The organism is Paenibacillus sp. G34, from assembly GCF_056856875.1.
The window spans coordinates 1,153,429-1,211,099 of record NZ_CM166469.1 but is presented as its reverse complement, the minus strand read 5'-3'; the positions used below and the strand labels follow the sequence as shown (position 1 = coordinate 1,211,099).

59 protein-coding genes (1 of these 59 running past the window's edge) are annotated in these 57,671 nt (G+C 40.7%); 15 read left to right on the top strand and 44 right to left on the bottom strand.

Annotated features, from left to right (window positions below; all coding sequences use genetic code 11):
* On the bottom strand, window positions 1-362 hold the 5' portion of the coding sequence (locus AC1VYS_RS05365; RefSeq protein ID WP_482913334.1) for a nuclease-related domain-containing protein. The gene continues 379 nt to the left of window position 1, outside the view; the window shows 362 of its 741 coding nt (coding positions 1-362); it begins with the start codon at window positions 360-362; the stop codon falls past the left edge of the window.
* Between the two features lie 382 nt (window positions 363-744).
* Window positions 745-1,638 carry an NAD(P)-dependent oxidoreductase gene (locus AC1VYS_RS05360; protein WP_482913333.1) on the bottom strand — a complete coding sequence of 298 codons (894 nt, stop codon included), beginning with the start codon at window positions 1,636-1,638 and terminating at the stop codon, window positions 745-747.
* Window positions 1,639-2,845: 1,207 nt separating this feature from the next.
* Between AC1VYS_RS05360 and AC1VYS_RS05355 the strand changes: the two genes are divergently transcribed.
* From AC1VYS_RS05355 to AC1VYS_RS05345, 3 genes are read left to right on the top strand one after another with little or no spacing between them, the layout of a single operon-like run.
* The gene (locus AC1VYS_RS05355; protein WP_482913332.1) at window positions 2,846-3,982 is read left to right on the top strand and encodes a GerAB/ArcD/ProY family transporter; all 1,137 of its coding nucleotides are present in this window, start codon (window positions 2,846-2,848) and stop codon (window positions 3,980-3,982) included.
* The gene (locus tag AC1VYS_RS05350) at window positions 3,939-5,444 is read left to right on the top strand and encodes a spore germination protein (RefSeq protein ID WP_482913331.1); all 1,506 of its coding nucleotides are present in this window, start codon (window positions 3,939-3,941) and stop codon (window positions 5,442-5,444) included. Before AC1VYS_RS05355 ends, AC1VYS_RS05350 begins: the two co-directional genes overlap by 44 nt.
* Window positions 5,441-6,604, top strand: a complete 1,164-nt coding sequence (locus AC1VYS_RS05345) for a Ger(x)C family spore germination protein (protein WP_482913330.1) — start codon at window positions 5,441-5,443, stop codon at window positions 6,602-6,604. Before AC1VYS_RS05350 ends, AC1VYS_RS05345 begins: the two co-directional genes overlap by 4 nt.
* 138 nt (window positions 6,605-6,742) lie before the next feature.
* Here the strand turns inward: AC1VYS_RS05345 and AC1VYS_RS05340 are convergent, their stop codons facing one another.
* The gene (locus AC1VYS_RS05340; RefSeq protein WP_482913329.1) at window positions 6,743-7,246 is read right to left on the bottom strand and encodes a hypothetical protein; all 504 of its coding nucleotides are present in this window, start codon (window positions 7,244-7,246) and stop codon (window positions 6,743-6,745) included.
* Window positions 7,247-7,437: 191 nt separating this feature from the next.
* On the opposite strand from AC1VYS_RS05340, the gene AC1VYS_RS05335 reads away from it, so the two are divergent.
* The gene (locus tag AC1VYS_RS05335; protein WP_482913328.1) at window positions 7,438-7,971 is read left to right on the top strand and encodes a hypothetical protein; all 534 of its coding nucleotides are present in this window, start codon (window positions 7,438-7,440) and stop codon (window positions 7,969-7,971) included.
* Window positions 7,972-8,087: 116 nt separating this feature from the next.
* Here AC1VYS_RS05335 and AC1VYS_RS05330 read toward each other — a convergent pair whose 3' ends face one another.
* Window positions 8,088-8,384, bottom strand: a complete 297-nt coding sequence (locus AC1VYS_RS05330) for a WXG100 family type VII secretion target (protein ID WP_482913327.1) — start codon at window positions 8,382-8,384, stop codon at window positions 8,088-8,090.
* Window positions 8,385-8,423: 39 nt separating this feature from the next.
* Entirely contained in the window at window positions 8,424-9,785 is a 1,362-nt protein-coding gene (locus AC1VYS_RS05325; protein ID WP_482913326.1) for a lipase family protein, read from the bottom strand.
* Between the two features lie 128 nt (window positions 9,786-9,913).
* Here AC1VYS_RS05325 and AC1VYS_RS05320 point away from each other — a divergent pair, with 128 nt between their 5' ends.
* Window positions 9,914-10,195, top strand: coding sequence for a hypothetical protein (locus AC1VYS_RS05320; protein ID WP_482913325.1), 282 nt, complete (start codon window positions 9,914-9,916; stop codon window positions 10,193-10,195).
* A gap of 181 nt (window positions 10,196-10,376) precedes the next feature.
* The gene (locus AC1VYS_RS05315) at window positions 10,377-10,577 is read left to right on the top strand and encodes a hypothetical protein (RefSeq protein WP_482913324.1); all 201 of its coding nucleotides are present in this window, start codon (window positions 10,377-10,379) and stop codon (window positions 10,575-10,577) included.
* Between the two features lie 298 nt (window positions 10,578-10,875).
* Here the strand turns inward: AC1VYS_RS05315 and AC1VYS_RS05310 are convergent, their stop codons facing one another.
* Window positions 10,876-11,160 (bottom strand): hypothetical protein, encoded by a 285-nt coding sequence (locus AC1VYS_RS05310; RefSeq protein WP_482913323.1) that lies wholly within the window; start codon window positions 11,158-11,160, stop codon window positions 10,876-10,878.
* A gap of 195 nt (window positions 11,161-11,355) precedes the next feature.
* Here AC1VYS_RS05310 and AC1VYS_RS05305 point away from each other — a divergent pair, with 195 nt between their 5' ends.
* Entirely contained in the window at window positions 11,356-12,663 is a 1,308-nt protein-coding gene (locus AC1VYS_RS05305) for an MFS transporter (RefSeq protein ID WP_482913322.1), read from the top strand.
* 200 nt (window positions 12,664-12,863) lie between these two features.
* Here AC1VYS_RS05305 and AC1VYS_RS05300 read toward each other — a convergent pair whose 3' ends face one another.
* The 6 genes from AC1VYS_RS05300 to AC1VYS_RS05275 all read right to left on the bottom strand — a co-directional run bounded on the left by AC1VYS_RS05300 (window position 12,864) and on the right by AC1VYS_RS05275 (window position 17,595).
* Window positions 12,864-14,153, bottom strand: a complete 1,290-nt coding sequence (locus tag AC1VYS_RS05300) for a galactokinase (protein WP_482913321.1) — start codon at window positions 14,151-14,153, stop codon at window positions 12,864-12,866.
* 409 nt (window positions 14,154-14,562) lie between these two features.
* Window positions 14,563-15,051 carry a stalk domain-containing protein gene (locus AC1VYS_RS05295; protein ID WP_482913320.1) on the bottom strand — a complete coding sequence of 163 codons (489 nt, stop codon included), beginning with the start codon at window positions 15,049-15,051 and terminating at the stop codon, window positions 14,563-14,565.
* A gap of 484 nt (window positions 15,052-15,535) precedes the next feature.
* Complete coding sequence (locus tag AC1VYS_RS05290; protein WP_482913319.1) at window positions 15,536-15,787, bottom strand: helix-turn-helix domain-containing protein; 252 nt, start codon at window positions 15,785-15,787, stop codon at window positions 15,536-15,538.
* Window positions 15,774-15,947 (bottom strand): YvrJ family protein, encoded by a 174-nt coding sequence (locus AC1VYS_RS05285; RefSeq protein ID WP_482913318.1) that lies wholly within the window; start codon window positions 15,945-15,947, stop codon window positions 15,774-15,776. Before AC1VYS_RS05285 ends, AC1VYS_RS05290 begins: the two co-directional genes overlap by 14 nt.
* The gene (locus AC1VYS_RS05280) at window positions 15,948-16,577 is read right to left on the bottom strand and encodes a sigma-70 family RNA polymerase sigma factor (protein WP_482913317.1); all 630 of its coding nucleotides are present in this window, start codon (window positions 16,575-16,577) and stop codon (window positions 15,948-15,950) included. It abuts the gene before it with no gap.
* 256 nt (window positions 16,578-16,833) lie between these two features.
* Window positions 16,834-17,595, bottom strand: coding sequence for a hypothetical protein (locus AC1VYS_RS05275; RefSeq protein ID WP_482913316.1), 762 nt, complete (start codon window positions 17,593-17,595; stop codon window positions 16,834-16,836).
* Between the two features lie 83 nt (window positions 17,596-17,678).
* On the opposite strand from AC1VYS_RS05275, the gene AC1VYS_RS05270 reads away from it, so the two are divergent.
* The 5 genes from AC1VYS_RS05270 (at window position 17,679) to AC1VYS_RS05250 (ending at window position 22,115) form a co-directional block, all read left to right on the top strand.
* Window positions 17,679-18,398, top strand: coding sequence for a lysozyme family protein (locus tag AC1VYS_RS05270; RefSeq protein ID WP_482913315.1), 720 nt, complete (start codon window positions 17,679-17,681; stop codon window positions 18,396-18,398).
* Window positions 18,399-18,612: 214 nt separating this feature from the next.
* Window positions 18,613-19,212 (top strand): RNA polymerase sigma factor, encoded by a 600-nt coding sequence (locus AC1VYS_RS05265; protein ID WP_482913314.1) that lies wholly within the window; start codon window positions 18,613-18,615, stop codon window positions 19,210-19,212.
* Window positions 19,160-20,134 carry a DUF4367 domain-containing protein gene (locus AC1VYS_RS05260; RefSeq protein ID WP_482913313.1) on the top strand — a complete coding sequence of 325 codons (975 nt, stop codon included), beginning with the start codon at window positions 19,160-19,162 and terminating at the stop codon, window positions 20,132-20,134. The genes AC1VYS_RS05265 and AC1VYS_RS05260 overlap by 53 nt, the downstream gene beginning before the upstream one ends.
* Window positions 20,135-20,440: 306 nt before the next feature.
* Window positions 20,441-21,337: a DUF4367 domain-containing protein gene (locus tag AC1VYS_RS05255; RefSeq protein ID WP_482913312.1), complete on the top strand. Its 897-nt coding sequence runs from the start codon at window positions 20,441-20,443 to the stop codon at window positions 21,335-21,337.
* A gap of 334 nt (window positions 21,338-21,671) precedes the next feature.
* The gene (locus AC1VYS_RS05250; protein ID WP_482913311.1) at window positions 21,672-22,115 is read left to right on the top strand and encodes a hypothetical protein; all 444 of its coding nucleotides are present in this window, start codon (window positions 21,672-21,674) and stop codon (window positions 22,113-22,115) included.
* 177 nt (window positions 22,116-22,292) lie between these two features.
* On the opposite strand, the gene AC1VYS_RS05245 is transcribed toward AC1VYS_RS05250, so the two are convergent.
* The 14 genes from AC1VYS_RS05245 to AC1VYS_RS05180 all read right to left on the bottom strand — a co-directional run bounded on the left by AC1VYS_RS05245 (window position 22,293) and on the right by AC1VYS_RS05180 (window position 37,407).
* Window positions 22,293-22,949, bottom strand: a complete 657-nt coding sequence (locus tag AC1VYS_RS05245) for a hypothetical protein (protein WP_482913310.1) — start codon at window positions 22,947-22,949, stop codon at window positions 22,293-22,295.
* Between the two features lie 591 nt (window positions 22,950-23,540).
* Complete coding sequence (locus tag AC1VYS_RS05240; protein WP_482913309.1) at window positions 23,541-23,705, bottom strand: hypothetical protein; 165 nt, start codon at window positions 23,703-23,705, stop codon at window positions 23,541-23,543.
* Window positions 23,706-23,785: 80 nt separating this feature from the next.
* Window positions 23,786-24,271: a hypothetical protein gene (locus AC1VYS_RS05235; protein ID WP_482913308.1), complete on the bottom strand. Its 486-nt coding sequence runs from the start codon at window positions 24,269-24,271 to the stop codon at window positions 23,786-23,788.
* Between the two features lie 77 nt (window positions 24,272-24,348).
* Window positions 24,349-24,726 carry a hypothetical protein gene (locus tag AC1VYS_RS05230; protein ID WP_482913307.1) on the bottom strand — a complete coding sequence of 126 codons (378 nt, stop codon included), beginning with the start codon at window positions 24,724-24,726 and terminating at the stop codon, window positions 24,349-24,351.
* Window positions 24,727-24,829: 103 nt separating this feature from the next.
* Window positions 24,830-25,159 (bottom strand): hypothetical protein, encoded by a 330-nt coding sequence (locus AC1VYS_RS05225; RefSeq protein WP_482913306.1) that lies wholly within the window; start codon window positions 25,157-25,159, stop codon window positions 24,830-24,832.
* A 19-nt stretch (window positions 25,160-25,178) separates the two neighbouring features.
* Window positions 25,179-25,541 carry a hypothetical protein gene (locus tag AC1VYS_RS05220; protein ID WP_482913305.1) on the bottom strand — a complete coding sequence of 121 codons (363 nt, stop codon included), beginning with the start codon at window positions 25,539-25,541 and terminating at the stop codon, window positions 25,179-25,181.
* A gap of 161 nt (window positions 25,542-25,702) precedes the next feature.
* Window positions 25,703-26,338 (bottom strand): hypothetical protein, encoded by a 636-nt coding sequence (locus AC1VYS_RS05215; protein WP_482913304.1) that lies wholly within the window; start codon window positions 26,336-26,338, stop codon window positions 25,703-25,705.
* 17 nt (window positions 26,339-26,355) lie between these two features.
* A complete protein-coding gene (locus tag AC1VYS_RS05210; protein ID WP_482913303.1) occupies window positions 26,356-26,667 on the bottom strand; it encodes a hypothetical protein in 312 nt (103 codons plus the stop codon).
* Window positions 26,668-26,834: 167 nt separating this feature from the next.
* Complete coding sequence (locus tag AC1VYS_RS05205) at window positions 26,835-29,273, bottom strand: DEAD/DEAH box helicase family protein (protein ID WP_482913302.1); 2,439 nt, start codon at window positions 29,271-29,273, stop codon at window positions 26,835-26,837.
* The gene (locus AC1VYS_RS05200) at window positions 29,257-29,583 is read right to left on the bottom strand and encodes a nucleoside triphosphate pyrophosphohydrolase (protein WP_293200237.1); all 327 of its coding nucleotides are present in this window, start codon (window positions 29,581-29,583) and stop codon (window positions 29,257-29,259) included. The genes AC1VYS_RS05205 and AC1VYS_RS05200 overlap by 17 nt, the downstream gene beginning before the upstream one ends.
* Window positions 29,584-29,915: 332 nt before the next feature.
* Entirely contained in the window at window positions 29,916-33,071 is a 3,156-nt protein-coding gene (locus AC1VYS_RS05195) for a type I restriction endonuclease subunit R (protein ID WP_482913301.1), read from the bottom strand.
* 23 nt (window positions 33,072-33,094) lie between these two features.
* Window positions 33,095-34,366, bottom strand: a complete 1,272-nt coding sequence (locus AC1VYS_RS05190) for a restriction endonuclease subunit S (RefSeq protein ID WP_482913300.1) — start codon at window positions 34,364-34,366, stop codon at window positions 33,095-33,097.
* A complete protein-coding gene (locus AC1VYS_RS05185) occupies window positions 34,356-35,948 on the bottom strand; it encodes a type I restriction-modification system subunit M (protein ID WP_482913299.1) in 1,593 nt (530 codons plus the stop codon). Before AC1VYS_RS05185 ends, AC1VYS_RS05190 begins: the two co-directional genes overlap by 11 nt.
* A 952-nt stretch (window positions 35,949-36,900) precedes the next feature.
* Window positions 36,901-37,407 (bottom strand): hypothetical protein, encoded by a 507-nt coding sequence (locus AC1VYS_RS05180; RefSeq protein ID WP_482913298.1) that lies wholly within the window; start codon window positions 37,405-37,407, stop codon window positions 36,901-36,903.
* 141 nt (window positions 37,408-37,548) lie between these two features.
* Between AC1VYS_RS05180 and AC1VYS_RS05175 the strand changes: the two genes are divergently transcribed.
* Window positions 37,549-37,890 carry a helix-turn-helix domain-containing protein gene (locus AC1VYS_RS05175; RefSeq protein WP_482913297.1) on the top strand — a complete coding sequence of 114 codons (342 nt, stop codon included), beginning with the start codon at window positions 37,549-37,551 and terminating at the stop codon, window positions 37,888-37,890.
* Window positions 37,891-37,970: 80 nt separating this feature from the next.
* On the opposite strand, the gene AC1VYS_RS05170 is transcribed toward AC1VYS_RS05175, so the two are convergent.
* From AC1VYS_RS05170 to AC1VYS_RS05155, 4 genes are all read right to left on the bottom strand, one after another.
* Window positions 37,971-38,705: a restriction endonuclease gene (locus AC1VYS_RS05170; RefSeq protein ID WP_482913296.1), complete on the bottom strand. Its 735-nt coding sequence runs from the start codon at window positions 38,703-38,705 to the stop codon at window positions 37,971-37,973.
* Between the two features lie 11 nt (window positions 38,706-38,716).
* Window positions 38,717-39,178 carry a hypothetical protein gene (locus tag AC1VYS_RS05165; protein ID WP_063565988.1) on the bottom strand — a complete coding sequence of 154 codons (462 nt, stop codon included), beginning with the start codon at window positions 39,176-39,178 and terminating at the stop codon, window positions 38,717-38,719.
* A gap of 19 nt (window positions 39,179-39,197) precedes the next feature.
* Window positions 39,198-41,765 carry a hypothetical protein gene (locus AC1VYS_RS05160; RefSeq protein WP_482913295.1) on the bottom strand — a complete coding sequence of 856 codons (2,568 nt, stop codon included), beginning with the start codon at window positions 41,763-41,765 and terminating at the stop codon, window positions 39,198-39,200.
* Window positions 41,766-41,927: 162 nt separating this feature from the next.
* Window positions 41,928-45,065, bottom strand: coding sequence for a DEAD/DEAH box helicase (locus AC1VYS_RS05155; RefSeq protein WP_482913294.1), 3,138 nt, complete (start codon window positions 45,063-45,065; stop codon window positions 41,928-41,930).
* A 382-nt stretch (window positions 45,066-45,447) separates the two neighbouring features.
* Here AC1VYS_RS05155 and AC1VYS_RS05150 point away from each other — a divergent pair, with 382 nt between their 5' ends.
* Window positions 45,448-45,912: a hypothetical protein gene (locus tag AC1VYS_RS05150; RefSeq protein ID WP_482913293.1), complete on the top strand. Its 465-nt coding sequence runs from the start codon at window positions 45,448-45,450 to the stop codon at window positions 45,910-45,912.
* A gap of 465 nt (window positions 45,913-46,377) precedes the next feature.
* A complete protein-coding gene (locus tag AC1VYS_RS05145) occupies window positions 46,378-46,872 on the top strand; it encodes a hypothetical protein (RefSeq protein ID WP_482913292.1) in 495 nt (164 codons plus the stop codon).
* A 262-nt stretch (window positions 46,873-47,134) separates the two neighbouring features.
* On the opposite strand, the gene AC1VYS_RS05140 is transcribed toward AC1VYS_RS05145, so the two are convergent.
* From AC1VYS_RS05140 to AC1VYS_RS05075, 14 genes are all read right to left on the bottom strand, one after another.
* A complete protein-coding gene (locus AC1VYS_RS05140) occupies window positions 47,135-47,620 on the bottom strand; it encodes a hypothetical protein (protein WP_482913291.1) in 486 nt (161 codons plus the stop codon).
* A 21-nt stretch (window positions 47,621-47,641) separates the two neighbouring features.
* Complete coding sequence (locus tag AC1VYS_RS05135; RefSeq protein WP_482913290.1) at window positions 47,642-48,109, bottom strand: hypothetical protein; 468 nt, start codon at window positions 48,107-48,109, stop codon at window positions 47,642-47,644.
* 62 nt (window positions 48,110-48,171) lie between these two features.
* On the bottom strand, window positions 48,172-48,648 hold the full coding sequence (locus AC1VYS_RS05130) for a hypothetical protein (RefSeq protein WP_482913289.1): 477 nt from the start codon (window positions 48,646-48,648) through the stop codon (window positions 48,172-48,174).
* A 230-nt stretch (window positions 48,649-48,878) separates the two neighbouring features.
* Complete coding sequence (locus AC1VYS_RS05125; protein WP_482913288.1) at window positions 48,879-49,388, bottom strand: hypothetical protein; 510 nt, start codon at window positions 49,386-49,388, stop codon at window positions 48,879-48,881.
* Window positions 49,389-49,496: 108 nt separating this feature from the next.
* Window positions 49,497-49,994, bottom strand: coding sequence for a hypothetical protein (locus AC1VYS_RS05120; protein ID WP_482913287.1), 498 nt, complete (start codon window positions 49,992-49,994; stop codon window positions 49,497-49,499).
* 135 nt (window positions 49,995-50,129) lie between these two features.
* Complete coding sequence (locus AC1VYS_RS05115; protein ID WP_482934481.1) at window positions 50,130-50,558, bottom strand: hypothetical protein; 429 nt, start codon at window positions 50,556-50,558, stop codon at window positions 50,130-50,132.
* Window positions 50,559-50,934: 376 nt separating this feature from the next.
* Window positions 50,935-51,441 (bottom strand): hypothetical protein, encoded by a 507-nt coding sequence (locus AC1VYS_RS05110; RefSeq protein ID WP_482913285.1) that lies wholly within the window; start codon window positions 51,439-51,441, stop codon window positions 50,935-50,937.
* The gene (locus tag AC1VYS_RS05105) at window positions 51,434-52,750 is read right to left on the bottom strand and encodes a WXG100 family type VII secretion target (RefSeq protein WP_482913284.1); all 1,317 of its coding nucleotides are present in this window, start codon (window positions 52,748-52,750) and stop codon (window positions 51,434-51,436) included. Before AC1VYS_RS05105 ends, AC1VYS_RS05110 begins: the two co-directional genes overlap by 8 nt.
* Window positions 52,751-53,100: 350 nt before the next feature.
* Window positions 53,101-53,385, bottom strand: coding sequence for a DUF4183 domain-containing protein (locus AC1VYS_RS05100; RefSeq protein ID WP_482913283.1), 285 nt, complete (start codon window positions 53,383-53,385; stop codon window positions 53,101-53,103).
* Between the two features lie 82 nt (window positions 53,386-53,467).
* On the bottom strand, window positions 53,468-54,277 hold the full coding sequence (locus tag AC1VYS_RS05095) for a DUF4183 domain-containing protein (protein ID WP_482934480.1): 810 nt from the start codon (window positions 54,275-54,277) through the stop codon (window positions 53,468-53,470).
* A 418-nt stretch (window positions 54,278-54,695) separates the two neighbouring features.
* Window positions 54,696-55,181: a hypothetical protein gene (locus AC1VYS_RS05090; RefSeq protein ID WP_482914913.1), complete on the bottom strand. Its 486-nt coding sequence runs from the start codon at window positions 55,179-55,181 to the stop codon at window positions 54,696-54,698.
* 114 nt (window positions 55,182-55,295) lie between these two features.
* A complete protein-coding gene (locus AC1VYS_RS05085) occupies window positions 55,296-55,772 on the bottom strand; it encodes a hypothetical protein (RefSeq protein WP_482913281.1) in 477 nt (158 codons plus the stop codon).
* Window positions 55,773-55,790: 18 nt separating this feature from the next.
* Entirely contained in the window at window positions 55,791-56,276 is a 486-nt protein-coding gene (locus AC1VYS_RS05080; RefSeq protein WP_482913280.1) for a hypothetical protein, read from the bottom strand.
* Entirely contained in the window at window positions 56,273-57,493 is a 1,221-nt protein-coding gene (locus AC1VYS_RS05075) for a WXG100 family type VII secretion target (protein ID WP_482913279.1), read from the bottom strand. Before AC1VYS_RS05075 ends, AC1VYS_RS05080 begins: the two co-directional genes overlap by 4 nt.
* Between the last annotated feature and the right edge of the window lie 178 nt (window positions 57,494-57,671).

Sequence of the window (57,671 nt, the reverse complement as noted above, 5' to 3'; positions counted from 1 at the left end):
TCACGGCGACCACCCCGGATCTCTCCAGTTGTCAGGTTTCGGGTTTCTATAACAAAAATCGCCCGCGGGCCAATCACGACATGGTCAATCTGGGAATACCCTGAACGAGACTTCGGATTAGGAACCAACAGGTCGTTTAATACTTTATATTCACTGGACAAACCAAACAGTAACTCGGAGGTTGTTGGTTCTTGCGGTACGCTGATCCAATCAGGTTCGGACTTTTTCTTTTTGCGCCGACCACGTGCCAGACGTGGCGGAATTGCTGTAACTGGCGGCAAAGCCGAAGCTGAAACAGAATCGGTAAGCGGGCTCACAAGCTCTGGCTGAGTCTTGAACAGAGACAGAATTTTCTTGAACATGGGCAAGCTCCGTTCTACTTGGAATGGGTTCATGAAATATGAATTATGAAATATAAATTATGTAGATCTAATACCGGATATCATGTAAACTTCTATACCTTATGTCGGATAAAGTCGAACAAAAGTAAAGAGACTTTTGCCAAATTCATTATTTCGTTAAATGTGCACGACAGTATATACCCAAACCTGCGACTTTAGACGCACATCAAATCCACAATAAGTCCATGTCCACTCCATATCAAATCCATATCAAGTTACTTCAAGTTACTTCAAGTTACTTCAAGTTACTTCAAGTTCACTTCAAACCCATTATATAAAGAAAAAGCAGCATCCCCTTTTCCCTAAGCAAAAGAGTCCGCTGCTGTCTTCCCGTGTTCATCTTCTAAGCCTGGAGATAGTACGTATACAGCACTTGTGTACCTTTCTCGTCCAAGCCATTCTTCGATATTTCCTGATAGAGCGATTCCGCCAGAGCCAGTCCCGGTGTGTTCATACCCATGGCTTGAGCAGACTCAAGTGCAATGCCCATGTCTTTGATAAAATGTTTCACGTAGAATCCAGGCTCATAATCGCCTGCGATCATGCGCGGACCCAGGTTGCTGAGGGACCAGCTTCCGGCTGCACCGGTCGCAATACTCTTCAGCACATTCTCCGCGTCCAGTCCCGACGTCTTGGCATAGGCGAGTGCTTCGCATACGCCAAGCATGCCAGAGGCGATGGCAATCTGGTTGCACATTTTGGTATGCTGTCCGGCGCCCGGCTTGCCTTGCAGCACAATATTGGTGCCCATCTGCTCAAAAATCGGACGCACTGCTTCAAAAGCTTGCGCGTCACCACCCACCATAATGGACAGCCTGCCGTCCCGTGCGCCGATATCGCCGCCGGATACAGGCGCGTCCAGGGCATGCAAACCTTTAGCCTCCGCAGCTTCGGCAATGCGCGCAGCCAGCAGCGGGCTTGAAGTGGTCATGTCAATCAGTGTTGAACCTGATTTGGCATGAGCAACAAGTCCGCCTTCTCCGAGATAAATCTCCTCGACATCCTTGGGATACCCTACCATGGTGATGATCACATCACAAGCAGCAGCCAGTTTCGCAGGCGTTTCATGCCAGACAGCTCCTTCCTTCACGAGCGCTTCTGCCTTAGCGGCAGTGCGCGTGTATACATGAAGCGGATACCCTGCACGCTGGATGTGACCAGCCATGCTTTTTCCCATAACGCCTGTTCCAATAAAGCCTACTTTAATCTCTTCAGGTGATTTAGTTGATTGTGTCATCGCAAGTTTCCTCCCGGTTCTTGAGTGATATAGTGTGACATTGAGTGCAGCCTAGTGAGATTGGATGCTACATAGTGAGATTCGGTGATGCATAGTGAGGTCGGGTGCTACATAGGGAGATCGGGCGCTGCCTAGTAAGATTGGGTGCTGCATAGGGAGATCGGGTGCTACATAGTGAGATCGGGCGCTACATAGTGAGATCGGGCGCTACATAGTGAGATCGGGCGCTACATAGTGAGATCGGGCGCTGCCTAGTGAAATTAAGTGCTACATAGTGAGATTGAGTGCTGCATAGTGAGATTGGGTGCTACATAGTGAGATTGAGTGCTGCCTAGTGAGATTGGGTGCTAAAGTGCTTGTCCATACTCTGTTGAAGCGAATACGGATACTCAGTCGAGTACGAATCAGGAAAAGGCGAGGCCTTTGCTACTTTATAGCCCCGGGACCGAGTGCATATTTCTCTAACGATCACCAGGAACGCTATTTGAGCAATATCACACCTTTTAAATTCTAACGATCTCAGGAAACCTTATTTCGGTGAATTACTTCAAAAATGGACGTTAAACTTGTCTTTTCAGCAAAATAAGGCTCCTGGTGATCGTTAGAATTCCAGAACTCCTCATTTCGCTTAAATAAGCTCATCTGAGATCGTTAGAATATTTAAGTGGTGAGCGAGTGCACTCTAAACCTACAATCGATTCAAAATTACTCCTAAACTCTGAATCCTCCCCGATAATCCTCATCCTGCATAACCTGATGGGTAGCTCATTCCTTATACTCGATACCTACCTTATGCCTTACACTCCATACCTCGTGCCTTACTCCTTACACACGGTACCTTATGGCTTACTCCTTACACACGATAACTTATACCTTACTCCTTATGCCGTACACACGATACCTTATGGCTCACTCCCTATTTCTTACACACGGCCTTATGCCTTACTCCTTATTTCTTACACACGATACCTACCTTATGCCTCACAATTCACTTCTCATCCCTTATACTTCATACCTTCTGCTTCATCCCTTATACTTCAACCTTCTGCTTCATACCTTGACCTGTACCTTATACCTTATATGTTATAGCTTTCTTCCCCCTCCGTCCATCTCGGGCTGCTTATTCTGTGAAAAAATCTGAAAAACGAATCATTTTCTCATAGACTGTACAATCTAACGAAAACAGATCGAAATGGGAGGGATGGACATGAGTCAGGAAAAAGGACAGATCACCATCTGGTTATCCATCTCCATTATTTTGCTCAGTGCCGGGCTGGTCTGTCACGTCTTGTCTGTCCCCGCCATTCTGGATGTGGCCGGAAGAGATGGCTGGCTCTCTGTTCTCGCTGCAGCACCATTGTTCATGCTGTTCCTGGGTATGATGTACATCATTATCCGCCGTATTCGCGGACAGCGCTTGACCGATTGGATCACGCGTGAGTTTGGCGTCGTTCCCTCCTGGATCTTTCGCATTACTGCGGTCTTGTTGCTCTTCTCGCTAGGGACACACACCTTATATGAAACCACCAACTGGACGGTATCCACCTATCTCCCGTTTACACCGACCTATGTGCTGGCTGGTGGAGGTGCTCTGGTTGCTGCCTGGTCAGCAGCCAAAGGCATTCGTTCGATTGCAATGACATCCAGTATTCTATTACCTCTGGTCATTCTCCTTGGCTACTTTGTCATGTCAGCCAATATGAAATACAAAGATTATAGTCAGCTCTTTCCCATCATGGAACATGGCTGGACTCCCGTCATCCGAGGAATGATCTACTCTCTAGCGGGACTCATGGAGATCTGGTTGCTGATGCTCTTTCAACACGACATTAAAGGCAAGCTACGCTGGTGGCATGTGTTGTTGCTTGGCCTCTTCATGATCAGCATGGCGCTGGGTCCTACGCTCGGTGCCATTGTCGAATTCGGGCCAGAAGAAGCGGCGAAACAGCGGAATAGTCCATACGAACAATGGAAACTCGTCAATATCGGCAAGCTGTTCCAACACGTTGATTTTCTCTCCATCTACCAGTGGCTCAGTGGTTCCTTTGCACGTGTCGCCATCTCTATGTATCTGATTGTCGATCTGCTGGATATCCGCAGACCTAAGAAACGCTATATTGCCATCCTCTGTCTCACGCTGATCATGTGCGCTTTGGCTATTCAGTGGTGGCGCATTGATTACGTTGATTATTATGTCGATCACATTCAATTTCCAGCCATGCTCTCTTACGTGGCAATCATCACCACTCTTTTGGCACTGGCCGCTCTTATTCATAAAAAGGACAAGGAGGCTCCTGCTCATGGCTCAAACGCCGCGAACGAAACCAACCCGTCCAGGGACTAAACCGTTCCGTATTGATCAGCATCATCTGGAAACTTATTTTGCAGGCTCCGATGATGTTATTATCGACAGCCACCGGCTCGGTGAAGGACAGATGAAGCTGATTGTCGCTTATTGCAGTGGCATGGTCGATACACAGATTATCCATGACATCATCTTGCCGGAAATGAAGCGAACCTACGAGATCACACATTTCATTCACAAGTCTGACATTGAAAAAAATATTAACCTGCAATGGAACAGCGTCGACCTTGATGATGCGCAATATGGAACGGAACTGATCTCTCTTCGTGTTTTTGAAGGGCATCTGCTTCTATGCCTCCCCTCTCTGCAGACCATGTGGAGCATCGATATCTCCAATATGGCTACACGAACACCAGAAGAGTCAACGACGGAAGTCTCGATCCGCGGAGCAAGGGATGGTTTTATTGAACCACTTGCAGTCAATGTATCCTTGATCCGTAGCCGGTTGCGTACTGCTGAGCTTGCCTGCAGTATCGAACTCATCGGATCACGTTCAGCAACCAAAGTGGCTCTGATGTATATGAAAAACATTGCCAATCTAGAGTTGATCAAGGATATAAAACATCGTCTCCATGCCATTCAAACCGAACGTCTTATGACGGCGAATGATCTGGAAGAGTTGCTGTCACCTGCCAAGATCACCCTGTTTCCCTTGACGCATTATACGGGCAGACCTGATTTTGCATCGGAATGCTTGCTGAATGGTCGCTTCGTTCTAATCGTAGACGGTAATCCCAGTGTGATTATCGGGCCTGTAAACCTGTTTCTGTTGCTCAAATCACCAGAGGATGCCAGCTTCCCCTTCCTTCCGGTGAATATGGGTCGCTTGCTTCGATTCATTGGCCTATTTGTCACTATATTTTTGCCCGGTTTCTATATCGCTCTGACTTCTTTCCACATGGATCAAATTCCGTTTCCGCTCGTCGCAACGATATCTGTCGGCCGCATGGGGCTTCCCATGGAGTCCGGCATTGAGATGTTTCTCATTATGCTGCTTATGGAGCTGTTCCGGGAAGCAGGCGTCCGTTTGCCCAGCGCCATTGGACAGACGTTAACGGTTGTCGGCGGTCTGATTATCGGAGATGCAGCCATCCGAGCTGGTATGGTCTCTCCGCTTATGATCGTCGTCATCGCCGTTACCGTTGTAGCTGGAGCAACCATTGTCAATCAAGTCATGACCAGTTCTATACTCATTTTGCGCTTTCTTTGCTTTATCTTGGGAGCAACACTGGGGATTTACGGGTTCATTCTGTCCATGATCCTGTTTCTGATCTATCTGACGGACTTAAAATCGTTTGGCATCCCCTATCTTACACCCTTAACACCGCTGAATTTCAAACAAGCCATTGCCTCTCTGTTCAAAGTCCCGACGGGTTTGGGAAAACGTAGACCAGTCTACCTGGAGACACAAAAACCGCGTAAGGATGGCAAAGGTCGATGAGCCGCGTATTACCCCGCTGGTTGCTTGGCATGTTAAGTCTATCTCTTTGCCTCATGACTACGGGATGCTGGAGTGCATATGAGATTCAGCAGGTGGATTATGCCAAGGCCATTGGCATTGAATATAAGGACGGCATGTATCATATTTACGTGCAAACTCTTGATTTTTCAAGTATAGCCAAAACGGATAATTCAGGTAAAACAGCCGAATCCCCTCCGATCTGGGTTGGACATGCTCAAGGGAAAACGATGAGCCTTGCCATGAACGAGTTATGGCGTGCATCTCAGCTTCACATTGCCTGGGGGCATGTGACAGCTATCGTCATGGCAGAGAGTGTGCTGAACAATCAGCACATCAAGGATGTTTTTGACATGCTCGGACGATTCCCGGAAGCACGATATACCACATGGGTATACGGTACGCGAGAGCCTTTGCTGGACATTCTGAGCACCGCTTCAATCTACAACTTGTCTCCACTGGACAGCATCCTGCATAATCCGTTGCCCAGCTACATGGAAAATTCGCTGTTTGCGCCTGTACTCAGCTTCGAACTGATTGCCAAGCACAATGATCCCGCAACCACGACGTATCTGCCTGTTATTGCCTTAAACAAAGACTTATGGTTGCAAAATAAGAAAGAACATGACTTGTTCCTGATTGAAGGAGCTTATTTTGAAAAAATGGGAGAGAAGTTTAAATTTTTGTCGCGAGACGAATTGTCTGGCTATCATTGGTTGATTAAAGGTATGCGCCGGGCTCCTCTACTGGTTCAAAAGAACGGTGTAATCTATGGGGCACTCAGTGTCGGTCTGCCCACAATAAAAATAGAACCGATTATCCGAGGAGAGAAAGTTACCTTTCGAATTGATGCCAAATATCTGACCGCACTGTATGAATATCTCGTTCCCATGACATATGACGAAATGACCCAAGTAAGCGAGGATACACTTAAAGAGCAGATCATGGAAACCTATCGAAATGGATTAAAACGGGGAGTCGATGTATACGGTCTACAAGAAAAACTGTATCGCAAAAACCCGAAACTGTGGCACAAGTTATCCGGGGATGGGGAAAACCTCATTCTCACGGAGGATTCCATTGAAACTTTAAATATTCACCTGACCATTCCGTATACTGGGAAATATAAGAGGAAAGTGTAAAGGAAGAAACCCTTCTGCTGATAACAAAACATGTTCAGCAGGAGGGTTTATAAATTTCGTTTTTTAGCGTAGGTGTGAGTATAATCGTAGGGAAATAACAATCAAGTTCTGCACCCGTACAAGTAACAAACGTTGTCATCAAGATCTAGAGCGTAACCGCTGCACTTGCTCCAACACCCAACCGATGATAACTGCGAAAGATACGCCAAACAGTAAAATCGGGAAGTTGTAGTATAGCGTATTCGTATATTGGTTCAGCCATCCAAAACGATATACTGCTGATTCCGGGTCATGTGTATAACCGTTAAGCTGTACGCGCAGGTCTTCAAAGATATAAATCTCCCAGAAGACAGACAATACACACAAAGCAGCAGCAACAATACTGACCGCCGCATTGCCCCATTTGCCCCAGTACTCGCGTTGGTCATAGAACCACCATTTCGTGACATATGCCGTCCAGAAACATAAGATCAGAAAAGTAAGCACGGATGGAAATAAAGCAAGAATGCCCAAATTGCCATTCCCAGATACACCTTTACCCATTTCATGCTTGATCGTCATTCCATCTACGGCAAAAACCATGAGCACATTCCATATCAGGAAGATCAGATATGGCTTGTTAATGCGTTTGATTACCTTCATTTTACCCTCTCCTCTCCTATCCCGGCTCACTTCCAATAATAGTCCATCACTCGTAATCGAGTAACGAGAATCAAAATTCTGCCTTGTTACGTCCTAATCATTCCGAATAGGGACGTACCCTTAAAAATCAGGCATGTTTTTGGAAAAAATAGCTCATACTACCTTCAGGAAATTATTGAAGGAGTGACAACATGAGTTTAAAACGCATCGTTGCTATTGGAGCGATCCTGGCATGTACATCTCTAGTTTGGGGATGCGGTAACGGCAACAACAGCAATAACATGCCTACTGCCGAGCAAACGAACCCGAACGAACAACAAACCCGAAGCTGGGGAGATCCCAAACGGTTAGAAGCTTCTCACCTGGAAGCTCTGGAAAGAATGGAGAAGGATCATATCCATCGCATGGTTTCTCTGAGCGTCAACACGGATGGCGATCACGATCAGGTCATGACAACGCTGGAGCGTTCAAGTCAAAAACTTGAAGAGATGAGACCACTCGCCGAGATGCTCCAATATGAAGGCCACCCTGCTTTGTTACAACGAATTCAGGAGATGTCAGGAGATATTGAGGGCTCCAAAAATGCAGTCACCGAAATGAAAAACAATCCTCCGGCCGGAAAAATTAAAATCCAGTCTGCGAAAACAGATGCCCTGCAACACATCAACAGTTTTCGTGACTACCATGAATATGTTCAAGGTCAGGTCAAGGTGATGAATAAGTAACAGCCCGCCTCGTTCTCTCAAGCCTGCCACATATATATTATAAATATAAATAGTTAGACTCGGGGCTTCTCGCTTCCCGATTCTAACTATTTTCTCGTTATTCGCCGTATTCAAAATTAGTGAGACATGCGTCTTGCTTTGCGATCCTCCCGATCTGCTTCCTCCATTTTCCGAATATATCGTTTAAGTTCCTCTTTATGGGCTTCAAGTTCGGCAAGTTTAGTGGAGGCTCCTTCTACGAAGGATTGCATTTTGTAGGTCAGCTCTGTTGCCGAAGTACCAACCCAATCCTGCTGTAATCTTCCATGGATCGTTCGCATTTTCTGCTCCTGCTGCATAAGGCGTTGTTGTAACTGCTCACATTGCTGAACTGCTCTTCTTAAGTCTGATAAGGATACGGAAATTCTGCCCATGTCCTTCCTCCTGTTAGTCTGAATAAGATGCCTTGTTCTTTACTGCTGGTCTGCAATGACAAAATCTTCTCGCTTACGCTCAATGTAATCTGCAATCTCACTAATGGATTCCTGATACCAACGATTGATCCGTTGTAGAGTCGCTGTCGCGTTATACGCAATTGGGGTGAAAGACTGACTTTCGCTTGTGGAAATATGCGTCTGAAACATCTGAATCGAAGCTTGCGCATCACTGGAAAAACCAGTTAGACTCATTCTCATCTCACGAGCAGACTGTGCTAACTCTTCCGGTGTTAATTGTATCTTCCCTCCACCTAGTCCCCCTTGATTCCCAACCATAGCTGTTATCAGTGTGCCTACTGCTCCTGAGGTGATTTTAGAGAAGGCAGCAAGAGCCTCTTGGCGTGCAGTCCATCTTGGAGAGATATCCAGGGTAGCACCTGTTTTCCGATCAATTAATGGACCGATCAAATTCCCTTGTTCATCAAAACGATATTGTTTCATGGAGTGATACCCCTTCCCCTCATCTTTGGAAAAGGAATCCATGAGTCTGACAATGTTGCCCATTTGCAGTTTATCCAGATCAAAACCGAGTTTTAAATCATGCACCAGCATTGGAGAACCAGCCCCCAGAGGTTGAAACGGGATCTTCAGCTGTAATTGGAGTTTCCAATCTTGGTACATCGCATTGGCCGTCTCGAAATCTTGCCCTTTATATACGGTAACACCGACATGTCTGTCATACTCACTTAATCCGCCCGCACCTACAGAGTCATTGGGATGAACAACATTAAGTATTTTGTTATCGAAGTATCCTTCGTTAACCTTGGCAATACTTGCATCATCCAGCAGATTCATCACACTTGGTGCACTATAGGTCATCCCCGATACATCATTCCGAGCGGCAACATATTGTGCTAAGCCACCACCAAGAGAATGACCTGTAACCGTAATATCGGAGTCCGGATATGTCTTCTGTACTACCTCATATAGTTCCTCAGCTTGGTGAAACTGATTGTTCTCCCATCGTTCATTATCCACTATAGCTTTAAATGGACTATTCTTAAAAATGTTATAACGTTCCGGGTCGGTCACTGCATCTTCAAGTCTTCTTGTTCTACCACCTAGAACATCGAAGACATCTGTTTCCCAATCCGCTGCCTTATCTGTTAGCTTGCCTGTCGGTTCTGTTCCACGATAACCTATAACAATCTGGTCTGTATGATCATTCTTCAAAACGACAGCATCAAATCCAGATCTTCGATGGAGTTTGGCTCCATCCGGTTCAATCACTTGCCAGTTCCCCGAGTCAACTGTATCCGGGTAATCTCCTGCCTTCATATTAAGATAAGCAAGCTCCGAAATCTCCTTATACGTTTTATCACTGATATATGTATCCATAAGCTTCTCCTTCCTGTGTTTACTGATTCCAAAAGTTCAAGTATATTATTAAGTGTCAAGTTCACATATATAGGGGGCTGAACAATATTTTTAAAAAAATTCAATATATATCAACTTTATTAATCATCTTGGCCTTTATAGTCGGTGGATGTAATACAGTTCCCAATCAAGAGCAAGTTATTGAAAAAGCCACACAAGTGGGACATCAATATTTCATTGACCATTACAATACAGAAGTACATTTCACAGATCATAAATTTATGCCTAAGGATCTTAGTCACAATCTGAATTTGAGTGGATATGTTACAGCTAATAAAGAAGTATCGATCAGTATACTTATTGATTACGATACGTTTGAGGTACAAACAGCTGTTGTACCCAAAGAACTTTTAGATAAGAAAATCAAGTAAACATTCTATTCAAACTTTAAGAGGTTCTGAAATTTATAACAGGAAGCTGATGCTAGAGATGTACTCTTATCGTTCTCGTCCTTACTTCTGGCTACTCCTCTCTATCATGAGTCTCACCCTAATTTGTGGTTGCACGCCCACCGAAAAAAAGGAGATTATCCAAAAGGCTGAGGAAGTAAGCTTGGTTTATTTCAAGGAAACCTACGGCATTGACGTTGTGTTTACAGATCATAAGTTCATCCCCGCGGATCTGTCTCATACTGTTTCACTGACAGGGTATGTACAAGGCCACGAAGATCAGGAAATCTTTGCGATGGTTGATTATGATACGTATACGGTAAAAACCGGTTCAGTACCTGAGGAGATCAAACCCTCTAAATAGAATAATGTCTACCAGCTTCCCCTTACGTAAGAGCCGGATATTTGATCAGGCTCTTTTTGGTATAAACGTATGGGATTGCATCTATCCTGCATTTTCCAAAGAAGTAGAATCATTATAGATCATCTAATACATATCGTGTATAACAACGCCCGTAAATGAGTAAATGGTCATTATGAACATCCTAATCTAAACCTACTTTATTTGATTTATTCATAGGACGTTGTTACCAAAATACTAATATCCATTGCATCTTTACACGTGCTCTATCGATACTTCTTCATCGACCACGTCTTGCGCTTCACTCCACCCAAAGGGATGCCCAGATAAATAAGCAGAAAAATACAACAGGAACCATTGCTCCAGCGGCAATCCAGATCCATAACTTAACTGGCCTAGCTTCCCTCCAATACTCCTTGAGGCCATTCAAACGTCCATTGCGCCAGTTGGCGGACTTTAACTGCCGAATCATTCGCTGCATCACTTGCTCCCGTTCTTTCCCTTGCGGCACGTCTCCCAATGCAAAGCGAAGTTCCTCGTATAAACGAGCCTCTTCCTGACTTGTCTTTCCGTTCGATGTATTCACCAATTCCCCTCCTCAATACAATGCTTTCCACTACATTAAATAACACTGTAAAAGACGGCCAAGTTTGCTGTTTTACTAAATATTCTATCAACATGATATGCAATCGGTTTACAAATTCAGGATTGAAATCCAGTTTACATTATCATACATTTATATTATTCCAATTCAACATTCAACTACGAAACGGAGGAACGAATGAAAATCGAATCAAAATCTACGAAACATAACTACTCCAAGCTGTTCGGTGCCTTCTCCCTTACTTTTCTAGGGGACGGATTAACTCTTGCTGCTGTACCTTGGCTTGTCTCCACCCTGACAACGGATACATTATATGCATCCATTACGATGACAGCCTTGCGTCTGCCCTGGCTTATTTTCAGCTTGCCAGTTGGCGTGCTCATTGACCGATATTCACGCAAACATATGCTGGTCGGAGCCAGCTTTACACGTATGATGTTTCTATTCATGCTAACGATCTGTATCTGGGGAGGGTGGATCAGTATACCGCTGCTTGCCTTGTTTATGTTTGGGATTGGTCTAAGCCGCGTTGTCTTTGACAGCACCGTACAGACGATTATTCCTCAGATTGTGGATGAGAAAAGGCTGGAAAAAGCCAACGGCCAATTTACAGCTGGTCAGCTGATCACCAGTGATATTCTGGGCGTAGCCCTCGGCGGATTTATTATTACGATGCATATCGTCTACCCTTTTGCCATCGACACCCTAACGGCTCTCATCTCACTGCTACTCATTATGGGTTTACGTGGTAGCTTCAAACCTGCGACGAAATCCCAAGAATCGCAAGCTGAAGATGCATCGGCGGGAGCTGCAAAACAAACGACTCCGGATGAATCGGAGCCGAAAACCCGTCCGATGAAAAATTGGAAACGTGAGATGTGGTCCGGCATACAGTATGTGTTTCAAGATCGGTTTCTTCGCGGCCTAGCCATCTTGTCAGTGACCATCACGTTAATGTTCTCCATGATTCTGGTGACCCAAATTTTCTTTGTACGTGAAGTATTACAGTTGGAAGCGTATGCATTTGGCATACTGATCTCCATTGCAACCATCGGTAGTATCCTGGGTAGTCAAGCTGTAGCTTATATGCGAAAACGCTGGAGTTCCAAGCAATTAATCCTTTTGTCCATCTTGTCCATGGGCCTGCTCTATGGAGGTGTTGGTCTGACGTCCAATGCCTATGTGGTTGGTGGTTTGTACTTTTGCGCAGCCTTCTTCATCGTTGTCTACAACGTAGTTCGTTCGTCGATTCTACAGCGCTCCGTCCCGAATGAACTACTCGGGCGTGTAGGCAGTGTATTCCGTTTCCTGTCGTTTGGTATTAGCGCTATCGGCACTTTGCTTGGCGGATTACTCGTTCGCGTAAGCGAAACCTTTTTCGACCGCCTGTTCTCGCTACAATTGCCTTATCTATTACTAAGTGGGGTTTACATCGTAGCCTGCTTCCTGTTTGCCTCCAAAATGCGAAATGTACCAGAGAATTAAGTACAGCATTCATCAATATAAATATAAACATATTGTCGATTCGATTCCTGCAAGAGCAGAGTCAATCTTAACCATCGTTTCAACATGAGGCTATGGGTGGATCTCAATCTAAAATAAAAGCGGACTCGGAAGGAATATCAATACCCTACCCAAGTCCGCTTTTATTTTATTCTATCTTTATATAACTCTAACCAACCTGATTATTTCAATTCCGAATTCAAGCAGATCGATCCGTGCTGACGCACGTTAACGACAATGACTGGTGTATCCAGCATACCTCGCATCCAGTTCATATACTCTTCAGCCTTCTCGTTTGGCACAATCGCCAGAATAACACCTGCGAATCCACCACCATGCACACGACATGCGCCATCGCCAAGGTTGCTCAGGTAGTTCTCGGTTAAGGCAAGCGCCACGGAGATCTCTTGTTCACGGGAAGCCCCGCCCTGATACACGTTTTGCAGCCATTTCCATGAAGAGTTACCTGATGCAGTGATCAATGACAAGAAATCAGCAAAACGTCCTTCGCGCAGAGCGGATACCTGTCCATCCACACGTTTGTTCTCAGCCAGGAAGTGCAATGCACGCAATACCGCACGGTCTCCTGCTGCTTCACGAATCGCTGGCAATTTTGCATAAATATCTTCTTCTGAGATTTCACGCACGTATTCAGCGCCAAGCGCTTTCGCAACAGCTTTCATCTCGTTAGGTACAGAAGCATAATCTTCTGTCAGGTCGGCATGGTTGCCACCTGTATTCACGATGACCAGGGAATATCCGTTTTCTTGGAAATTCCACTCCACAGGCTCAATCGCAGGTTCAGCCGGATTTGCAAAATCAATCGAGATCAAACCGCCATATGCACAAGCCATCTGATCCAGCAGGCCGGACGGTTTGTTCCAGTAGTGATTTTCGGCATACTGTCCGATTTTAGCCAACGTCACGACATCCAGCTTGCCATCGTTATAGAAATGGTTCAGAATCGTACAGATCAACATTTCGAAAGATGCAGAAGAACTTACGCCCGAAGCCGCAAATACGTTACTGGAGATATCCGCTTTGAATCCGCCGATGTTGAAACCAAGCTCTACAAAGCCTGCAGCCATACCACGAATCAATCCGGTAGTACCGTCATCTTCCGTATTAGGTTTCAAGTCCGCAAGGTTGATCACATACTTTTTGTCGTATCCCTCAGAATAGAATGTAATTACGTTATCGCCTGTTGGCACAGCCACGGCAATCGTGTCCAGCGTAATGCTTCCCGCCAGCACTTTACCATGGTTATGATCCGTATGATTACCGCCGATCTCACTGCGGCCCGGGGAACTGAATAGATGCATTTTCTCCTGCTCACCAAAATGCTCACGGAACGAAGCGTCCAGCTTCTCGTAACGGGCACCCTGCTCCTCTACATGCTGTGGTCCGTACATTTGTGCAAGCAAAGCCTGTCCCTGTTTTGATTGAATGAGTTCTGTTACCTGTGTGGTCATCTCTATTCCTCCCATTTCATATGCAAGCGGCATGTAACCGCTATCCCTTATGTCGTCTAAAATCCTTCATCGGATTAGCCATCCCCATTATCTCAGCTTCTGGGCCGAAAAGGTAGGGCAGAATTGAAATTTTGGAAGCGTTTTTTGAAACATGTGTCCATTTGTAAAAATGCGTTATCCCTAACTTGAACGAGATATGGAATATGAATCTTGATGGTGTATTTTCTTCCATATTTTCGTTGAAAAGCTGTAGTTATATACATACGGATTACAGTAATTAACGTGAGTAATCTACGGGCCGAAATGATTTAGGCTGTTTCGTTTCGTTGTGTTATATCGTGTGGTGGACTCTGCCCGCATACATCAACCCGCACCGTAGCTAATCACATCGATTGTCATTCACTTCATCTTATTGAATGCTCGACATTTGCGCCGAGATGGACACGTTCCCCTCTTTTACAATCACCTCGTTGAAAAAAGGTTCAAAGAATGACGCAGGCACATACGTTACGCCTTTCCTGGATTGAACGGGTACAGCCAACTCTACATCCTGAGTCAGATTGATGACTTTCAACTTGCCCGTAAACTTGGCTTGTGTGCTTCCATCCTTTACGACAACGGACTGGATGCTATCTTCCACACGAATAGCCTTATCCGCTACCATCCAGCTGACCTTGTATCCCAGAGATTCTGCCGTCGCACGCAAAGGCACCAAGACGGTTCCTTTATGCTCGAAAGGCATCAGTTCGGGCTTACTTGTCTGAATCGCTTTGCCGTTCACGGTTAAAGTGTAGGCTGGTTCGGACGCCGCTGCACTGACTTGTGTGGCTGAAGCATACATTGCACCAGCTATGGTCACAACACATATTGCTGTAGCGAACAGTATCCATTTTTTCATACCATGTCCTCCCTTCTGTTTCGATTGTCAACCTCTCTATTGTGGTAAACGTGATCACAACGGGTTTAGTTTCATAGAAACACATTATTATTTTGCTGATTTATGTATTCACTCTATAAACGAATAATTATAGTAGAAGTATTGCTATGGGGATTTCCCAGATTAAATTATATTGTTCCCCACCAAAGGCTTTTAAGCAATTATTTCGAATTCCAGATGTAATACTAAAATTACTAAATAACTCTTATGAAAGTGATCTTTGATACAAGGCTCCAGATGATCCGGATCGAGTGATGTTCGAAGGTCAGATTCATGATGCAGTTAAACAGCTATCCGATTGATCGAATAAATGGGAGTACGATAGAGTCCAAAGGCATACCGCTATAACAGGGAGTAGTCCCATGTGATATGCCTTTCCTGCTATACCGATATCGAACCTCAGGAGCAGTCCAGAATCCTTTTAAGAAGATATGCTCATACACTTTCACCCGTTACCCAGCAGCTGTCTGCAGAACTCTGAATATGTAGGCATATCCTTCAACTTATAATTCAAAATTTTGATCATTAGTCCTTCAACAATACTCTGTGACAAATCATCGCGTTCTTGGGGGCTAACCTGGTATCTCATCCGCTGGATGATTGGTTGAAAAGCGTCAATAATATGAAGCAAACTTTCCTTGTCCCCACTTTGTGCTCTTTGAACTGCATCATAGAAATTAAGTTTATCTTGATTCATCTTTAATCACCGCTTTAATAACTTCTATTAGTGTACCGATGTTTGCTGAGAGCTGGTCCAGTTTTTTCTCGAAACGGGTAAACAAATACAATGTTATCATAATAGGAAATCCAACCTGACCAATGCCAGCTATGAAAGTTGTAATTAAACTACTCTCCATTTATGATCCCTCCCCCAACATCGTCGTTTTCATTTTTTTTAAAGCGGTATTTCTTGTCTTCGCTACAGCCTGCTGACTGACCTGAAGTTTAGTAGCAATTTCGTGATCACGGTAACCAAAACCATAATATAACGTTGTTACATGCTTTTGTTTATCCGTTAATTTCCGGTATGCAGACTCCACATGTTCATCTGTAAAATTTCCCTTTAGAAACATCGAATGCTCATCTGGTTGGGCAGTATCAAAAGAACTCTGGTAGGTACTCTTTATCTCACCGATACACACAATTGAATCATCGGAGGAAGGTTTATCATAGATCAGTACGTTTCGAGCAGCATAGCGCTGATTACGTCGCATCTGATCAATACTCATAAACTGCAACGAAGAAGTGATATAGGCGATAAACCGAATTTGAAAAAAGTACCTGCGGAAAGACTCATTCAGCGCCTCTTTTTTGTCATTCTCTCCCCTCATAGAACCCAACAATAAATTCTGGTTATTCTCCTGCTTAAAAAAATTCACGATAACCTGATTACAGAATAATTCAGGATTTTGATTTCTGTACTCCTCAAATTTCGAATAGACTTTATCTACTTTGTAATCATACGCCGCTTTCCCTAAAATACTCATTTTGTTTGCCTCCTATATTCTTGATATATAAGAAGGAGTGTTTAATGACAAAAAAAACAACCGCAAAGGGAACATTTGTTCCTATTTATTATACTATATTTTTTTCCAATGCGTACATTTCTTTAAATTAAATACTATGTTCTGTGATTAAGTTAAACAAAAAGAAGACATCAACCACATGGTCGATGTCTTACTCTATTAAAAACAGTTACCCTCATATGAATGATAACTATTCATGTTATTCCTCAAACATTGGTTACTCTACGCCAGGATATCCATTGAATTTCTTAGAAGTATCCAGTTTGATCGTTACCTCTTTAGTTGTTCGATCATCAGATGAAAACCATTTTTCTAAAATATCGTACTCATTTGTTTCTAATGCTGCCGTTTCAATTGTAAAGTGATTGGCATCCTTCCAATCATAAGAAATGACAGGCCAAGTTGGCATTAACATGAACTGCTCTTCAAGTTTAGGTGATGAATACCCAATCAATGTGAATGAATGAAGATCGATCGCAACAACAATTTGTTTCCTTACCAATCCTCCCTCATCATAGGCATAACGCATCAATACCTTCGTATTGTCGGGGGAAAGCTTATAGTCTTGAAATATCCCAGTAGGTAGGTTTAAACTCTGATTCTTCTCACTACTTGATTTCACCAAAATGGTAGAGCACTCTTTGTTTCCACAACTATATTGGAGCAAATTAATCTTTTCCGGAATGGGTACATCCAACGCAGTGAATCGTGTACGAGCAATCTCGTCCTGCAGATCTTCTTCTTGCAATAAATAATTTTTGTACTGAGGAATATCAGCAAGGGGTAATTTTAGGGACTTTCCCTCTTTTTTGATTTCAATCTCATCCGGCAGGGAATACGCAGCAGTCCCAACGTCTCCCGCTTCATGGCTTGTTACTTCGCTAACCGGCTTAGCAGAAACATGATTTATATAGAGCCATACTAGACTTCCAGATCCAATCATGAGCAAGAGTAAAAAAAAGGTTACATATTTTCTCATAATTTATTTCCTCATTTCAGGTTGTTTTATAGCCTACTTCATTCGCTTTATGAGTATTCCCAAACATAAGGAGATGAAGCAATATGGCACTTACAGACAGTTTAAAAGACAAATTGTTGAGAAACACAGGATTTTTCGAAGGAAACAAGGATTATTCAAATGTTACAGGTAATTTTGATGGACAGGGGTTATCCTTTGGGATCATTCAGTACAATTTTGGACAGGGGACACTTCAACCTCTTTTGAAGGAGTACATTCAGAACAACGAAACTGAGTTCAAAGCAGTCTTTGGTGCTTCCAAAGCAGCTACACTAAAAGATGTTGTGAATAACAAAACAAAATCTCAACAAATCGCTTGGGGTGATAGCATATCAACAAGTGGTGGTAATGTCGTATCCGAGTGGAAAACCCTTTTTGAAGCTATGGGAGCCAAATCCGCTAATCAGTCACTTCAACGCAAATATGCCCAAAGCTATTTAGATCGTGCAGTTAGCTTCGCTGGAAAATTTGGAATTATAAGCACGCAAGGACTGGCTTTTCTGTTCGACCATGCCGTTCAGTCATGGAGCTTTTCTGGAGAAAGTTCGATTATTGCCGAGATCACCTCTCTCGAAAAAGCATGGAGAAACAGTGGCGAAACGACGCGATATCCGGATAAAGATCGTCTCTTCTCCGTATTGAAAGGCGTTAACGGCTCTGATCCCATCGCCCGCAGAACAGCTATCCGCAATGGTTCAGGAACAGTACATGGAAAAAGCTATAACATCTCAACCTTCGGTTTATCGTATTCAACCAACTTTTGATATCGTAAAACGGGCACCCCATTAGTGGGGTGTTTTTCCAGTTATATGCATTATATCTTGATTAGCTGTTATATGTTGTTTCAGTTTGGTATCAAAATTGGATGTAAGAGAAGCAGTATTGTAACAAAAAAGATCATTCCTTAACTTTTCCTTATCGCACCTGTCACATTTCGCCCTCCTCGTTCCGTCATACTATATGTGAGGGGGGAATCACTTGGAAGAACCAATTCATCAGATTATCACAGATGTGTTGCAAGGAAATAAAGAGAAGTACGCCCAGATCGTCATCCGCTGTGAGAAATTTATTTTCAATTACTGTTACCACATGCTGGGGGACTATGGAGAGGCGGAGGACTGCAGCCAAGAGGTATTCCTGAAAGCGTATCGCGGACTGCACACCTATCAGCCTGACCGGCCTTTTGAAGCCTGGCTGTATCGTATTGCCTACAATCATTCTATTGATATGCTTCGCAAGCGCAAGGTCACGAGATTACTGCCTTTTCTGTACAAAAATGACCGGGAGAACAATCATGTCGATCAAGCGATTGATCACAAATATTATAATCCGGCTGTCTTACACGCCCTTGCCGCGCTGTCCGCAGAAGAACGAAGCCTGCTGATTCTGCGCTGTGTCGAGGATAAAAGCTACCATGATATCAGTCTTATTCTCAATCAGAATGCGGCCTACCTTCGCAAAAAATTTCAACGAGCTGCTGCTAAATTCAGAAAGAACTACGTCAGTCAAGAGGAGGAAAAGCCAAATGAGTCCCAACGATCCCGGACAAGACCTGAAAGCACTGTTTCAAAAGGTTGAACCGCTTGACCAGACCCTGCAAAAGCGAGTCATGCATGAGATTAACCAGGAATTCGTCCCAAAAGAACGCTTCTTCGTTAAACATCGTGTCGGTGTGCTTCTCCTCGTTGGGCTGCTGCTGACCGTATCCACCGGCTTTGCGGCAATAAAGTATCAGTCGTTATTCAACGACAATGGGGATGTGCTTTTCGAAGAAAAACCACTGTCTGCTGATTATACATATAAGCTTGATGCGGAAGAGCAGGAACGAATTCATCGCATGAATGAAATCTGGGTGAATGAGATTGAACCGGGAAAAGCTGCACTGATCTATGTCGTGCCGAATAATCCACATCATCAGTTTGATATCAAGTCAAACCCGTTCATGATCGATAGCTTTGGGGAATTAAACCAGATGGTTCATGTCCCGGGCATACCGCTGCATCAAGAGCTCTCGGGAGCTTCACGTACCTATGCTTTCCAGAAAGCCAGCGTGTATATGGAATATGAGCAGGACCTATATGAGCTTTCGGATGAAAAAAAGGATGTCTTGGTCCGCAAGCTGCGCCTTCAAGCTCAATCTGCCGGGAAAGATTATGCGCTCATGCCGGTTGCATTCACCGATGAATTCCAGCTATCTTCCATCACTTATACCAGCGGTATAAATGAAATTTCACTAAGCGTGATGAACAGCAAGGATACCGGACCACTGATTGCTTCTTATGACGAGAATCTGAATACCACCAGCCGTAAACTCAAGATACACGGACAGGACGTGATTGCGCGCACATACGGGGGGGATGTTACAGAATTAATGTGGGTGTATCAGGAGCCTGAAACCAAGTATGCATACCACTACACACTTGGTGTTCGTGAAGGGGTCGTTCCTCCAGAAGAATTAATCCATATTGCCGAGACACTTATTCCGGCATCCAAGAATTAATCTTATCCATCCATGTTATATGAAAAAAAAGGCTTATCCACTTCAATCCTTTGAAGCATGATAAGCCTTTCTTCTATTTTTTTGAATTAAAAAAATAAAACCATAAATTACAATATTTAATAATTAAATTGTCACATCTTCAGTACACCGTTCCGTTATACCAAGTGTAAGAAGGGGGAAGGACAAAATGTTATCTGATCCTGAGTCAGGAGGGAAAGGCCATTGGAGCACTTGGAACTCGGGCACGACCTGAAATCCCGATTTCAAAGAGTCGAACCCGTAGATACTGCACTGCATCACCGAATCATGAGCCAGATTTATCTCGAAGTAGAGCCAAAACCAAAGGAGAGATTTTTTGTGAAATACAAAGTTAGTTTACTGCTTACTCTAGGTTTATTGTTAACCGCGTCGACCGGATTTGCTGCCGTGAAGTATCATTCTCTGACCAACGGTAACGGAGATGTGCTTTTTCAAGAAAAACCAATGACCCACACAGTCTCTGAACGTACCGAAGATGATGACAAAAGAATTCGTCTCATGAATAACATCTGGGTGGATCAGATTAAACCAGGTGAAGCAGCGATTATCTACATCGCGCCTAACAATCCGAATCAGGAACTCTACCTCAAGGCCAATTCTCATATTATTAAAAGTTTCACCACGCTACAAAAAATGGTTAAAGTTCCAGGTCAACCTCTAGCTAAAAAGATTGCTGGCAAGGGAAAGGAAAACTATACGTTCCAAAAAGCAAGCGTGCATATGGAGCATGGAATGGACCTCAACAAGCTCTCGGAGACAGAGAAACAAGACATCGCCGCCAAACTTCTCCTGGAAGCGCAGGCTTCAGGAAAAGACTACGCCTTGATGCCCGTTCCTTTTACGGACGAGTTCTGGCTCACCACCCTGATTTACACCAGCGGTAAAAAGGAAGTTGCTCTGACCATTCTGAACAGTCAGGACACCGGTACAGTCACTGCCTCGTATCAAGATAGCCTGAAAGTCACCAGTCATAAGATTAAAATTAACGGGCAGGATGTCATCCAGCGGAAGTATGGCGGCGGATCATCAGAGCTCATATGGGTATATGAAGATCCAAAAACCAAGTATGCTTATCATTACGTGCTGAGATCAGCGAAAGGCAATATTCCCGATGAAGAGCTGCTTCGCATGGCTAAAACGATGGTTCCAGCTGGGAAGAAGTAGAGTGTGGTCGCCACTCCAATCCTCATTTCAGTTATCTATACTTTCTATGATTGTATCACTTACTATTCAATCACAATCCCTTTGCATTTAAAATTCATAGTTATGTAAAGGTCTAATAGATTCGATTCTTTTTTCCTAGCCCTTTCGTATTAATATACACCTATTTCACTTATTAGGTATCATATGGGAATTGTATATGTTAGGGTTATACCTGTAGTCCAACACAAGTAATTCTGCTTGAAACTCTCATACTTATACTATGAACGCGTATCCTTCGTGCTACACCCTTAAAAACAGAAATTTCAGTTATACACAAGTAGAGAGGTGATCTTATATGCAAACCAAAAGTAATAAACTTCCCTCACTCTTTTTACTTATGTACACGTTTCTATTGCTTATCAGTTACAGCATGTATGTGATTTTAGAGAATACCCGGTTAAGCCATGCTCAACAGTGGCTTTCTGAGACTAACATTACACAAAATGATGTTGACTCCATTAGCCAGCTCGGAAGATGGACAACCCTCTCAGAATCGGTGTTCCTCATTATAGTTGTGCTTGCAATGAGTGTTGTCATGGTGCGGTATCAGAAGAAACCTGTCAACCAATTTTTCATTGGGAATCTAGCACTGTTTGTTGGCTTTGCAGTACTTAGTTACGTCATTTCGCTTATGAGTTCCATGCCTATTGGCAACTTAATTCAACCCGTAATCATACCTACGTTTATACTCATTGCCGTTTATTTTTATCGGTTATGGAGAACAAGATATGAAAAATAGAAACCAGACTACATACTCTAAAGGGTGCGTGGTCTGGTTTTTATTTGAATGTTCTATTCTATATAAGTTGAACTAAAGATTAGAAAACTAGAGACTTCTATCAGCATTACAAGGGGGACACAGCCCTTGACATTTCCAATTCAAAATTACACTTGCTTGACAGTTTACTACTTCTGTTTAGAAACTTTTTTTGAGTGCCTGCTCAAATAGTTCATAAAATTTCAATTGCTCTTCTACATAACTGGTTGTCTTTTTCTGATATTGTGCTTTCGATTGATATTCTACCTGCTCAACAAAGTTAATTACGATCAACTTGTTTTTATATCTAAGAAAGTACTCGTCAATCATGGGTCTTTCCAGATCGTGATACTCTTCAATGACATTCTCATTTCTGGCTTGTGAGATCGTATTGATGGTAATAAATTCAGATTCTTCTTTGAACTCAACACCATCCAGATAGATGAAGTTGACTTTAATAATCATGTTAGATTTTTGGGATTTGTAAAAAAGGTCGTATTTGGTAGGAACTTCAGAGGTTAATGCATCTGTTTTCTCTTTATCTATGGTTACACTGTCTGGGAAAGATACCGTTCCTGCAGCGATATAGTCATCTGGAGAAATGAGTTTGAACTGTGGTGATGGATCAAAATTTTCTTTGAAGGTATAAAATTGATCTCTATACTCTGTGTACTTATCTTCATTATTGGTTGTTGTCATATCAATGTTAGTTGATGGTGTACTTTCCTCTTTGTTCGCTTGAATATCGCTACTACATCCTCCCAATATACAAGCCGTTAATATCCATGCGGTAAAGATCACTTTGGCATTTTTCATTAATTATCACTCCTGCTCCTTTTATGAAGAAAGGGGATCTTACGATCCCCTTTGAATACGTAATTGGATTATTTGAGACCAAGACTTCGAATGAATGTCCAAATCATCTGATGGATAAACTTTTGCATTGATAGTAATAGTATTGTACGCTTTTTTATTCGGGTTGGCAGTACTATAGGTATAGTAGGTTAATCCGCCTCCATTTTGAGTTCCCGCATAAAACATATCAATATAGCCCCATTTTTTAGCTGGTACTGTTGCTTTAGTGGAAGCACCTACAGCTTCATTTGTAGCTCGTGTTTCTTTATAACCTATGGAATATTCGTTTTTGAGACCACCAAAAATCCAACCTCTTTCTTTTTGTTATTGAACTAACAACACAAAGCATTACAAAGTTACACTATTTATGAAAAAATATTCAATAAAATATATTATTATGGTTTTTAAATCCATATACAAGCGATTGTTTTTTTTGAAAAAAAGGACCACCTTCTGTAACGAAAGTGGTCCATTGATCATTAGATATAAAATTTAATATGCACCCTGTTACTGTCCTTGCTCAAAATTCACATGTAACCGATACAGACATATTTACCTTGTCCAGCGATATAATACTTCCTTTTCTTCGGCATCCTCCACTTCTACATTCAGCGAGAACACGTCTAACCGAGTTACACTTCCCTTTCTTCCGCTCCACTTGGACATGGGCATATCGATAATCGGATTTTTGATTTCACTTTTCGTCTTCTCATTCACTGACCCATATTCAGATAATCCTGATTGCGAGCTTCTTGCGGCTTAAGAGTTAGTTGGACTTATTCAAAAATTCTGGTTATCTATAAGGAATCCGGATTCATATAACACCAATCAGATAAATTTGAAGTTTTCAAAGCATCCTCCAGATCAGACAATGTATAGACCCGGTCTTCCTCCATCCAAACCACCATCTGTGGATGTTTTACGAGGAAATGATACAGAAAGATTAGGGTGATCTCTTCATTTTGATAAACCTCATCGATCATAAGCGTGTTAAAATATACCCGCCCGTCCTCTCTCCATTCCAATTCTATGTATTGATATGGAACAGGCTCATCATATACATCGACTCTAATCGTATTATTTACCGTATCAAGGTCTGATACTTGTTGCTCTGAAAATGAAATACCAAAGGCACCATGTTTCAAGTTCTGTTCTGAATCTACATCTTGTATTCCAGAAACGATATGTAATCTCGCTTCCCTACAGGCTTGTTGTATATCTCTCACCAAACGAGCTATCGGTATATTACTGTTCTCTTCTACTAACACAAAAGCGGATGCCATTCCTTCATTACCTCCAAACGAAAACAGCCCATCACTTCTCTACTAGAAGTTGAGGCGGGCCTTTGATTTAAACTTATTTATTTGTTGAAGACGATATTCTGCTGTTCACTCTCAACAATCTTATTCTCATATATCTGCCAGCACCAATGATAATCTCCATCATGATCATCGATCAAAAAATATCCTGTTACATCTTGAATGTTAGCCATCTCCGAAAGCTGTTTCCTCATAAAATCAAGATGATACTCTCTGACATCTGCCCCATAAAATACATAAGCTGTCCAGTTAATTTGCTTCTCCGGGAATGTCCAGCCCGACTGGTAAATTGCCAATTTATCCTCATCTAGTAAACCTTCATTAGAACTCGCTGTGAAGTCATCCCTTATCTTTTTCACTTCGCTAACTGTATTCTCATCACACTCCAACCAACCTCTAACCGATACATACTTTCCCATGTCCAAAACTCCTTTGGTCAGTAAAAATGCAGTGAAAATCATTACGTCCAGAATGACTCTAGTTAAGTTTACAGGGCCTGGACTGAAATTCCGTGTTGTTAGATCAATCTCTCAATATTTCCATCCATTTAAATATTTCATCTCTTAGGGATTCATCACATTGTTCAAGAGCTCCATCTAACAATAGGTTAAACATCTCTTTACGACTTCCCGTTGTCAGCCACTTATCTAATTCAATATCCTTTAATCCTGGTGGCAACTCTTCAAAATCACTCCACCACTCCGCTATTGCATGCAATAACCACCCGATTTCGTCAGAAAATTTCGTGGCATTTTGATCTACAACGATAAAAATACACTGAATCACTGCACCTAATTGAGCATCTTGTATATAACGTGTTCGCTGATTATAACGAATTGCACTTTGTGACAAACGAATCTCCCCCTACTCACTAATTCGGTATGGTGGGAGGATAGAGTTGTTTATGCTCCAGCTCGAACCATTGCTCAATATGGTTGCATAATAGAGGAATATCTTGAATCGCCAGTTCACAGACGTCATTATATGACGCTTGAAGCACATCCCGCAGTTCCATATTTACCTGATATGTCTCGGCTTGTTTCGCATAGTATACAACAGCAGGTTCAACAACATAATTTTGATGTCTGGTTACAGGACTTACATGAATTATCCATTTCAAGTTACCTTTGAACTCCTCAATACATGGCTTTAATTGTTCGTAAACCTGATCGGCATTGTGAAATCTGAAATAAAAACCAGCAGGACGCTCATACATCCGATTCGGTTTGTACATCTCTGTCCTACTCCATGCGTAAGATCCTAATTTGGCCAATGTATAAGCCATAAGTTCCTCTGGTAATAACTCATCTTTGTTTTTTTGATAAATACTCTTTGACACACTCTCCACCAACCTCTAGTTGATTCACACTTCCCTACATCCACTTGCCATTTTTTTTACGAAGCAAAGTAACTACTCACAATTTGGGTTAGTTTATCATTTCCAAGCTCAATATTGGTTAAGTAGTCTATAAAAAATGTGTGGATATGTTCTTCTTTGAATAAACTCAAATACTCGAATGCAGCTATCAACAAATCATCCTCTGAATAGATCTGCTCTACCAGCCTTGTTTTGGCGAACTGAATTACTTCGTATACGAACGTGTCACACTTCGCGTGTATTAGCATATTAAAAACAAAGTCAATCTCATCTTCGTTGTTACTCTCCAGAATATTTTTTATTTCGGAAACTTCTAATTCTGCGAGATAAAATCTGGCCTTAACTTGTCTGAAAGCGCGTAGAGCCCTTGGATCATCATTATAAAACTCTTCCCAAAATGCGATATAAGCGAGCTCCCCGGGAACTCTGGCAGATGATTGATTAGATTTGTTTAAGACCGTCCATTCACCATATAACTTATCTGAAACTACATCAAAAAACATCGAATCATACGGAACAACCTGCTTCGCATCATTTTCAATTCTATAGTACGTATTTCCCGAAGCCGTAGATTCTATTTCATATACGATATAGCTTTGATCCAATGATAAATTGGTTTGTAATGTTACTGTATCTTTAAGCTGAACTCTCATCGTCTCACTCCAATCCGTTATTCTTCTATGGATTGAATCGCGTATTCGATATCTTGCTCCATATCCAGGTCGGGATATTTCTTTTGCAGCTCTAGAAGACAATGTATAAATGCTCGACTCTGAAATTCGGCAGACAAATCCTCAAATATCTCACATAACCAATACAATTCCGTTTCCTTACTCTGCTCTAAAAATGCTATCGCACTTTCCTCATTGCTCTTTAGCAAATTCACCAAGTCATGCCATATGAACTGAATTGCCGGATCATCAGGATGTAAGTTCCCTCTCTTCTGTACTAACGCATTTACTTCTCTAAGGAAATCTGCCAAGTTGCACTCTCCTTAATGGTTGCCTGGAGTTATTGGAGCAATTGTTCAGATATTGTCTCAGATCAGTGCTCAATCAAGTCTTCATTATAAAAACATAAGCAGCAACGAAGCCCATTTTGTCCCCGCTTCACTGCCACTTATATCTCATCAATATATCTAATTAGAGTTTATCCCCGCTCAAAATACGCATGCAACCGATACAGACATATTTCCCGTGTCCAGCGATATAACACTGCTCGTTCTTCAGAGTTATGCACTTCTACATTTAGCGAGAACACACCATTTTCAAACCGCGTCATACTTCCCTTTGCCCCGCTCCACTTAGACATGGGCATGTCAATGATTAGCTTCACGATCTCATTTTCAGTCTTCTCATTCCATTCCGTGAGTGCGACCTTACCTTTATCTGAAAAGTCCTTTCGTTTCCGATACTCTTTCTCTGTCAGGTACGTATAGAAAAATTCAGCCATTTCACCCGGTGTGATTGGTTCCATCCAGTGCACTTCGCCTCGCTCCAGCATATAGAGCAGCACGACCATTTTATAGCTTTTGTTCATCAGCGTCTTCTCTACATCCCGCAGCCATGCCTCGTGCCGAACATAGATTTCTCCCTCAGCCGGGGATAATAATTCCGCCCAGTAAAGGAAACCGACATATGAGCCAAATTCGCTCCGGTATCCGATGCTTTTAGACTGCCCCATAAGATGAAGCTCCAGATAAGTCGGGATGCGACCAAGCTCACGTTTGACAGCCAGAAAATCCTGATGCAATTTCTCGCGGCGTGGCATCCGCTTGCGGCTTAGCTCCTGAAGCAGATTTACTACCCGGGTCTCCAAATGAATGCCGCAGTTATCCGGAACCTCCGGTATACCTACGTCCAGCGCTTTCCCACCGCGTTCCTCTTCTCCCCGTACATCAAACAGGCTAAGCTTCACATCTGCATTGCGATAATTCCCCATCAGGTCGATGATAACACAGTGTGACTTTCCTTCGGCTAACCTCAACCCGCGACCTACCTGCTGGGTGAATACGGTAAGTGACTCGGTTGGACGCACGAAGAGTAGCGTATCTACGCTTGGAATATCCGTTCCCTCATTAAATAGATCTACGGTCAGCACAATTTCCAATTCACCCGCACCCAGCCGCCGGATGGCTTCCTCACGCGACATTTCCGATGTACGGGAATGCAGACTAAGCACCTCTACCCCCTGACTGCGGAAATACGTAGCCAAGTAGTCTGCTTGTCGAATAGATGAGCAAAAACCGATGGTTCTCGTCTGCTTGTGCCGCATCCAGGCCGCATAGATCGTTTCCACATGCTCCTCTTGTAGCTGAACGGACATAAGCTGTTCTTCATCATACTTGGTGCCGATTAAGCGAATTTTGGAATAGTCGGTATCATCGAATACACCGTAATACTGGAACGGCGCCAGCCACCCACACCTGATCGCTTCGATAAAATGCATCTGGTAAGCGACATTCCCGTCACACAGTGCATATACATCCTTACCATCCAGTCGATCCGGGGTTGCCGTAATGCCAAGCAAAAACTGCGGACTGAAATACTCAATGACCTTCATATACGTCTTTGCCGCCGCATGGTGGAACTCATCCACCACGATCAGATCAAAGGCATCAGCAGCAAACACATCCCGATGTCGTTGCAAACTTAGTGTATAGATCGAAGCATACACACAGTCCGCCTCTCCGTCCTTATGCTTGCCGTTAAATATCCCATGACTACGTTCGGGCATGATCTGTTGGAACGATTTTTTCGCCTGATTCAAGATCTCTTCCCGGTGCGCTATGAACAAAATCCGCTCAAACCTTTGGGCGAAAAAGCCCGCCAAATAGGTTTTACCAAGTCCCGTTGCCATTACCACCATGGCTCTTTCATACTGTTCTTCCATCGTGGCGTTCAATGCTTCGAGTGCATCTAACTGGGCAAATCGCGGCTGAATAGGCAAAAGAGAAAAGACAGCAGACTCTTGTTCGGTCTCCTCATCTGGTGGCCTTGTGCCAAACTCTGCTTCCTCCATCTCCATGATCCGCTGGATCATCTCCGGGTTCTTCTGGTGATACTGCCGGTACTCTTCTTCATATTGTGCGATGGAATCCGGGTTCACTGGCAAGGTGGTCTCGTGATAAAAACTCTGCATAAACTTCTCCAAAGCCGACTGAAACGTATACGGTTCTGCCTCCGCATTCATGGCCAAATTCCATTCATAACCCGTCTTGAGTGCCGTGAACGAAAAATTCGATGAGCCGACGATCAGCATGCCTTCCCCATGTTCATGATCAAACAGATACGCTTTCGGATGAAAAGAAGTACCCATGCTTCGCCAAAGTCTTGCTTCGATTCGTGAATCAACCTCACAGAGCGCCCGTAACCCCTCTGGCTGTGTGATGTATAAATAATCTCCCGCGAGCATCCGCACTTCTGCTCCGCGTTCTGCTGCCCGTTTCAAATGCGGAGCAAGCAGCTTCACACCAGACTGCATAATAAAGGACGTCATAATATAAATCCCGGATGCATGCTGCATCCGGGCAATCAGTTCGTCTGCCAAGTTATCTGTAATGAGTTTAACGTTAAGCTTCGTCGACATCGATCAGATACACTCTCTCCTGAAATCCTCCACGTGCCTCGGCTTTGTCTGCACGCAGCTTGTCCAACTGCGCTGCATTAGCTCCATGAACCTCCGCCAGCGCCCGGATTACTTCGAGCATATCTGCCAGTTCCTCCAGCGCTTCCTGATCGCTTCCTGCACTCATGTATTCTTCCGACTCTTCACTCAGCTTTGTTCTCAATTCTTGCTTATATTCCTCCGGGTCCAGAATGCGCGTCCGGCATTCCTTACCGCTGGATGTGATAATATGCGGAATCTTGTCCCGCACCAATTTGTTGTATGTAGGCATGTGGTATATCATCCTCTCTGCTGTGAGAACATTCTGGCTATGCGCCAGAATCTCCCTTTTTGCCATTATACCATTTGCCATGGATGGTGAACGCTTGATTTTGTAAAGTGGCGGGGGAGTATCATTTGTAGTTAATTAAAAAACCATTCCAACTCATATACGAGTTGAAATGGGCGATTATGAGTTAGAGTATTTTCAATTTTCGAATCCTCTCTAGATCAGAAGGATTCTCGTCTATATCTACTCATCATTTCTGTTATGAAGCAAAGTAATTACTAACGCACCTTGTACCGCATTGCTTTAAAAAAATTACCACAAGGAGACGAGTAACTCTAGCGTAATTCATCATCCAACGGCACAATAACTTCATCTAAGGCAATCTTCCATTTACGCTTCATTTCTGGTGCATATTTTAATGGCTTAGCATCTGGATGTATAGCTTTATACTTATCAAACTGCTTACTATCAATGATTCCTCCGATATTTGGGATTGGATCCATGCCTATGACGTATTGAACCGCAGATAAATAAAGTTCATTTTCCTCCACAAACCAAGTTTGTGCAAATTCCTGAATTGCCGTATTCCGTGCGCTTTTGAAGAAACGCCTTTTTACTAGAAGAATATCTTCCTCCGTGTCTACCTCTTTGGTGTCAATCGCGTTTAAAATTGCTCGGTATACCTCTTTAACCTTTTCTGATTTCTTCAGTTTTTGAAGAGCCTTTTCGATCTCGTGACGGATATTTTGATTATTGGCCAAGTATGATTCCAGTAATCTGTCAATATAGGTTGAGTCAATATCATAGATCTTAATGGTATTATCACCATAAAATTCAATGTCTGAAAAGTTCGGACCGGGGCCTTCGTTGTCATCGCTCTCAACAATTAATGATCCCTTAACCGTGTTGTAGATACCAATGTATTCTTCTAGAGTCTTCGCCTGTTCTTGAAGTATCGTTGATTTCTCCATTTCATCGTTGTAATCATCGTAGGTGACCAACGCTTCAAAGGCGTTGTTCAACTCCTGAAATGCCTTCACAAATTCAATCCGGGTTTCTAGAGCTGAGTGTTCGTTGATGTCACTTGGATCTGGAACTAGTTTTGTTAGCTTTTTATGAGCTTTCTGGAAGCGTTCCTTGGATTCACCATAAGTTGGATATACAAGAGTAGATTCCTCTCGTGCATGCGAATACAACCTCGTGGCATCCTTCACATTTTGCTCCATTGACGCAGGCTTTCGGAAAGTGACAATCAACCCTTTTTTCTTATCTGGATAAGTACGATTCGTCCGAGAAAAGGCTTGGATCAAATTCGCGTAACTCAAATTCCGATCCACAAATAACGTTTGAATCGTTGGGGCGTCAAATCCAGTCAACAGGCGATCTACAACAATGACCAAGTCAATTTGTTTTCCAAATTGTTTGAATTCCGCTTTCTTACGGGCTAACCGATTATTGATATCCCCATTATAACGTTCGATATCCTCTATAGACCAAGCAGTATGATAATAATTGTTGTAAACGTTTATTATTACCTTCACCTCATCTTGAATTTGTTTGGAATTCTCTTCATTTTCCTGCATCGAATAGGTGATGGCTATCCGAGGGAAGTCTGGATCCTCAATGGTACGGCCTGTTCGAATTGGGTGTCCTGCAAATTCTTTCGTTAACCATTCAGGATCCTGAGTCATCTCTTTAATCGCCTGGTAATACCGTTTGGCCATGTCAATCGAGCTTGTGGTTAAGATCGCAGACTTTTGCGGGCGGCCATTTTGAAAATCAAATTTGATGTAGGCATTATCGGGCCGGAAGATCTTATGGATTACCTTCTCGATATGTTCATCGCTTTCATATGTAGAAGGATCAATATAAGATTCCTTTTCTATTCCTTCCATTTGATCGATTCGTTCATTAATATCATCATCACTGTCATCAGGGAACTTTATACAAAGTTGATTAAAAATATAATTATTTAACGAAGTAGGCTCAATCGTATCCTCATGCTCTACCTGAAATCCCAATACAGCCCCATCATCCAAAGCATTCTTAATCGTATAAGTATGTAAGACTTCTCCATACTGATCATGCGTGGTACGAGCCAGTTGGCCTTTTGCCTGTTTTTTATTTTCATTAAATATCGGAGTGCCTGTAAAACCAAACCATGTTGAATTGGGGAAGAATCCCTTGATCGCATCCATTCCTTCTGCACTTAACGCCCGGTGGCATTCATCGACCACAAACACAATGTGCTGCCCCAGAAGCTTCTTGAAACGCTGGGTGCCTTTTTGTTCTTCTTGCTTCTCAGCATAGCGTAAGGCTGCCTCTAATTTTTGGCGAGTCGTGATGATTACAATATTGGAATTGGCATCCGATAGTAATGTTTGGCTCAATTCTTTCGCACTTCCGGTGCCAACAATTAAGCTGTTAAACCTGGCATTACCCGAGGAAATGCCTGTATTAAATTCGGAAGCAAATTTGGTAAACTCTGTTGTAGTTTGGTTATCTAAATCTTTTCGGTCAATGAGCATAATGGTGCGATCTACACCGGGTTTACGAGCCAATAACTTCGTCGAAACAAAACTGGTCAAGGTTTTCCCTGAACCGGTTGCATGCCATATATGACCAGATTGATGCTTCATGGCAGCAGTAAATAATGCTTCTATCGCATGGATTTGATACGGCTGCAACACCATTAATGCTTTGTTATCTTGATCCTCACTCACAATGGTATAATTGGCGATCAAACGATGCGCATCCGGAATATTTAAGACTTGTTTTACAAATTCGTAGAGGTTTTCTACTTTCCGATTGTCCGTTGTCCGCCAACCGAAGATAAACTTCTTGTGCATATATTTAGGTAATGCATTGGCAAAATAGCGAGTTGTTTGTTCGTTAGAAATGACGAAAATTTGCAGAGTAGAGAAGATATTATTTCGAAACATCCCTTCCTCTGCGTATTTCTTAATTTGATTATAGGCTTGAAACACCCCGTCTTTAGCACTGGCTTGCTTGAGTTCAATTTGAACAATGGGCAGGCCATTAATTAATAGGGTCACATCAAACCTGCGATCACGATCATCAATACTAGCTTTCTTTTTCGCAATCTGATGAACAACTTCATATGTAGAGATTCCACCGCCAATGTCTTGATTGGAATAGAGCACTAAAGACATTGACCCCAGAGTTACATCTTCTCGTTCAATCGTGATCCGAGCAATTCCGTTCTCCCCTTTGAGCCATTTAGCAGCATCAAAGGGAGTTTGGGTTTTGAGTAGTAATTCGGTTCTAATTGTGTCAAATTCCTTATCAGAAATAGGGCATTCACCAATTTCTGATAAGTTGTTTTGCGTAATTTTTTGACGCAAGTTCTTCCATAGATCTTCTTCTGATTTTAGGTCTGGACGATAATTCCACTGATTACGCCCTTCGCCAAGTACTTCAATAAGACGACGTTCTATTTCGGATTCATTATTGTGAGGTATCTTCGACATCTGTATCCCTCTCTTCTGGTGGATTAGACAAACATTTTTTGCAGGAATGCTTTCTTTGTTTCTTCCAGGCCATATAACTCACGCTGATGAAGGGTGATGAGGTCGTCAAGTTGTTTGAAAAAGGTGCCAATTTGTTGTTGTTCTTCTAAATTTTTAGGATAAGCAATATTCATAGTTCTCTGTGCAAGTATAGGAACTTGATTTCTTGTTGTTTGTTTCATGATTTTTTTTAACTGGTTTTGAATCTTACTTGATCGAATTGCATTTAAGAAAAAATGATTATCCATTTGATTTTTATTGACTCTATATAGTGTTAACGTAGTGCTTAAAATTACAAAGGGATACTCGGTTTTCAGCAATACTGAAGGACCTACAGTAGCATTATGCGCTAGTAAAATATCTCCATCTTGAGCAACACCTTTTTTAAATTTTTCTGCTCTCTCCAATGATAAATACTTAATATCTTGGTAATCAATATCACCGTTCTTTATGTTACTGGCAGATAAATACGGTATTCCTTTTTCTGTGAATTCAGAATTTTTCGGGTATAATTCCCCATGATTTCCATCACTCTGTTCAAAAATAATATTATCTTCTAACAATTCCCCTAACTTATGCTGATCCCAAGCATCAGTAAATCCAGGGAAACGAATTTCAGGAAAAGCTTCACCATTTTGCGGAAACATTTTTTGAAGCAACCCAGCCCTCAAATTTTTAATGTTATTAGACTTACACTGATGAAGGGTGATAAGGTGATCCAATTGTGAAAAGAAGGTCCCGATTTTGGTCTGTTCCTCATACCTTGGATATGAAACAACAACATCAGAAACGATTTGCTTATTCAATCCCCCACGTGTTTCATCACCTGAAGAAATCATTCGAAGCTCGTCATAACGTTTAATTAGGTTCTGATAGATAAACTCGTAATGCAATGTTTCATTAGGAACAATTGCAGCAATTGATTGATTAGTTGTTAGTGGAATATTGTTAATAGCTACTGTTCCACGCGTTTTCCCTTGTCCTGCTAACGCAATCAATACAGAATGTTCCTTCACCCAACGAGCACTTGAATTATTAAATCCTTCCTCTGAAATCATATTGTCTGTTTCATCAAGTCGCCTTTTATTAACTTCACCTGATGACATCCACGGAATTTCTTTTGGCTTCCAATATTCTGGTTTAGAAGTCTTTGGTGTTCCACCAGTTAATATTTCAGCGAGTTCCCCAAGCCTACGCTGTTCCCAAGTGTCAGTGAATCCTGCAAATCTAATTTCTGGTGTATGCTTATTCGCCACGATTAAACACCTCTAATGCTCCCTTAATCCATTCTGCATTTTCCTCATCATGTTGCAGTGAAGAGATCATGTCATACAGGCTAGATTTGAGTTTTTCTTGTTCTCTTCGGATGTCTTGAAAAGTTGAACCGATTTTGGCCATATCAATAGGTTCTTCTTCTTCAAAGGTTTCAACGTAACGTGGAATGTTTAGATTAAAGTCGTTTTCTTTGATCTTTTCAAATGTAGCGACATGGGCATATTTCTCAACATTTTCTCGTTTTTTATATGTCTCGACAATCTTATCAATATGTTCTTTAGAAAGAATGTTTTGATTCTTTCTTTTTGTGAATTCATGACTTGCATCAATAAATAATACGTCACGAGTCGTGCGGTTTTTCTTCAGGATTATGACAGTTGTTGGAATCGAAGTGCCGTAGAACAAGTTTGCCGGCATACCAATCACTGCATCAATACTTCCATCCTCCAATAATTTCTTCCGAATCACACCTTCTGCCGCTCCACGAAACAATACGCCATGCGGTAAGACAATGGCCATAGTTCCGGAATCCTTCAGATGGTAGAACCCATGTAAAAGAAAAGCAAAGTCTGCCTTTGATTTAGGGGCTAATTTTCCGTACCGGTTAAAACGTGAATCATCTAGGAAAGTATCATCTGAAGACCAGTTGGCAGAATAAGGTGGATTCATGAGGACAGAATCAAAGGTATAAGGCTCATCGGTTGGCCAGTCTTTGTTCAGGGTATCCCCATTGCGTAAACGCATATCCTCTTTATCTACACCATGCAAGATTAAATTCATCTTCGCTAGGTTGTAAGTCGTTGTATTGAGCTCTTGACCATGATACTTCACATTATCCGGATGGTTAATATAGTTTCGGACATTCAGCATCAAGGAACCGGACCCCATCGTTGGGTCAAATACGCTAAACAGTTTTTTGTCTTCTTGGCCGATTGTAGCAATACGGGCCATCATGTCAGAAACCTCATGCGGGGTATAGAACTCACCGGCCTTTTTACCGGCCTCGGAGGCAAATTGGCTAATTAAGAATTCATAAGCATCTCCGATGATATCACCGTTATGACCGATCACATCAATATCATTTAGTTTCTTCAAAACTTCGGTAATGGTAATGTTTCGTTGTTGGTCATCGGATCCTAGTTTTTTGGATGTCAGATCCACATCATCAAACAATCCATTAAACTGGTCATACTTCGTCGACAGATCGATGAAAGCTTTATTCAAGTCATTTAACTGAAATACGTTTTGTTTAGCCTGATTGGTCAGTACATTGAATAAATAATCTGGTCCAATATCATAGCCCAATGTATCTACTAAAGTGTCAATGAGATCCTTCTCCACTTCTTTATCTGCTAATAAGTTTCTGTACAGTTGGGTTTGTTTTTCTTGTGTCTTGTATTCTTCTTGTGATTCATCAGCGATTTCAACCACTTTTTCTAATAACTTATCGGATAAGAACTTGTAAAAAATTAGTCCTAGCAAATAGTTTTTGTATTCTGATGCATCCATTTTGCTGCGCAGGTTGTCTGCAGCACTAAATAATTTAGAGTTTAATTCAGCCATGTTAAAGTCCTCACTTGTCTATTGTTGTTGGTCTAATTGATTCAATATTTCTAATTAGAGTTTCTCTTAAATTTGCACTTGCTTCTTAGCTAAACCGTGCTGCTTTTTTATAAGTAAAATAAGCTTTACCGATAGCCTTTTTTTCAGCAAATGGCCCCTCCCAAACTCATCTATGTTACGTTGTTCTAACAAGTTACACTTAGAACAACAGTCTAAACAAATCCACTGCTAAGACACACTCACTTTACCCCTCCAAGCCACCAAGATTGCTTCTCTCACGGAATCATTGTTGTACATATCAATTCACTTAGCACCTTCACTCACTGACTGTGAAATTACGCAACTAGATAGTTGCCCTTTGAATGGATGAGCAGCAACTTTCTACTATTATACCATTTTGCAAAGCGGTGAATTGCTTCGAAAGATTAAAAAAAACAGCCCACAACCACTCGAATAGGAGTAGACATGGACTTTCACTTGGAAATTTCATGTTACTGAGTTAGCCTTGCAAAACCTCAAAAATTTATATATCCCTTCTTTTGATAACAATCCTCAGCTAACAATCTTTTGAATAGTTTTTCGACTTAGACCTATAAGACTTCCGTCTAAATCATCACCTTTTAATCCTATCGGTATATCTTTAAAATCACTCCACTATCTCTCTATTACATGAAATAACAATTCATTTTCGATAAAAAGTTTAGTTGTATTCCTATACAAAAATTTCCTTGTACTACCCTAGTCGGACATATTGTATATACGCTGAGCATAACGAAAAGCAAACTGTGCCAAAAGAGTCGCTCCTACTCCAGAAAATAACATTCGGTTTACGTCCAACTGCTGTCTATCATATGTGAATCTGTAATACTTTATTTAAGTACATCTACTCACCTAGTACCTATTTTGTCTGAAAGAATCGCTTCAACATCTTACACCAACATTAGATATCAGACTATGCTAAGTTTAATCGACTCTCTATCTCCTTTAATATTTCTTCTGTTCGTTGAAGTAGCTTCTCGATATTGTTTGGCTTTTGTGTCTGATCCCGGTCAAACTCCTCTACGGAGGACATATGTTGAATTGTACCAATGAACAAAGCAATGTCCAATCCAGATTCAGTATCAGTGTGTACTACAGGTAAAATATCATTCATAGTAAGCTCCTTCGGTGGATGTGTTGAATGATACTTATAACTATATAACGCCTTGATCATGGAGGATAGGGCCCAATCACATAGAATCAGGCAGGCTTTAAACTGATTATGATTACGCATGATGGCGGCAAGTCTGAGATGATACTTAGCATGTTGGTGATAGGCCATTATTGTGGTACGTAGCATGTGGTAAGCAGGAATATGTTTGGACCTAGGTTGTGTGGAGATATCATGGTATTGCAAACGTGGGGTAGAATCTACTTGGTGATTACAATGCGCTTCGGTTTTGGACCAATTTCTTGCCATTGTCATCCCTCCAAAGAGTTAATACCAGTATTATACAATAAAATGATACATATAGTAATCAAATAAATTATTTGTATTCTTTGTTTGGTGTTTACCTTGAGGAAACTTGTCTACACTTTTGAACATAGAGAGGTGAATACCATGAACGAGGACAGAGAAGTTCTGAAGCTGGTCGGAGCCAGAATTCGCGCACTACGCAAAGAAAGAGGGTATTCACAGGAATCCCTCGGAGAAAAAGGCGGATTTCATTTTTCATACATAGGACAGATCGAACGTGGAGAAAAGAATGTTTCTTTGGTGAACTTGGCGAAGATCGCTGAGTCACTTGAAGTAAACTTAATACAGCTTTTCGCTTATGTAGACGAGGACTTTCATTTCACAGAGTCAGAAGTAGTTATACAGGAGATTGTAGACATGTTAAGAGACGCCTCTCCTGACAGTATTCAACTAACCAAAAATGTGATACGTGAAATATTAAAGTGACCTTGAACATAAAAAAAACAAATGCAAGGAAGCTTACAAGCTGCTTTGCATTTGTTTTTCCGTCATTTTATTGAGGTCACTCAGATAGCTTTCGTTTTTCTACAAGTAGGGTAGCTGCTACATCCCCAAAATTCCGCCCCAGCTTTATTCTTACGTTTAACCATTGTAGCACCACAACTGCACTTGATATTAGATACGGTTTTAGATAAAGATGGCTCTTTCTTGGTCGTAGTAGTTTTTACTTTTCTATTGGAAGGCGTCCATTTCCCCCAACTGCGTAGCTTGCTGTCTACTAAACCACCGTGCCAATAATCCACTTTGAATTGATCAGCTTCTTTTCTTGCTGGACCCGTAAGATCAGATGTCGTCACGATCAGAGACAAAATACAGTCATGATTCCTTTTCGCACCTACCAGCTCACGAACAGTCATCACCTGAACCTTGTTATGATCTGCATAACATTTTGCCTGTACCGCTGTTTTTTCGCCACGCTTATCGGTGATAACCAAATCTACTCCACCATCTCTACCTCCAACACCAACTTCTTTTACCGTATACCCATTGTCTCTAAAATATAGTGTCAGTAGTCGCTCGAACTCTGCTCCCGTCATTTTATCTAGTGGCAAGGTTAGAATTACTTCGTCAGTTCTGCACGTAGAGGATGAGCGATTAAATCCAGTATTCGCAGATTTCTTGATAGCTGGATTCTTAGTTCTTTTAGATCTTCTAGTTTTTTTCTTTTTAGAAGGTTGTAATAACCAAGCAATAACTGCTAGACAGAATATTCCTACAATAAAAAATATTATTGAATTCATGTATGTTGTTTCTACTCCTTCTGAAGTAACTGTAGTGAATCACCTATCACAAATTCTATTCCATAATCTAACCATAGAGCTGTGCACGTTTTTTCGTTTTGCTGTATCCTTTGATACATCAAATTGTCTTTAATTTCATTTCTAAATCTCTCATGTCCAAGTTTTTTTAAACGCTCCAGCCTGACTGGTAAATTTTTTAATTCCTTGAAATTCTCAAATAATATTATAGGTATGAAATCATTATAATTAGTAATGCTTATGTTTGTGATATTACCACTGTTATTCTCTAAAATAATTATATTTGCATCATGAAATACATAACTATAATAAGTATCATATTTAAAGATTTCAAACTCAGGGTTATATAAGCTTAAAATATTTCTCTTTAGATCATTCATAAAAATATCAACATAAGAGCTGACTGCACTATTTTCAACTGTATTTAATGATTCGGAGTAACCCCTATTAAACATAAGCTCCTCCCTCGCAATCTTAGATATCTAAAATTTCCTCTCTTACTAGATCCGTTGATAAAACATTAATTTCAGCCTGTTCTCTTTTTAATATTTTATTAAAACTTTTGTTTATATCATCAACCGTTAACTGACAACCATCAGATGTAAACAGTTTAAACAGATTCTTTTTAAAAACATTAGGTGAATCACGTATTACTTCAAAATTTTCTAAATACAGATTATACATGTGCACAAGCGTTTCTGAATCTAAAAAGATAGGTCTTGTGTCATAATCATTACCTAGCATTTTATAAAAATGCTCTTGCATAGTGCTAAAATTATTTTCGTCAAATCTATTAGAAATAAAAATATGAGCTGATAGCTGATTTCTTCTACTAAAACGATTGACAAAACTATTTCTATTTAAATCTACAACATAATCTAGCGCTTTTCTTTGCTCATCCTTCCCCAAATCGTAGCCCTTCTCTTTTTTAGTTAGTTTACAATCGTAGGAGAAAACATAACTTTCAACATCAGTATTATTACCATTGGTTCTCGTCCAGGACATTGCAAAAATCCCTTCCGGAACCGCCTTTCCACTCATCTCTTTTCCCCATTTTTCACAGTTTGAGAACATATCTTTAAGGATAGCAAATACATCATCTTCAAACTCTTTATCCTTATACTTTTTGTCGATATCAACTGTTCCTGCTGTCTTCATAATAGATTCAAGGGCTTTATTTGCAGCATTAGATAGAAAAGTCTTTGTTCTACGAACTAATGAATCATGAATTTCATCAACTAAAAAAGAGAACTCACGTTCTTGTTTTATATATATATTACCAAATGTTACTGGATAAATGCAATTAGTATTATAATTTTCGATATTTTTTTCTTGTTCCCCTATAAAAATAATCATAGTAGGAGTAAGCATTTTTTCGATTCTACGAATGACCCGACTAGGTAAACTATTTTCTGCAACAATCACTTGGAGCTTCTTATCACTCGTTTGATTAGAAAGGTTTATAAACTTATATTTTTCGTCATAGAGACTGAGTTCACTATCTTGAAGTACACTCCAATCAGTTAAAGATTTCAAAGTCTTCTTTATATAACTGTAGACCTCTTTCTTATTGACAGAATAGTTCTCTAACATTTTTTCTCTCAAGGCAGTGCCACAATCATCAGGACATTCTGTTGGGATACTGCTCGATTGTTCAAAAACCTCTTTATACCCACAAGTCCCACATGAAATCTCTCTTCTATTGACTGAATTTAAAATGTTTTCTTCTATGAGTAGCCTGTATAACTGTTTTGTTTCATCCGTATAAAAATCATCTGTACTAATCTTACTCATGATTAAATCAACTTTATCTACTTTTCCATCGTCAAACTTCTCATTAGAGATTATCGTATTAAGGGGAAAGCCAAATCTATTCTTAAATTCTGAATCAATGGACAATTTTGTACGCTTAGCAATTCCGCTATCGTCCATTAAAAAAATGATATTTCCATCATCTTTCATTACGGTTCTAATCGTTCTATTAACATCACCATACGTTAGATGCAGAGAAGAAATGTCTTTTAAGCTCTCCATCTCAATTATTCCTTTTTCATAAGCATGCTGTACAGAAGGCCATATTTCGATATTTTTTAAACCTAACGTCAAATTTGGAGAATTCTTCAATTGACTCCCTCGAAAACTTATTCTATGAATCTTTAGGATAGAATCCGCAATAGAAACAGGGGTACCATGAATTATCGCTGCCTTAATCTTCTCAGGGCTATATTCAGTAAATATTTCACTGGAAACTAATGTAAGTTCACAATTAAATGCATCTGACACAAACTCTTTTATTGCTTCCTTTTCCAACTTAGTACTTGATTTAACCTGAATAGTCCCATCCGAAATATTAATTGTAAATAGAACTGGTGCCACTTCTTTGTTCCGAATAGCTTCCTCAAAATCTGGTCTTGGTGCATCATTTATTTGCCTATACAGAACTACTAATAAATTTTCATTTCGTAGCGTTGCGTAAGAATGCACCTTGTAATTATTTTTCCGACCAGTTTTTTTATACAAAGAATCAACTAATTTATCATTCCCCTCTCTAGGTACCGTGAGAGCTTGCTCCATTGTTATCTTTTTACTCATTGTAAATTGTTCATCTGATCCTTTGTTGTCCCATAAATGCCATGCTAAAACTTCAATAAGATTAGTCTGATTCTCATTATACAAATGAACAACTTGAGAAATTGTATGAATGAATTTAGTTTCCGACTTATGAAACCTATCATCATAAAAGTTTCTTAATGTTTTCTTTTTTCTCAACTGAAAATCTCGGCATAATAATATTTGCAACTTCTGTTCTTTAGTAAGAGATTTAAAAGAATCTTGAATTTCACCCTTTCCATTTAATTCTTTATCTATTTTGAAAAGAGTACCAAGCTCAATTAAAGCCTCTAGACTCAACGAGCTCAGAATCACTAACAATTCGTTATCTAATCTATCATCAGTCAACTCATTAAAAGCATCAAATTTGACTCCAATCTCACGCCAAAATTTTGAATCTGTCTTATCTATGTATTCGCTATTTAATGTCATAAAGGTCACTCCTTCTAAAATCAGTAGTTCAAATTGATTAATTCATATTATAAAAATAGGCTTATAGAATCATTATCCAATAAAAAACCACTTAATTCCACAATTAAATACATAATTAAACAAATAAACCTGCTTTACATAGCAGGTCCAATGATTTCATCATCAAACAATACACTTATTCGCCACCGCCATCATCTTGGCAGGCATCTCTTCCAGCAGTCGCCATACAAAGCTCATGGGTTTGTTCCCTTCATGACTCACGTAATCCGCCTCGCCCAGGAAGACAAATGGAGACGTATAGCCATGCTCCTCCTTATACTCCCGCACGAACAGCGCGATACGATGCCCCGTCTCCCGATGATGAATATAACGCTGCGCGGTAGCCGTATGCTCCGACACCCGGCTCTGTGTCTGCCAGTGGAATAACCGCTCGTTGATCGCATAATCCTCATACAGCGTAGATGGTGAGAAATCTTTGTCCGATTTGTTCAGTGTAATGAAGAAGATATCGGTCTGTTCGTCTGCAAAATACTTCACCCCTTCACGGAAGGCGGGTGATTGCTGGGCATTCCAGTAGCCGAAGGCGGCGAGCACTTGGTCGATCGAGTACATACAGTGGATATCCAGTGGACAAATGTACGGGAACGAATTACTTTTATCCACAAATCGTAGATGAGCCAGATTATATTTAAAAATATCCACAAGCTCTGCTCGGAATGCCTCACAAGACAGCACACGCTGTACACCCTCTTCGATGCTGCTCAATCCTAATTTCTCAGGTGCGGCCCGATGGAACGTGTAATAGAACATGATGAGCATGCGCTGTTCATCAGCGTTGGTCGGTTCTTTCCCTTTTTCAATAAAGTCGATTAGGAACGTCAGCCAGTTTCGGGAGTTGATCGTCAGCACAGATGGCAGTCTGCGGATATACTCATCCTGCTCACTCTCGATTGGCTCTGTCAGTCCGGCTTCGGCCAACATACCCCGGAAATACCTTTTGCCCGTACGTCCACCATACAATTCATATAGTGTCATCCCGTGATGCTCTACAAAATGAGCCAGCGTCAGTGGCAGTCCAGTGTCCTGCTGGAACGTTTGCAGCTTCTGGATCAACGCTCTGCGATTACGGCTCATCTGCTTCAGATTACGCATAACGTAATCCTTGGCCTGTTTTTCCAACTGAATAAAAGTGCCACGAGGCAGGTTCGAAAAGCCGTTCTCGACATAATACGAGATGGAATGTTTGGTCGCACCGATCAGGGCGCGGAATTTATCCTGGTATCTGTACTCCTGATGCGCTTGCCCGATGAAGTCGAGTACGGTCAAGCACTCTTTGCCTTCTGCCATCCGTAGTCCACGGCCGAGCTGTTGCAGGAATACGGTTAAACTTTCGGTCGGACGCAGGAACAAAATCGTATTCACCTCAGGGATATCCACACCCTCATTGTACAGATCGACAACAAAAATCAGGCGCAGTTCCCCGTTCACCAGTTTTCCCTTAGCAGAATGACGCTCCTGTTCACTTGATCCGCCATGCAAAGCTATAGATGGAATGCCGGCTTCGTTGAAAACTTTAGCCATATACAGCGCATGATCTACCCCTACGCAGAAACCAAGTCCTTTCACATCATCCAGATCGGTGACGTAACGGTTCAGACTTTGCATGATCTGGTTGGCACGAATTTTGTTATGGGTGTAGAGCTTCTCCAGTTCGTTCAGGTCATAGCCTTTACGTGACCACTTCACCTGAGACAGATCAACGGTATCGGTGACACCGAAATATTGAAATGGGCTAAGCAGCTTCCGGTCGATAGCATCCGTCAGACGGATCTCGGCGGCAATCGTATGATCGAAGTACGCGGTTATGTCTTTACCATCCATCCGTTCAGGCGTTGCTGTGAGTCCAAGTAAAATCTGTGGCTCGTAGTGAGACAGCAGTTTCTGGTAGGAAGGTGCAGCAGCATGGTGGAATTCATCCACAATGATATAGTCGTAATAGTCTGAGCTGGTGATTTCCGTTAACTTCATAGAGTTCAAGCTCTGTATGCTGACAAACAAATGCTCCAGCGCCTCCGCCCGGTGACTCCCGACATGTAGCTCGCCAAAGTTCATATCCTTCAGGATATACCGGAATGTGTCCCGGCTTTGCTTCAGAATCTCTTCCCGATGGGCGACAAAAAGAAGCTTCGCTCCCGCGTGGCTTGCGCGGAATCGCTTGTAATCGAAGGCAGAGATGACCGTTTTGCCAACGCCTGTGGCGGCCACGATCAGGTTACGGTTTCGTCCATACAGCGTGCGCTCGGCGCTCAGCTGTTCCAGCACTTCCTTTTGATAATCGTAAGGCTGGATGTCGAGGTGGAATTGTCCGGTTTGGTCTTTTTTGCGGTTCAGAGCTGCTCTCAGTTGTGCCTCATGCTCCTGATCCTCAGGAATGTACCTCGTAAATTCGCGGTCATTCCAGTAACTCTCGAAGGTCGCTTCGATCTTGCGCAGCACATCTTGGGAATCCTTCTCCGTGACCTTGAGATTCCACTCCATGCCACTGGTCAGGGCGGGGTTGGAAAGGTTCGAAGAGCCGACATAAGCGGTGGTGAATCCCGTATCGCGGTGGAAGATATATGTTTTGGCGTGCAGCCGCGTGACTTTGGTATCGTACGAAATCTGGATCTCGGTGTTCGGTAATTTGCTAAGTTCGGTAATCGCCTTGAGGTCGGTAGCTTCCATATAGGTGGTCGTGATGATCCGCAACTTTCCCCCACCTGATGTGAATTGCTGGAGTTGTTCCAACAGCAGGCGAAGCCCGCTGAATTTGATAAAAGACACCAGCCAATTGATCCGGTCGGCGGTCACGATCTCTTTTTGCAACTCCAGCAACATACTGGGTTCAGACTTGGCCCCTGTGAATAACGAGCTTTGGGCAATCGGCGTATCCGGGCGAATGATCTTGCTATCCCGAATGGCACGAATGCTGTTCAGCTTGGAATATACATGGGTCAGCACTTCCCCCTGCTCATCCAGTTGCAAGTCGTTATACTCCTCTTCCCCCAACGTGCCCTTCAGGGTCGCAATAATCTCATTGCAGGTTCGAATCTGCTCTAACACGGCCATCTTGTCTTCCGTCTGTTCCCGTACAATCTTAAGCGCTCGCCGTGTAACCGCCGCCAAATACGTGGACAGCAATTTACGCGCTTCCTCTGCGTCTAGTTTCTCGGTCCCAATATGATACATATCCGGGTCAAGTGCTGAAATCTCCTGTCTGGTGATTGTGTTGATAAGCTGTTCATATATGCCTTGTTTCATGAATGTACCTCGCAAGGGTTAGAATGGTTGCGGATATGTAGTTGTGTTCCATATGTAATATCTTTAGAGTCTTCTATACTATTATCGACAAATGAAGAGAACTTTTCATTATAGTTTACGATTTAAATAATATCTATCAACTTAAGGGGGGACATGGAAGCAAGTTTAAGATAGGGTGTGGATACAGTACAACGATTAAGATGCACAGGATGATATGTCAAAATACGCCTATACTTCACATTTTACATATCCTTAATTTGTATATACAATGAACGATTGTTATATCAAATTTATGAATCCACAAGTTATACCTAAGCATAGTTAGAAATAAAGAGTGCACAGACTCTATATGTCCTTTATTACGAAAGGAGCACGACTCTTTATGGATAAAAAGACCATAGTCATTGCCATCGTCCTTGGTATGCTCATAGTAGTTCTTCCCGCTGGATTTTACTTTTTTACTGAATCATCAGAAGAATCAGCACTGCCTAAACCTAATATCCCCACTCAAACCAAAACCGTAAATGGCATCACGGTCACGTTACTCAATGCGACGTATAATAATAGCGAGTTGCAGATTGGATATGAGATAAAGGGGGGCGGACAGTCCGAGAACGATTTGGGATATACCTTCTATAATGAAGGTGAACCTTTCGCTGGATCTGTAAGTGGAACGCTTCTACAACTCGGAGATAAACATTATTACATTACAGCAAAAACGGATCAAATCCGTGATCTGCCAGAATCATTGAATCTTACTTTTGAGATTAAAGCACGTCCAAACTTGGCTGAACAACGTAGCATTATTATCCCGTTCGAACTTGTATTAGAGAAAGAGAAGAGTTAATTCATGGTCTGCATGAGTTAACTCTTTAGAATGACCTATTTGGGTGCACATTTTTACAGGTTACTCTATGATCAGGATTCATTTCTCAATATTTTATACATCTGTGGGATTCTTATAGCACCATTCATTATCAAACGGTTTTTCTATTATTTTTTCTAAATCATTTAACTCATAAAACCAATCAAATTCTGTCCAGAGCTTGATATTTTTGTATATCTTGATAAACTCATAACTGAATTTAAGGAGAATTTCTTCGTTCAGGTTGTAATCTTCCACCATAATAAGTCTGAAAAGATTCTCACTTGAATGATAAAAATCAAGATTTATATAGTTATCATGCTCGTACTTCTCATCAAATGCCCAGAATGGAATTTTTCTCTCTGAATATTTTTCAAGCTTCGGAATTTAAAGTAACAGAACTGATGCTCATAACGTTTGTAATATATATCATTGAGGAGGTAAAAGATGAAAAAACTGATTCTGTATACTATGTTAATTATACTTTCATTGGGTTTCTTAACTGCTTGTGGTAACAAAAAGGATTCTGAGTCGCATTCGGGAAATAATGCACCTAAAACCGAGCATACTGAAACTCAAGCCGAGAGTGCTCCAAGTATACAAACAGGGGTTTTTGTCGATTTAAATTCTATAGACAACCCTTTGTTTAACAAAGACATAAAAGTTTTATTGGAGAGAACATTAGATTCATTAGCCAATAAAAAAGAGAAAGAATTCAGAAGCGTTTTTGCAGATGAAGAAACAGCCGATGCTTATATGTATTTGTTTGGAAAAGATTATGCATTTGAAAAAATCGGAACAGTTGAAGAAGATCAAGAAGATAGAATTGTTGTAGAAATTAGAGGTAAAGTTGTGTCTGATAACGAGGTAACAACACCCAATTCTTACTACTATTTTGTAAAGAATAAACAAGATAAGTGGAGTTTAGGATCTATTGATTAAATGAAAAATAAGATCCACTTGAGCTCGCCTAATTAAGTTAAGATTTCATCTATATCGTTGTCGGGTCCATGTAACACCAACTACTATGGTATGAATCGTTTATCCTCTTAAGATCATCCAAAGTGTAGAACCAGTTTTTCTCAATCCATACTTTCGCATCAGTGTACTCATTTAGGAAAGCAAATAAGAGTTGAAACTCTTTTTACATTCAAATACGATAAAAGATGAGATACTCATTCATTCTCCACTCCATCCTCTTAACTCAAATAACCCTTTCACTACACCACTTGGGATTATACGGCTTTTGACTCAGTCTCAAGATGTCATCCGCTGTGTAATACCACTCGGCATCATCGAACCATAAGTAATCTTCTGGATTATCTTTAAAATACTCTATTACAAACTTGTAAATGAATTCATAATCTTCATATTGTATATTTTCAATGTCTAATGCCCAAAGATAATTCTCGTCATGAGTAAGCCATGTAAAACTGTCAAATGAATCCTCTTCAATTGGATGGACGTTGAAAATGAAATACTTCAAATTCTCTTTATTCTGTAAACTTTTGAACTTGGATTCATCTACTTCTGAAAGTGTCCCTTCCCCCGATATAAAGAGCTGCCCATCATATTTAATTTTTATTAAAATGCAATACATATTTGCTTTAGCAGCTGATCTCTCAATAGCTTCTATAGCCTTCTCAGGGACATAACGTTCTATCTTCTTCAAAATAATTAACGAACTCACTCTCGTATGACCTCCTCTAATTCAGCAGGTGAAAACTTCATATTCAATCTGCTCCAGAAGCTCTCCATAATTCGTTTGAAGTAATTCGAGGTAAGTTACGTTGAACCTATATGTTCCTTTTTCATAAAAAAATATTTCCTCTCCGGATATGTGATAGAATAATCCATCTACATGGAGTGATTTTAGAATTGCAAAAGAGATTTCGTACATCATTTTATAACAGATTTCATATTGTTGATTGTTTTTCAACTCGTAAGATATAGTCTGTTCATATATAAAATCCTCTTCTTGGGACATCGTTTCATAAGAAGCGGCTGGATGATTAGGCGGGAATAGATTATCATATATCCTTATTTTCAAACCGCTGCCCAGATCAAATTCATCATTCTTTTCATTTTTTGTATAACTTACACTAAGTTTTTTAGTCATCAGTAGATTCTTAATCCATAAGGTATCCTGTCTTCCGTTTAGTTTAAGTGAATATTCCATAAAGCTTGTCTCCCTACTTTGATATGTATTCGGACTTATTCAAACTGTTTAAAATGGAATAACTAACTTGATAGCTCCTTTTCAATATAAGGATAATTAAGTATACTCAGCAGGCTCGAAGTAAAATATTTAATTTGATACTGATCTAACCGATTATTGGCAGTCAAAAAACCTTTTTCCATTCTAAGTAACTGAGTAGAACCATCTTCTAAGAATAATAGATTCCCTTTCGTATCTTTCATAATAAGTTTACTAATCACTTTGAACAGATGACCGATACCATCATTAAAAGTACGGCCAAACAATTGAATTGTAATGCATACATTCAAAGCTAGGTTATAATGTTTTTGAACAAACGTGATATCAGAAATATCCTCAATCTCAATGAACAGTGTGAAAAATCTACAGCCAACTACAACCTCATCTTCGTTAATTTGGAGTAAACTGTTCTCCTTAACCGTTTCAGTAACATATTGATTAATCATTTCACCTAAAGATTTACGGTTAAGTTTGGTTTCTAAAAATAACTCGTAGTCCATTGATTAATCCTCCCCAAAAAAACCTTGTTAAATGTTATTTTAGTTTTCTTTGAATGTATTAGAAAAATGGGTAAGGTTCATCAGCTATTCCAAAACAAATCTGTCTCTCGTAACAATCTCTTAATGGAATATCACTAAGGCAAAACTCACTATATTTTAACTTCTGCATAATCGTGATTATGAAACCAACTTTCTCTGTCAGAAATTTGATTAAAGTGAGCTTATATCTTTCATAATTTCACAGAAAAATCCTCCTCTATAAATGGATAATGAAGATGGTTTAAATTCTTTTTATTAATATACGTTGCACGGTATTCATCTACATTACTATTTACATACAAAATATCATTTTTTCTTTTTATCACTGGAAAAGAAGTGTCGTCCAGCAAAAGAAAATCTCCAGCAATAGATCGTAAAAGCTTTCCCATCAATTCTAGAAATTTCACCCATCCAATATTAAACGTCTTTGAAATCAGCTCAACACTAATACGTACATCTGTATTAACCCCATGATATCTAATATTCATTTCCCGATATTCTTGCATATCATGATCCTCATCATCTAAATCGATATCTATTGTAAAATATTCGCAACCGATGCATACATATTGAAAACCAAGTTGATGTCGTATTTTATCAAACTTAACTTCCTTACCTATTACATCCCTTGCCACCTCATATAACCGTTCTGCTGCGTTTAATCTTCCCAACTTACTTCCTATAAATAAGTCATACTCCATCTTTCTCCACCTCCTAAAGACCCTATAAATATATTTGTCTCAGAGTTACCATCAATAGTTAAGTAAAGATTCCATTACAACAGTATTCTTCTTTTGGCTCTGTAGTGTTTACTCGACAAAACCACGATCCATTGCATTCAAGACTTCATCACGAATATCTAGTGGGTTCTGTTCACTCCAAGTAACATCTGCAATCAAAAACGAACTACCATTTATATATACATATCCTTCCCTTCTATAAAAAAAACCACCTCTTTCATATAACTTAATTGCCGGCTCAAACAAATCTTTGTTATCCATAGCAATTGGATTTTTATCATCAATAAGAGCACGTAGTTCAAGATAACTCGTAACGAGGATCTTATGGTAAGAATGACTTATGTTGTTCAGTACCTCAATCGTCTCAACCTTTTCTTTGGGTTCCGTAATTGAATTTGAAATCATAATAAAAGGAGGTACACAAGTACCGGGATAATCTTTTAGAAATTTGGCTGCTCTCCTTAAATACTCTCGACACAAATAACTTTGTGACATAGTTTCCTCTTCTCCAAGCCTGCTCCAATCTATTACGGAAATCCTTTCAATCGCTTGGCTGTAATATCCCACATTCACCCTCCTTTTCGTTTTTCTAGCTTCTTCTGTTTCATTCTGAATAGAGACCAATTGTGTTTTATTTTCAAACCATCATAATTCGCTGATTTAGAACTCTGTTATTAAAAATCTATCATACCAGCCATTTAATCATATATACTCCATTTTTTGTATCTCTAGTTCTTGTGGTCTAAGAACAAAAAATCCGCCTCTTTCCAATATTCTGATTAATGGCTCATATACATTTAAATAGGCACTATGTTCTTGTTTCTTCTCAACAAACATTGATAATTGTATAGTAAACTCAATGATTTTCTTTAAATACTGGTAATCATCAATAAATTCCAGAACCTCTGGATTACAGTACATGGCAATCGGAAATTCATTCTCAGTATCACCAAGTAATTTGGCTATATTAGTAAACATCGGTGGTTGGGGTCTAAGACCCTCATTTTTATAAAATAAAGCCAGTCTTCTTAGAAATTCATACCCTAAATCTGCATCTTCATTAGACACAATAGTACCAACTTTTCTCCAATTAATTTCGTTTATTCTGCACACTGTATCATCTAGATACATTTCTCTCACCTCTAAATTCATGTTAGTTCGGTTTCATAATGATCGATACCAAGTGTACTACTATCTTCAAATTCACTATTCAGCAATCTTCTCCGGAAATTTTTTCTTAAGTCTTTGCTACATTTAATCCATCTTCGTCAATCTGTTCAAAGTAAGGAATAGAACTAATTAGAGTATGAGATTCAAGTATTCTAGTACGTACAACAAATTCAATCAGATGGGTCATACGTATTATTGGTTGAATGACGTTTTTATTCGGCACTAGGTGGGCTGTTTTTGAAAAGCCGCTACTTAATTTTAGAATGGAGCAGATAAAAAAAGAAACCACAACAAGGCAAAAGCTCCCATTGTGGGTTTGTTAAAAAACTCACTTATTCTATATACCTTTGTCTATCTCATCTAGATAACTATCACTAATATCCTCTGGTTCAAACAAACTAGAATCTGAGGATACAAATCGCAAACAAGTTAGTCCCCCAATAATAAACAGTCCTTTATCATATTGTATTCTTCCACCTCTTTCAAATAGCTTTATTATGGGTGAGTATAGCTCCTGAAACTGAACAGCAATTGGCACACCCTCCCCTATTAAGTAGGCCCATTCCAAGTAATATTTACACACTTCTCTAACAAAAATACCTTTTACATTTTGGAGAGCTTCTGTACATTCATCTAATATATTTATGGGTAATTTCATACCAACTAACTCCATTGCACTAAATACTGTTATTCGCATCGAATCTTTTTGACAATAATCATAGAATAATGAGCTTCTTCTCAGGTGTTCAGACAATAACACAGCATATGACGGTCTCTTAAACTCAATGTGGCTCCAATCAATATCTCGAATAATACATTTAGCTTCTTCAAAAACCTTATTCATCTTTTCCCTCCATATTATCTAAATAACTCCTCAGTTTTTTACTAATATCCCCCAAATCGTTACCCTCGATCTCTGGAAAGTCACCTGGTTGAGGAGGTGCTAAATCATGTGCACCGGGGGGGTATCCATCTGATGGTTTACCATCCTTAAATGACTCAATTTTACGGATAGGCATTCCTTCCTGCATGAGTTTACTTTCTGCTAATTCGTGATCTGCTAGCTCTCTAAACCATGCCTTTTCAGCAGGGGGGAGTTCAGTACTTAATGCTTTTCCCCATCCATACGCTAAGTTAATATCTGGAGTAAGATAACCTTCATAATAATACTTACCATTTTCATCTACTAAATTAGTATGTTTAGTTAAAAACAAATGCTTTTTCATTGCAGTAACTTCATTTAAACTTAATCCAGTATTTTTTGAAATAGTTTCTATTTCTCTCTTGTCTAAACCTGTTAATCTCAATCTATCATAAATATTTATAGTTATTTCTTCGCCCTTAAATACAGGTATAAATACATTCGGTTCCCCTCTTGGTTCAATTGGTTTTACAGGAGGAACTTTACCCTCCCCCTCATTGCCATTCCCCTTATCAGTCTCTTTCTTACCTTCTCCTGATCTACTTGATCCACCTGATCCACCTGATCCACCTGATCCACCTGATCCATGATGATCCTTCGAATGCAAAGCTTTGCCAAAGAGAAAATAAGAAAGTGCTTGGCCTATCACCGCTCCTTTATAGTAGCCCGACTCGTCCTCACTAAGCTGTTTTTTCTGCTCGTTCACAAACTGCTCGATGTCGGATCTTGCTGTTCCTGTGCCCCATGCGGTATCCCAGGCAAATCCTATTCCGCGTCCAACGTCCACGATTTTACCAACCGACAGATCATAGGCCAGACTACCCAATGTACTGAATGGATTATAAAAGAGTGCTTCTATAGTCTCGCTCACACCTGTAACTGTATCGCCGATAGCTTTATCAATCAATCCCGTGGCAAAATTGGGTTCCAGCTTATCCGGGATTTGCAGCATTTCTCCGTCTGAATTGTCTGCTTTTTTGAATGCACTTAACGTCATACTTATCTTATTCTGAAATTTATCCAGCAACCCAAGTGTAGAGGGGAATACACTCTCCTTGATATTCATGAAATCCCAAAAAAACTTCTCGCTTGTCACACCCGACCATTCCGATTGCAAAAAATACATCGTCTTGTCCAATTCATACACAATTTTGCCAAGCTGTTGTTTACTCTGCTGAAGCAGACGTACGTTTTTTTCCAATTCATCCGGGTGCACCTGAATCCGTGTCATGGTATCTCACCGCCAACCTGATCATAGTCGTTATACCTAAATTTTAACAAACCTAAAATTACATTGGAATTGAACAGAAGAAGCATTTTTCGCTTCATCTATTCGGTATTTAGGTAACTACTTTAGGCAGCGAAGTTTACATATTTGCGCACACTATAGCTGCTTTTTTTAGAATAAATTCATCATCAAAAAGTAAAGCCTTACTATCGTTATCCCATTATATATTCCCACGAAGCACTCAATGGTAGAACAACCTCTTAATTGCAAGTTGAATTAGTACAGTATAAAAAAACGGCTTCTATCAAAGATAGAAGCCGCATAACGCTTTGTTAAATCACTTCAAGCAATCCTTATGACACTACAAATTGTACGACAATTGGAGTGCCATCATTCAATACATCTCCACCGGGGATGGTAATTGTAGTGGCGGTAACCGAGGATGTGTCTGCTGTTTGCATAAGGCCATTAATGTAGAGATTGTAGTAATTGAATGAGCCTGGAAAAGCTGTTGCGGCTGTACCTGCATCGTCCGTAAAAGCTGTCGCAGCAATTGCAAACGTTGCTCCGGTTCCTGTGCCATCCCCTATAGTCGCAGCGAATCTTAAACTGTTCTGAAATGGTGTAACAAGTGGCATGTTTCTCACCTCCTACCTGACATAGTATATGTAGTAGATTTGAGAGTAGTGAAGGCAGAGAGATGAGATGATATAACCATTTTCAATTATTTAAGATTACCGCTGTTAATTGAACGATCTCAATGATAACTGGTGTTTCAGCAAACAGGACACCGCTTTGAGATGGAATAAATAAACCATCTGTAGTTAACACATACGAATTGCCAGGTTGTATGATCCCATTAATATAAAGATTGTAGTAACTCGTCAGGCCGATCCCTACAAATTGAGATATACTTCCCCCCTCATCATTAACAAATTCACCAGCAGAAACCGTAACCGAGTTCGATAAATCCAAATCAGTATCAGGGAAATAAAAGTAGCGATCTGATGTAGGAATGATCTGAATTCCAGGGATACTGCCCGGCGGTCCTTGCTCACCTTGGGGACCCGTTGGCCCCTGCACTCCGGAAGGTCCCTGCTCACCAGTTACACCCTGGGGACCAACCGGACCTTCGGCTCCCGGACTTCCCGGCTCGCCTTGTTCACCACGAGGGCCAGCAGGTCCCTGCACTCCGGGAGGTCCTTGTTCACCAGCTACACCCTGAGGGCCAACCGACCCTTGAATTCCCGGACTGCCCTGTTCCCCTTGTTCACCGCGTTCGCCGCGAGAACCAGCGACACCTTGTACTCCTGAACTGCCTGCTTCACCCTGCTCACCCCGAGGGCCTGCCAAGCCTTGGGAACCTTGTTGTGCGATCAGTCCCTGTGCTGTAGGCAGATCGACTGTTTTTATTTCCTCCATTTTAGCCGGGACAGTATCCAAAGTGGGCTCAGGACAGGCCAGAGGAACGTTGCCTCTTCCAAGGAATGCACTATTTCTGTGTCTGCGGGATACTTTCTTTTGTCTCACGCGTTGCTTGCAAGCACATCTTTTTCTCCCCACAGCTTTACGTATCACATACCGTTTCTTACGTTTTCTCGGAATATTGTTACAGCGTTTCGTTGAAGAATGTCTCTTTCTTACTGAGTGAAGAGTCGTTTTCACCTTGTTCGTATGCTTCAAAGTCGCCACACTCCTTAGGCCAGTAAACACAGTATATATGCCCTATACTATGTCTTCTGCACATGCGGAGAGTGTGCGAATAACTATGACCACCGCCCAATAAAAAAGAACTACAGCTTCTGCTATAGTCCTCTCTCTTACCTGTTTCACTTCAGCAGTCTGGATATCTCCCACCAGCAATCTCTCTCCAGTTCACATCTATACACTTATTTAGTTTAAGTGAATATTCCATAGGCTTATCCCGCTACTTTTTATGTAGTAGAAGTTATTCACTGATATTATAAGGCTCAGTTGTTGAAAACGTATCATACCAGTTGTTTAATGGTATATACTTCACATTTTGTATTTCTAATTCTTGTGGCCTAAGGACGAAAAATCCTCCTTTTTCCAATATTCTGATTAATGGCTCATATACATGTAAATAAACAATGTATTCCGGTTTTTTTTCAACAAATATTGATAATTGTATATAGAATTCAAATATTTTTTTTAAATACTGATAATCATCGACAAATTCCAGAACTTCTGGATTGCAGTACATAGCAATCGGAAATTCATTCTCAGTATCACCTAGTAATTTGGCTATATTAGTAAACATCGGTGGTTGGGGTCTAAGACCCTCATTTTTATAAAATAAAGCCAGCCTTCTTAGAAATTCATACCCTAAATCTGCATCTTCATTTGACACAATAGTACCAACTTTTCTCCAGTTAATTTCGTTTATTCTACATACCGTATCATCTAGGTACATGTTTCTCACCTCTAAGATTGCCCAATCTATTCACATCCCACCATGCCTCAAATAACATTTCAACAGAGAATTACTTTCTCTTAATGCATTAATAAATCATTCAAGTAAGTTCTCTTACAAATCTATGGGATTCTTATAGCACCATTCATTGTCCAATGGCTTATTTTTTATTTTTTCTAAATCCTTTATTGTATAAAACCAATTATCTTCAATCCATACTTTTGCAGAAGGATATATTTTTAGAATTCCATAAAGTATCTTAAATAATAAATCTTCATTCTCATAGAAATCTTCAGATACTAATGCCTTAAAATATTGGCTTTTGGAATCATCCCAATCAAAGTCTACGGTTTGAAATTTATAAGGCTCATCATACAAATTCCAAGGTATTTGCCTTGAATAACTGTCTTCAAACGGAATGTCACTAATATATATTGAGCAAAACTTTAATTTCCCAGTTTCATCATACTTGTCATAATTGTTAGCAAAGTAGAGCCTGTAATTAATAGATATTTCTCTAATAATTTTTAATATATCGCTTGCCGAGATACTTTCTCCTTGCCTAAATAATACAAAAGTTGAAATTCCCATTATTTCAGCCCTCTTAACTCAAATAACTTTTTCACTACACCACTTAGGATTATAAGGTCCCTGACTTAGTCTTAAGATATCATCAGCCGTGTAGTACCACTCAGCATCATCAAACCACAAGTAATCTTCTGGATTATCTTTAAAATACTCCACTACAAACTTGTAAATAAATTCATACTCATGATTGATATTCACAATATCCATCGCCCAAAAATAATCCGTTGATTGGGTGAGCCACGTGAAACTATCATATGAATTTTCAACAACTTTGTTTACGTTAAACGTAAAGTACCTAATTGTATCTTCATTTTCAGAACTTAATAGAGTCTCTTCATCTACTTCAGATAAGGTGCCTTCTGCAGATTGAAAGTTCTGATCTGTATCAAGTTCAACTGTAATGTGAAAATAGTACATATTCGCTCTCCGCGCTGCCTTCTTGAAGTTCTCAAGGGTCTGCTCTGGAGAATAATTTGATATTTTTTTTAGAACTATTACTGAACTCATTTACTTATAACCTCCTTCAGTTCATCTATTGAGCTAATTAATTTTATATTCTGCTCTTTTAATTTCTCAACTAAGTCAGACTGGGTTTTGTTTTTCACAGTTACATCTTCGATGTAATAAATAACTTCTCGATTATTATAATTAAAATAATTTTTATTAGATGGATTGATCAACTTATCAAGTTGTTTTTCGTCTAAAGCACTCAAAGACTTTTTGACCTCAATAATATGTGAATCTGTCAAAATATCAATATCGCCTGCTTTCATCTTATTTTGCAGTTTTAATTCTATACCTGTACCTTGTAATCTACCTGTCTCTTTTATCGCTTTTGCGACTTGCCCTTCTAAAACATCGCCAGTTTTCGAGCTTTTTAAATTCTTCTCAATAATCGCATCTAAATCTTTTGGGCCTTGATTCGTCCAGGATATTTCATTCCCATATGAATTTGTATATATGGTTTTAGTACCTTCCATTCTTATTTTCCCGTTATGACTCGGGCCACTCCCCTTCTCCTGCTCCTTCTTACCTCCCCCACCTCCACCCGATTCATGACGTTCCTTCGGGTGTAAGGCTCTGCCGAAGATCAAATAAGAGAGGGCTTGGCCGACCATCGCACCTTTAACATAACCCGATTCGTCCTCGTCGAGTTGCTTTTTCTTTTCATCCACAAACTGCTCGATGTCAGACCTTGCTGTTCCGCTACCCCAAGCCGCATCCCATGCAAAGGCGAGTCCACGTCCAGCGTCAACTACCTTACCTAGAGTCATTGCATAAGCCAAACTGCCTAATGTGCTTAACGGATTATAGATGAGTGCTTCGGCTGTCTCGCCCAGACCTGTAACGGTGTCACCAATGGCTTTGTCCACTGCTCCAGTGAAAAAACTTGGTTTCAACTCATTGGGGATGTACAGAGCTACCTCACCTGTGCCGTCTGTTGTCCTGAAATTATTTGCAATGAAGGTAAACTCCTTCTGAATATTATCCAGCATGCCGAGTGTTGACGGGAAAACATGCTTGACCTCCATGAAATCCCAGAAGAATCGTTCTTGTGTAACCCCCGACCATTCGGATTGTAACATATTAAGAGATTTATCCAGTTCACGAACCATTCGGTCCAAATCCAATTTACATTGCTGAACATAACGTGCCTTGGCATCCAATTCATCGGGGTGTACCTGAATCCGCAACATGCCGTTTTCACCACCAAACCTGTTCATAGTCTTTACACCTAAATTTTAACAAATGTAAATTGTCTTTGGAATTGAACAGAAGAATCATTTTCTTCCTCAAAGATTCAGTAATTAGGTAACTACTCTACACAGCCAAGCTTGCACATATACGTATATCCTATCTAATTTGATGTATTATTCCGTCTCCTCCACGTGAAGATCAGGC

Bases quoted from the DNA above. Each gene is read 5' to 3' on its own strand.
- AC1VYS_RS05340 (WP_482913329.1), bottom strand. From the start codon at position 7,246: ATGAAGGTAATCAAACGCATTAACAAGCCATATCTGATCTTCCTGATA.
- AC1VYS_RS05220 (WP_482913305.1), bottom strand. From the start codon at position 25,541: ATGTACAAACCGAATCGGATGTATGAGCGTCCTGCTGGTTTTTATTTC.
- AC1VYS_RS05330 (WP_482913327.1), bottom strand. From the start codon at position 8,384: ATGGGCAGAATTTCCGTATCCTTATCAGACTTAAGAAGAGCAGTTCAG.
- AC1VYS_RS05130 (WP_482913289.1), bottom strand. From the start codon at position 48,648: ATGGACTACGAGTTATTTTTAGAAACCAAACTTAACCGTAAATCTTTA.
- AC1VYS_RS05075 (WP_482913279.1), bottom strand. From the start codon at position 57,493: ATGAACAGGTTTGGTGGTGAAAACGGCATGTTGCGGATTCAGGTACAC.
- AC1VYS_RS05255 (WP_482913312.1), top strand. From the start codon at position 20,441: ATGAGCCAGATTTATCTCGAAGTAGAGCCAAAACCAAAGGAGAGATTT.
- AC1VYS_RS05170 (WP_482913296.1), bottom strand. From the start codon at position 38,705: ATGAATTCAATAATATTTTTTATTGTAGGAATATTCTGTCTAGCAGTT.
- AC1VYS_RS05295 (WP_482913320.1), bottom strand. From the start codon at position 15,051: ATGAAAAAATGGATACTGTTCGCTACAGCAATATGTGTTGTGACCATA.
- AC1VYS_RS05080 (WP_482913280.1), bottom strand. From the start codon at position 56,276: ATGAGTTCAGTAATAGTTCTAAAAAAAATATCAAATTATTCTCCAGAG.
- AC1VYS_RS05110 (WP_482913285.1), bottom strand. From the start codon at position 51,441: ATGAATAAGGTTTTTGAAGAAGCTAAATGTATTATTCGAGATATTGAT.
- AC1VYS_RS05250 (WP_482913311.1), top strand. From the start codon at position 21,672: ATGCAAACCAAAAGTAATAAACTTCCCTCACTCTTTTTACTTATGTAC.
- AC1VYS_RS05335 (WP_482913328.1), top strand. From the start codon at position 7,438: ATGAGTTTAAAACGCATCGTTGCTATTGGAGCGATCCTGGCATGTACA.
- AC1VYS_RS05305 (WP_482913322.1), top strand. From the start codon at position 11,356: ATGAAAATCGAATCAAAATCTACGAAACATAACTACTCCAAGCTGTTC.
- AC1VYS_RS05185 (WP_482913299.1), bottom strand. From the start codon at position 35,948: ATGGCTGAATTAAACTCTAAATTATTTAGTGCTGCAGACAACCTGCGC.
- AC1VYS_RS05275 (WP_482913316.1), bottom strand. From the start codon at position 17,595: ATGAGAAAATATGTAACCTTTTTTTTACTCTTGCTCATGATTGGATCT.
- AC1VYS_RS05150 (WP_482913293.1), top strand. From the start codon at position 45,448: ATGGATAAAAAGACCATAGTCATTGCCATCGTCCTTGGTATGCTCATA.
- AC1VYS_RS05355 (WP_482913332.1), top strand. From the start codon at position 2,846: ATGAGTCAGGAAAAAGGACAGATCACCATCTGGTTATCCATCTCCATT.
- AC1VYS_RS05200 (WP_293200237.1), bottom strand. From the start codon at position 29,583: ATGCCTACATACAACAAATTGGTGCGGGACAAGATTCCGCATATTATC.
- AC1VYS_RS05155 (WP_482913294.1), bottom strand. From the start codon at position 45,065: ATGAAACAAGGCATATATGAACAGCTTATCAACACAATCACCAGACAG.
- AC1VYS_RS05285 (WP_482913318.1), bottom strand. From the start codon at position 15,947: ATGGAGAGTAGTTTAATTACAACTTTCATAGCTGGCATTGGTCAGGTT.
- AC1VYS_RS05230 (WP_482913307.1), bottom strand. From the start codon at position 24,726: ATGGGAAAGTATGTATCGGTTAGAGGTTGGTTGGAGTGTGATGAGAAT.
- AC1VYS_RS05345 (WP_482913330.1), top strand. From the start codon at position 5,441: ATGAGCCGCGTATTACCCCGCTGGTTGCTTGGCATGTTAAGTCTATCT.
- AC1VYS_RS05135 (WP_482913290.1), bottom strand. From the start codon at position 48,109: ATGGAATATTCACTTAAACTAAACGGAAGACAGGATACCTTATGGATT.
- AC1VYS_RS05325 (WP_482913326.1), bottom strand. From the start codon at position 9,785: ATGGATACATATATCAGTGATAAAACGTATAAGGAGATTTCGGAGCTT.
- AC1VYS_RS05145 (WP_482913292.1), top strand. From the start codon at position 46,378: ATGAAAAAACTGATTCTGTATACTATGTTAATTATACTTTCATTGGGT.
- AC1VYS_RS05125 (WP_482913288.1), bottom strand. From the start codon at position 49,388: ATGGAGTATGACTTATTTATAGGAAGTAAGTTGGGAAGATTAAACGCA.
- AC1VYS_RS05270 (WP_482913315.1), top strand. From the start codon at position 17,679: ATGGCACTTACAGACAGTTTAAAAGACAAATTGTTGAGAAACACAGGA.
- AC1VYS_RS05175 (WP_482913297.1), top strand. From the start codon at position 37,549: ATGAACGAGGACAGAGAAGTTCTGAAGCTGGTCGGAGCCAGAATTCGC.
- AC1VYS_RS05105 (WP_482913284.1), bottom strand. From the start codon at position 52,750: ATGACACGGATTCAGGTGCACCCGGATGAATTGGAAAAAAACGTACGT.
- AC1VYS_RS05160 (WP_482913295.1), bottom strand. From the start codon at position 41,765: ATGACATTAAATAGCGAATACATAGATAAGACAGATTCAAAATTTTGG.
- AC1VYS_RS05085 (WP_482913281.1), bottom strand. From the start codon at position 55,772: ATGGGAATTTCAACTTTTGTATTATTTAGGCAAGGAGAAAGTATCTCG.
- AC1VYS_RS05260 (WP_482913313.1), top strand. From the start codon at position 19,160: ATGAGTCCCAACGATCCCGGACAAGACCTGAAAGCACTGTTTCAAAAG.
- AC1VYS_RS05300 (WP_482913321.1), bottom strand. From the start codon at position 14,153: ATGACCACACAGGTAACAGAACTCATTCAATCAAAACAGGGACAGGCT.
- AC1VYS_RS05205 (WP_482913302.1), bottom strand. From the start codon at position 29,273: ATGTCGACGAAGCTTAACGTTAAACTCATTACAGATAACTTGGCAGAC.
- AC1VYS_RS05100 (WP_482913283.1), bottom strand. From the start codon at position 53,385: ATGCCACTTGTTACACCATTTCAGAACAGTTTAAGATTCGCTGCGACT.
- AC1VYS_RS05180 (WP_482913298.1), bottom strand. From the start codon at position 37,407: ATGGCAAGAAATTGGTCCAAAACCGAAGCGCATTGTAATCACCAAGTA.
- AC1VYS_RS05235 (WP_482913308.1), bottom strand. From the start codon at position 24,271: ATGGCATCCGCTTTTGTGTTAGTAGAAGAGAACAGTAATATACCGATA.
- AC1VYS_RS05165 (WP_063565988.1), bottom strand. From the start codon at position 39,178: ATGTTTAATAGGGGTTACTCCGAATCATTAAATACAGTTGAAAATAGT.
- AC1VYS_RS05195 (WP_482913301.1), bottom strand. From the start codon at position 33,071: ATGTCGAAGATACCTCACAATAATGAATCCGAAATAGAACGTCGTCTT.
- AC1VYS_RS05090 (WP_482914913.1), bottom strand. From the start codon at position 55,181: ATGTACCTAGATGATACGGTATGTAGAATAAACGAAATTAACTGGAGA.
- AC1VYS_RS05350 (WP_482913331.1), top strand. From the start codon at position 3,939: ATGGCTCAAACGCCGCGAACGAAACCAACCCGTCCAGGGACTAAACCG.
- AC1VYS_RS05360 (WP_482913333.1), bottom strand. From the start codon at position 1,638: ATGACACAATCAACTAAATCACCTGAAGAGATTAAAGTAGGCTTTATT.
- AC1VYS_RS05215 (WP_482913304.1), bottom strand. From the start codon at position 26,338: ATGAGAGTTCAGCTTAAAGATACAGTAACATTACAAACCAATTTATCA.
- AC1VYS_RS05280 (WP_482913317.1), bottom strand. From the start codon at position 16,577: ATGAGTATTTTAGGGAAAGCGGCGTATGATTACAAAGTAGATAAAGTC.
- AC1VYS_RS05245 (WP_482913310.1), bottom strand. From the start codon at position 22,949: ATGAAAAATGCCAAAGTGATCTTTACCGCATGGATATTAACGGCTTGT.
- AC1VYS_RS05290 (WP_482913319.1), bottom strand. From the start codon at position 15,787: ATGAATCAAGATAAACTTAATTTCTATGATGCAGTTCAAAGAGCACAA.
- AC1VYS_RS05115 (WP_482934481.1), bottom strand. From the start codon at position 50,558: ATGTATCTAGATGATACAGTGTGCAGAATAAACGAAATTAATTGGAGA.